Annotated in this window: 59 protein-coding genes (1 of these 59 cut by a window edge); 46 read left to right on the top strand and 13 right to left on the bottom strand. The window is 58.8% G+C overall.

The features are described from left to right. From rpoB to bfr, 36 genes are all read left to right on the top strand, one after another. Positions 1–2531, top strand: the 3' portion of a protein-coding gene (gene rpoB / locus AC07YV_RS22380; RefSeq protein WP_007970415.1) for a DNA-directed RNA polymerase subunit beta. 1543 nt of this gene lie to the left of the window's left edge; 2531 of the gene's 4074 nt are visible here — the last part of the coding sequence; the start codon falls outside the window, past its left edge; the stop codon is at positions 2529–2531. A 64-nt stretch (positions 2532–2595) separates the two neighbouring features. Further along, positions 2596–6795 carry a DNA-directed RNA polymerase subunit beta' gene (rpoC, locus tag AC07YV_RS22375; RefSeq protein ID WP_007970416.1) on the top strand — a complete coding sequence of 1400 codons (4200 nt, stop codon included), beginning with the start codon at positions 2596–2598 and terminating at the stop codon, positions 6793–6795. 216 nt (positions 6796–7011) lie between these two features. Continuing rightward, entirely contained in the window at positions 7012–7383 is a 372-nt protein-coding gene (gene rpsL / locus AC07YV_RS22370; RefSeq protein ID WP_003186084.1) for a 30S ribosomal protein S12, read from the top strand. 108 nt (positions 7384–7491) lie between these two features. After that, positions 7492–7965, top strand: coding sequence for a 30S ribosomal protein S7 (gene rpsG, locus AC07YV_RS22365; RefSeq protein ID WP_007970418.1), 474 nt, complete (start codon positions 7492–7494; stop codon positions 7963–7965). Between the two features lie 30 nt (positions 7966–7995). Beyond that, positions 7996–10101, top strand: coding sequence for an elongation factor G (gene fusA, locus AC07YV_RS22360; RefSeq protein WP_057400627.1), 2106 nt, complete (start codon positions 7996–7998; stop codon positions 10099–10101). A gap of 30 nt (positions 10102–10131) precedes the next feature. Beyond that, entirely contained in the window at positions 10132–11325 is a 1194-nt protein-coding gene (gene tuf / locus AC07YV_RS22355; RefSeq protein ID WP_008053875.1) for an elongation factor Tu, read from the top strand. Positions 11326–11482: 157 nt separating this feature from the next. Next, positions 11483–11794: a 30S ribosomal protein S10 gene (rpsJ, locus tag AC07YV_RS22350; protein ID WP_003186070.1), complete on the top strand. Its 312-nt coding sequence runs from the start codon at positions 11483–11485 to the stop codon at positions 11792–11794. An 80-nt stretch (positions 11795–11874) separates the two neighbouring features. After that, positions 11875–12510, top strand: coding sequence for a 50S ribosomal protein L3 (gene rplC, locus AC07YV_RS22345; protein WP_003186059.1), 636 nt, complete (start codon positions 11875–11877; stop codon positions 12508–12510). A 12-nt stretch (positions 12511–12522) separates the two neighbouring features. Continuing rightward, positions 12523–13125: a 50S ribosomal protein L4 gene (gene rplD, locus AC07YV_RS22340; protein WP_003228735.1), complete on the top strand. Its 603-nt coding sequence runs from the start codon at positions 12523–12525 to the stop codon at positions 13123–13125. Further along, the gene (rplW, locus tag AC07YV_RS22335) at positions 13122–13421 is read left to right on the top strand and encodes a 50S ribosomal protein L23 (protein ID WP_002555488.1); all 300 of its coding nucleotides are present in this window, start codon (positions 13122–13124) and stop codon (positions 13419–13421) included. The genes rplD and rplW overlap by 4 nt, the downstream gene beginning before the upstream one ends. A gap of 14 nt (positions 13422–13435) precedes the next feature. After that, positions 13436–14260: a 50S ribosomal protein L2 gene (rplB, locus tag AC07YV_RS22330; protein ID WP_003228734.1), complete on the top strand. Its 825-nt coding sequence runs from the start codon at positions 13436–13438 to the stop codon at positions 14258–14260. 16 nt (positions 14261–14276) lie between these two features. After that, positions 14277–14552 carry a 30S ribosomal protein S19 gene (rpsS, locus tag AC07YV_RS22325; RefSeq protein WP_002555486.1) on the top strand — a complete coding sequence of 92 codons (276 nt, stop codon included), beginning with the start codon at positions 14277–14279 and terminating at the stop codon, positions 14550–14552. A gap of 11 nt (positions 14553–14563) precedes the next feature. After that, entirely contained in the window at positions 14564–14896 is a 333-nt protein-coding gene (rplV, locus tag AC07YV_RS22320; protein ID WP_003103908.1) for a 50S ribosomal protein L22, read from the top strand. Between the two features lie 13 nt (positions 14897–14909). Beyond that, positions 14910–15596 carry a 30S ribosomal protein S3 gene (gene rpsC / locus AC07YV_RS22315; RefSeq protein WP_007970424.1) on the top strand — a complete coding sequence of 229 codons (687 nt, stop codon included), beginning with the start codon at positions 14910–14912 and terminating at the stop codon, positions 15594–15596. A gap of 12 nt (positions 15597–15608) precedes the next feature. After that, positions 15609–16022 carry a 50S ribosomal protein L16 gene (gene rplP, locus AC07YV_RS22310; RefSeq protein WP_003228729.1) on the top strand — a complete coding sequence of 138 codons (414 nt, stop codon included), beginning with the start codon at positions 15609–15611 and terminating at the stop codon, positions 16020–16022. After that, the gene (gene rpmC, locus AC07YV_RS22305) at positions 16022–16213 is read left to right on the top strand and encodes a 50S ribosomal protein L29 (protein ID WP_002555481.1); all 192 of its coding nucleotides are present in this window, start codon (positions 16022–16024) and stop codon (positions 16211–16213) included. Before rplP ends, rpmC begins: the two co-directional genes overlap by 1 nt. Before the next feature lie 2 nt (positions 16214–16215). Further along, on the top strand, positions 16216–16482 hold the full coding sequence (gene rpsQ / locus AC07YV_RS22300; protein WP_003176419.1) for a 30S ribosomal protein S17: 267 nt from the start codon (positions 16216–16218) through the stop codon (positions 16480–16482). Positions 16483–16505: 23 nt separating this feature from the next. After that, positions 16506–16874, top strand: coding sequence for a 50S ribosomal protein L14 (rplN, locus tag AC07YV_RS22295; RefSeq protein WP_002555479.1), 369 nt, complete (start codon positions 16506–16508; stop codon positions 16872–16874). 11 nt (positions 16875–16885) lie between these two features. After that, positions 16886–17200 carry a 50S ribosomal protein L24 gene (gene rplX / locus AC07YV_RS22290; RefSeq protein WP_095059509.1) on the top strand — a complete coding sequence of 105 codons (315 nt, stop codon included), beginning with the start codon at positions 16886–16888 and terminating at the stop codon, positions 17198–17200. A 22-nt stretch (positions 17201–17222) separates the two neighbouring features. Then, positions 17223–17762, top strand: a complete 540-nt coding sequence (rplE, locus tag AC07YV_RS22285; RefSeq protein WP_003210069.1) for a 50S ribosomal protein L5 — start codon at positions 17223–17225, stop codon at positions 17760–17762. Positions 17763–17775: 13 nt separating this feature from the next. Next, positions 17776–18081, top strand: coding sequence for a 30S ribosomal protein S14 (gene rpsN / locus AC07YV_RS22280; RefSeq protein WP_003176414.1), 306 nt, complete (start codon positions 17776–17778; stop codon positions 18079–18081). Positions 18082–18290: 209 nt separating this feature from the next. Beyond that, positions 18291–18683, top strand: a complete 393-nt coding sequence (rpsH, locus tag AC07YV_RS22275) for a 30S ribosomal protein S8 (RefSeq protein WP_003186040.1) — start codon at positions 18291–18293, stop codon at positions 18681–18683. 12 nt (positions 18684–18695) lie between these two features. Next, entirely contained in the window at positions 18696–19229 is a 534-nt protein-coding gene (rplF, locus tag AC07YV_RS22270) for a 50S ribosomal protein L6 (RefSeq protein ID WP_003176412.1), read from the top strand. 10 nt (positions 19230–19239) lie between these two features. Further along, a complete protein-coding gene (gene rplR / locus AC07YV_RS22265) occupies positions 19240–19590 on the top strand; it encodes a 50S ribosomal protein L18 (protein ID WP_003186037.1) in 351 nt (116 codons plus the stop codon). Positions 19591–19593: 3 nt separating this feature from the next. Beyond that, complete coding sequence (gene rpsE, locus AC07YV_RS22260; RefSeq protein ID WP_003186035.1) at positions 19594–20094, top strand: 30S ribosomal protein S5; 501 nt, start codon at positions 19594–19596, stop codon at positions 20092–20094. Between the two features lie 2 nt (positions 20095–20096). Further along, positions 20097–20273, top strand: a complete 177-nt coding sequence (rpmD, locus tag AC07YV_RS22255; RefSeq protein WP_003176408.1) for a 50S ribosomal protein L30 — start codon at positions 20097–20099, stop codon at positions 20271–20273. Between the two features lie 3 nt (positions 20274–20276). Continuing rightward, positions 20277–20714, top strand: a complete 438-nt coding sequence (gene rplO / locus AC07YV_RS22250; RefSeq protein ID WP_003228720.1) for a 50S ribosomal protein L15 — start codon at positions 20277–20279, stop codon at positions 20712–20714. Continuing rightward, the gene (secY, locus tag AC07YV_RS22245; protein WP_015097035.1) at positions 20715–22043 is read left to right on the top strand and encodes a preprotein translocase subunit SecY; all 1329 of its coding nucleotides are present in this window, start codon (positions 20715–20717) and stop codon (positions 22041–22043) included. It begins immediately after the preceding gene. Positions 22044–22067: 24 nt separating this feature from the next. Then, positions 22068–22184 carry a 50S ribosomal protein L36 gene (gene rpmJ, locus AC07YV_RS22240; RefSeq protein ID WP_002555468.1) on the top strand — a complete coding sequence of 39 codons (117 nt, stop codon included), beginning with the start codon at positions 22068–22070 and terminating at the stop codon, positions 22182–22184. A 130-nt stretch (positions 22185–22314) separates the two neighbouring features. Beyond that, complete coding sequence (rpsM, locus tag AC07YV_RS22235; RefSeq protein ID WP_009045849.1) at positions 22315–22671, top strand: 30S ribosomal protein S13; 357 nt, start codon at positions 22315–22317, stop codon at positions 22669–22671. A gap of 30 nt (positions 22672–22701) precedes the next feature. Next, the gene (gene rpsK / locus AC07YV_RS22230) at positions 22702–23091 is read left to right on the top strand and encodes a 30S ribosomal protein S11 (RefSeq protein ID WP_002555466.1); all 390 of its coding nucleotides are present in this window, start codon (positions 22702–22704) and stop codon (positions 23089–23091) included. 18 nt (positions 23092–23109) lie between these two features. After that, positions 23110–23730 (top strand): 30S ribosomal protein S4, encoded by a 621-nt coding sequence (rpsD, locus tag AC07YV_RS22225; protein ID WP_003176404.1) that lies wholly within the window; start codon positions 23110–23112, stop codon positions 23728–23730. A gap of 22 nt (positions 23731–23752) precedes the next feature. After that, complete coding sequence (locus AC07YV_RS22220; protein ID WP_007970428.1) at positions 23753–24754, top strand: DNA-directed RNA polymerase subunit alpha; 1002 nt, start codon at positions 23753–23755, stop codon at positions 24752–24754. Between the two features lie 42 nt (positions 24755–24796). Beyond that, the gene (rplQ, locus tag AC07YV_RS22215) at positions 24797–25183 is read left to right on the top strand and encodes a 50S ribosomal protein L17 (RefSeq protein WP_007970429.1); all 387 of its coding nucleotides are present in this window, start codon (positions 24797–24799) and stop codon (positions 25181–25183) included. Between the two features lie 238 nt (positions 25184–25421). Then, positions 25422–26876 (top strand): catalase, encoded by a 1455-nt coding sequence (locus AC07YV_RS22210; RefSeq protein ID WP_102701282.1) that lies wholly within the window; start codon positions 25422–25424, stop codon positions 26874–26876. A gap of 148 nt (positions 26877–27024) precedes the next feature. Then, entirely contained in the window at positions 27025–27489 is a 465-nt protein-coding gene (bfr, locus tag AC07YV_RS22205) for a bacterioferritin (RefSeq protein WP_007970123.1), read from the top strand. A 64-nt stretch (positions 27490–27553) separates the two neighbouring features. Here the strand turns inward: bfr and uvrA are convergent, their stop codons facing one another. Beyond that, on the bottom strand, positions 27554–30388 hold the full coding sequence (gene uvrA / locus AC07YV_RS22200; protein WP_102701281.1) for an excinuclease ABC subunit UvrA: 2835 nt from the start codon (positions 30386–30388) through the stop codon (positions 27554–27556). Positions 30389–30579: 191 nt separating this feature from the next. Here uvrA and AC07YV_RS22195 point away from each other — a divergent pair, with 191 nt between their 5' ends. The 3 genes from AC07YV_RS22195 to AC07YV_RS22185 all read left to right on the top strand — a co-directional run bounded on the left by AC07YV_RS22195 (position 30580) and on the right by AC07YV_RS22185 (position 33538). Beyond that, positions 30580–31977, top strand: a complete 1398-nt coding sequence (locus AC07YV_RS22195) for an MFS transporter (RefSeq protein WP_102701280.1) — start codon at positions 30580–30582, stop codon at positions 31975–31977. Positions 31978–31986: 9 nt separating this feature from the next. Continuing rightward, on the top strand, positions 31987–32502 hold the full coding sequence (locus tag AC07YV_RS22190; protein ID WP_057400623.1) for a single-stranded DNA-binding protein: 516 nt from the start codon (positions 31987–31989) through the stop codon (positions 32500–32502). A 163-nt stretch (positions 32503–32665) separates the two neighbouring features. Next, positions 32666–33538 (top strand): AraC family transcriptional regulator, encoded by an 873-nt coding sequence (locus AC07YV_RS22185; RefSeq protein WP_102701279.1) that lies wholly within the window; start codon positions 32666–32668, stop codon positions 33536–33538. A 30-nt stretch (positions 33539–33568) separates the two neighbouring features. Here AC07YV_RS22185 and AC07YV_RS22180 read toward each other — a convergent pair whose 3' ends face one another. Then, entirely contained in the window at positions 33569–34069 is a 501-nt protein-coding gene (locus AC07YV_RS22180) for a YkgB family protein (protein ID WP_102701278.1), read from the bottom strand. A gap of 221 nt (positions 34070–34290) precedes the next feature. Then, complete coding sequence (locus AC07YV_RS22175) at positions 34291–34851, bottom strand: cysteine hydrolase family protein (RefSeq protein ID WP_102701277.1); 561 nt, start codon at positions 34849–34851, stop codon at positions 34291–34293. A 101-nt stretch (positions 34852–34952) separates the two neighbouring features. On the opposite strand from AC07YV_RS22175, the gene AC07YV_RS22170 reads away from it, so the two are divergent. From AC07YV_RS22170 to AC07YV_RS22160, 3 genes are all read left to right on the top strand, one after another. After that, on the top strand, positions 34953–35945 hold the full coding sequence (locus tag AC07YV_RS22170; protein ID WP_102701276.1) for a GlxA family transcriptional regulator: 993 nt from the start codon (positions 34953–34955) through the stop codon (positions 35943–35945). Between the two features lie 301 nt (positions 35946–36246). Then, positions 36247–37356 (top strand): DUF3182 family protein, encoded by a 1110-nt coding sequence (locus AC07YV_RS22165; protein ID WP_102701275.1) that lies wholly within the window; start codon positions 36247–36249, stop codon positions 37354–37356. Continuing rightward, a complete protein-coding gene (locus tag AC07YV_RS22160; protein WP_102701274.1) occupies positions 37346–38104 on the top strand; it encodes an alpha/beta hydrolase family protein in 759 nt (252 codons plus the stop codon). Before AC07YV_RS22165 ends, AC07YV_RS22160 begins: the two co-directional genes overlap by 11 nt. Before the next feature lie 137 nt (positions 38105–38241). On the opposite strand, the gene AC07YV_RS22155 is transcribed toward AC07YV_RS22160, so the two are convergent. The 4 genes from AC07YV_RS22155 to AC07YV_RS22140 all read right to left on the bottom strand — a co-directional run bounded on the left by AC07YV_RS22155 (position 38242) and on the right by AC07YV_RS22140 (position 42731). Further along, entirely contained in the window at positions 38242–39228 is a 987-nt protein-coding gene (locus AC07YV_RS22155; protein WP_102701273.1) for a lysylphosphatidylglycerol synthase domain-containing protein, read from the bottom strand. Then, positions 39215–40507, bottom strand: coding sequence for a cardiolipin synthase ClsB (clsB, locus tag AC07YV_RS22150; protein WP_102701272.1), 1293 nt, complete (start codon positions 40505–40507; stop codon positions 39215–39217). The genes AC07YV_RS22155 and clsB overlap by 14 nt, the downstream gene beginning before the upstream one ends. Then, the gene (locus tag AC07YV_RS22145; protein WP_256358913.1) at positions 40504–41268 is read right to left on the bottom strand and encodes an endonuclease/exonuclease/phosphatase family protein; all 765 of its coding nucleotides are present in this window, start codon (positions 41266–41268) and stop codon (positions 40504–40506) included. The genes clsB and AC07YV_RS22145 overlap by 4 nt, the downstream gene beginning before the upstream one ends. Positions 41269–41519: 251 nt before the next feature. Then, positions 41520–42731 carry an MFS transporter gene (locus tag AC07YV_RS22140; RefSeq protein WP_102701270.1) on the bottom strand — a complete coding sequence of 404 codons (1212 nt, stop codon included), beginning with the start codon at positions 42729–42731 and terminating at the stop codon, positions 41520–41522. A gap of 353 nt (positions 42732–43084) precedes the next feature. Here AC07YV_RS22140 and AC07YV_RS22135 point away from each other — a divergent pair, with 353 nt between their 5' ends. Then, positions 43085–45208 (top strand): mechanosensitive ion channel family protein, encoded by a 2124-nt coding sequence (locus tag AC07YV_RS22135; protein ID WP_102701269.1) that lies wholly within the window; start codon positions 43085–43087, stop codon positions 45206–45208. A 131-nt stretch (positions 45209–45339) separates the two neighbouring features. Here the strand turns inward: AC07YV_RS22135 and AC07YV_RS22130 are convergent, their stop codons facing one another. Continuing rightward, positions 45340–49656 carry a DNA glycosylase AlkZ-like family protein gene (locus AC07YV_RS22130; RefSeq protein WP_102701268.1) on the bottom strand — a complete coding sequence of 1439 codons (4317 nt, stop codon included), beginning with the start codon at positions 49654–49656 and terminating at the stop codon, positions 45340–45342. 308 nt (positions 49657–49964) lie between these two features. Between AC07YV_RS22130 and AC07YV_RS22125 the strand changes: the two genes are divergently transcribed. Both AC07YV_RS22125 and AC07YV_RS22120 read left to right on the top strand, forming a co-directional pair. Then, positions 49965–50849: a sugar nucleotide-binding protein gene (locus AC07YV_RS22125; RefSeq protein ID WP_007970144.1), complete on the top strand. Its 885-nt coding sequence runs from the start codon at positions 49965–49967 to the stop codon at positions 50847–50849. After that, positions 50842–51771, top strand: a complete 930-nt coding sequence (locus tag AC07YV_RS22120; RefSeq protein ID WP_102701267.1) for an NAD-dependent epimerase/dehydratase family protein — start codon at positions 50842–50844, stop codon at positions 51769–51771. The genes AC07YV_RS22125 and AC07YV_RS22120 overlap by 8 nt, the downstream gene beginning before the upstream one ends. A 182-nt stretch (positions 51772–51953) precedes the next feature. Here the strand turns inward: AC07YV_RS22120 and AC07YV_RS22115 are convergent, their stop codons facing one another. The 5 genes from AC07YV_RS22115 to AC07YV_RS22095 form a co-directional block, all read right to left on the bottom strand. After that, the gene (locus AC07YV_RS22115) at positions 51954–52652 is read right to left on the bottom strand and encodes an OmpW/AlkL family protein (protein ID WP_095965761.1); all 699 of its coding nucleotides are present in this window, start codon (positions 52650–52652) and stop codon (positions 51954–51956) included. A 233-nt stretch (positions 52653–52885) separates the two neighbouring features. Further along, positions 52886–53404: a DUF3299 domain-containing protein gene (locus tag AC07YV_RS22110; RefSeq protein WP_015097018.1), complete on the bottom strand. Its 519-nt coding sequence runs from the start codon at positions 53402–53404 to the stop codon at positions 52886–52888. 11 nt (positions 53405–53415) lie between these two features. After that, complete coding sequence (locus tag AC07YV_RS22105) at positions 53416–54681, bottom strand: ABC transporter permease (RefSeq protein WP_102701266.1); 1266 nt, start codon at positions 54679–54681, stop codon at positions 53416–53418. Between the two features lies 1 nt (position 54682). Beyond that, a complete protein-coding gene (locus tag AC07YV_RS22100) occupies positions 54683–55393 on the bottom strand; it encodes an ABC transporter ATP-binding protein (protein ID WP_102701265.1) in 711 nt (236 codons plus the stop codon). Positions 55394–55514: 121 nt separating this feature from the next. After that, entirely contained in the window at positions 55515–56093 is a 579-nt protein-coding gene (locus AC07YV_RS22095; protein WP_102701264.1) for a DUF2796 domain-containing protein, read from the bottom strand. 135 nt (positions 56094–56228) lie between these two features. Here AC07YV_RS22095 and AC07YV_RS22090 point away from each other — a divergent pair, with 135 nt between their 5' ends. Further along, entirely contained in the window at positions 56229–56570 is a 342-nt protein-coding gene (locus tag AC07YV_RS22090) for a hypothetical protein (RefSeq protein ID WP_102701263.1), read from the top strand. Positions 56571–56632 lie beyond the last annotated feature (62 nt).

The following is a 56632-nucleotide window of genomic DNA, read 5'->3' as shown; positions in this document are numbered from 1 at the left end:
AGCTGTCCCAGTTCATGGACCAGAACAACCCGCTGTCCGAGATTACCCACAAGCGTCGTGTTTCTGCACTCGGCCCTGGCGGTCTGACGCGTGAGCGTGCCGGCTTTGAAGTTCGTGACGTACACCCGACTCACTACGGTCGTGTATGCCCGATCGAAACGCCGGAAGGTCCGAACATCGGTCTGATCAACTCCCTGGCCGCTTATGCGCGCACCAACCAGTACGGCTTCCTCGAGAGCCCGTACCGCGTGGTGAAAGACGCTCTGGTCACCGACGAGATCGTGTTCCTGTCCGCCATCGAAGAAGCTGATCACGTGATCGCTCAGGCTTCGGCCACGATGAACGACAAGAAAGTCCTGATCGACGAGCTGGTAGCTGTTCGTCACTTGAACGAATTCACCGTCAAGGCGCCGGAAGACGTCACCTTGATGGACGTATCGCCGAAGCAGGTAGTTTCGGTTGCTGCGTCGCTGATTCCGTTCCTCGAGCACGACGACGCCAACCGTGCGTTGATGGGTTCGAACATGCAGCGTCAAGCTGTACCGACCCTGCGCGCTGACAAGCCGCTGGTAGGTACCGGCATGGAGCGTAACGTAGCCCGTGACTCCGGCGTTTGCGTCGTGGCTCGTCGTGGTGGCGTGATCGACTCCGTCGACGCCAGCCGTATCGTGGTTCGTGTTGCCGATGACGAAGTTGAAACCGGTGAAGCCGGTGTCGACATCTACAACCTGACCAAATACACCCGCTCCAACCAGAACACCTGCATCAACCAGCGTCCGCTGGTGCGTAAGGGTGATCGGGTTCAGCGTAGCGACATCATGGCCGACGGTCCGTCCACCGACATGGGTGAACTGGCTCTGGGTCAGAACATGCGCATCGCGTTCATGGCATGGAACGGCTTCAACTTCGAAGACTCCATCTGCCTGTCCGAGCGTGTTGTTCAGGAAGACCGTTTCACCACGATCCACATCCAGGAACTGACCTGTGTGGCCCGTGACACCAAGCTTGGCCCAGAGGAAATCACTGCCGACATCCCGAACGTGGGTGAAGCGGCACTGAACAAGCTGGACGAAGCCGGTATCGTTTACGTAGGTGCTGAAGTTGGCGCAGGCGACATCCTGGTGGGTAAGGTCACTCCGAAAGGCGAGACCCAACTGACTCCGGAAGAAAAGCTGCTGCGTGCGATCTTCGGTGAAAAAGCCAGCGACGTTAAAGACACTTCCCTGCGTGTACCTACCGGTACCAAAGGTACTGTCATCGACGTGCAGGTCTTCACCCGCGACGGCGTTGAGCGTGATGCTCGTGCCCTGTCGATCGAGAAGTCCCAGCTGGACGAGATCCGCAAGGACCTGAACGAAGAGTTCCGTATCGTTGAAGGTGCTACTTTCGAACGTCTGCGTTCCGCTCTGGTCGGCCACAAAGCCGAAGGCGGCGCCGGTCTGAAGAAAGGCCAGGACATCACCGACGAAGTTCTCGACGGTCTTGAGCACGGCCAGTGGTTCAAACTGCGCATGGCTGAAGACGCTCTGAACGAGCAGCTCGAGAAGGCCCAGGCCTACATCGTTGATCGTCGCCGTCTGCTGGACGACAAGTTCGAAGACAAGAAGCGCAAGCTGCAGCAAGGCGATGACCTGGCTCCAGGCGTGCTGAAAATCGTCAAGGTCTACCTGGCAATCCGTCGTCGCATCCAGCCGGGCGACAAGATGGCCGGTCGTCACGGTAACAAGGGTGTGGTCTCCGTGATCATGCCGGTTGAAGACATGCCGCACGATGCCAATGGCACCCCGGTCGACGTCGTCCTCAACCCGTTGGGCGTACCTTCGCGTATGAACGTTGGTCAGATCCTTGAAACCCACCTGGGCCTCGCGGCCAAAGGTCTGGGCGAGAAGATCAACCGCATGATTGAAGAGCAGCGCAAGGTTGCCGAGCTGCGTAAGTTCCTGCACGAGATCTACAACGAGATCGGCGGTCGTCAGGAAAGCCTCGATGACTTCTCGGATCAGGAAATCCTGGACCTGGCTCAAAACCTGCGTGGCGGCGTTCCAATGGCCACTCCAGTGTTCGACGGCGCCAAGGAAAGCGAAATCAAGGCCATGCTGAAACTGGCGGACCTGCCAGAAAGCGGCCAGATGCAGCTGACCGACGGCCGTACCGGCAACAAGTTCGAGCGCCCGGTTACCGTTGGCTACATGTACATGCTGAAGCTGAACCACTTGGTAGACGACAAGATGCACGCGCGTTCTACCGGTTCGTACAGCCTGGTTACCCAGCAGCCGCTGGGTGGTAAGGCGCAGTTCGGTGGTCAGCGTTTCGGGGAGATGGAGGTCTGGGCACTGGAAGCATACGGTGCCGCTTACACTCTGCAAGAAATGCTCACAGTGAAGTCGGACGATGTGAACGGCCGTACCAAGATGTACAAAAACATCGTGGATGGCGATCACCGTATGGAGCCGGGCATGCCCGAGTCCTTCAACGTGTTGATCAAGGAAATTCGTTCCCTCGGCATCGATATCGATCTGGAAACCGAATAACACGTGACGCGAATCGAGAGCGGGGCAGGATTGCCCGCTCTCTGCTCCGCCAGGAGGAAAGGCCTTGAAAGACCTACTGAATTTGCTGAAAAACCAGGGTCAAGTCGAAGAGTTCGACGCCATCCGTATCGGATTGGCATCGCCTGAGATGATCCGTTCGTGGTCGTTCGGTGAAGTTAAAAAGCCGGAAACCATCAACTACCGTACGTTCAAACCTGAGCGTGACGGCCTGTTCTGCGCCAAGATCTTTGGCCCGGTAAAGGATTACGAGTGCCTGTGCGGTAAGTACAAGCGCTTGAAGCACCGCGGTGTGATCTGCGAGAAGTGCGGCGTTGAAGTCGCGCTGGCAAAAGTTCGTCGTGAGCGCATGGCGCACATCGAGCTGGCCTCGCCGGTTGCCCACATCTGGTTCCTGAAATCGCTGCCGTCCCGTATCGGCTTGCTGATGGACATGACCCTGCGTGATATCGAACGCGTTCTCTACTTCGAGAGCTACGTCGTAATCGATCCAGGCATGACCACCCTTGAAAAGGGTCAGCTGCTGAACGACGAGCAGTACTTCGAAGCGCTGGAAGAGTTCGGCGACGATTTCGATGCCCGCATGGGTGCCGAAGCTGTCCGCGAACTGCTGCACGCTATCGACCTGGAACACGAGATTGGCCGTCTGCGTGAAGAAATTCCGCAAACCAACTCGGAAACCAAGATCAAGAAGCTGTCCAAGCGTCTGAAGTTGATGGAAGCCTTCCAGGGTTCCGGCAACCTGCCAGAGTGGATGGTGCTGACCGTTCTGCCGGTTCTGCCGCCAGATCTGCGTCCACTGGTCCCGCTGGATGGCGGTCGCTTCGCGACTTCCGACCTCAACGACCTGTATCGTCGAGTGATCAACCGTAACAACCGTTTGAAGCGCCTGCTGGATCTGTCCGCTCCGGACATCATCGTGCGCAACGAAAAACGTATGTTGCAGGAAGCCGTCGACGCACTGCTCGACAACGGTCGTCGTGGCCGCGCTATCACAGGTTCCAACAAGCGTCCTCTGAAATCCCTGGCTGACATGATCAAGGGTAAGCAGGGTCGTTTCCGTCAGAACTTGCTCGGTAAGCGTGTTGACTACTCCGGCCGTTCGGTAATTACCGTAGGTCCGACCCTGCGTCTGCACCAGTGCGGTCTGCCGAAGAAGATGGCTCTCGAGCTGTTCAAGCCGTTCATTTTCGGCAAGCTGGAAATGCGTGGTCTTGCGACCACCATCAAGGCTGCCAAGAAGATGGTCGAGCGCGAGCTGCCGGAAGTTTGGGACGTTCTCGCTGAAGTGATTCGCGAACACCCGGTTCTTCTCAACCGTGCACCGACCCTTCACCGTCTGGGTATCCAGGCGTTTGAACCGGTACTGATCGAAGGTAAGGCTATCCAGCTGCACCCGCTGGTCTGCGCCGCGTACAACGCCGACTTCGACGGCGACCAAATGGCCGTGCACGTACCGCTGACGCTGGAAGCCCAGCTGGAAGCGCGTGCGTTGATGATGTCGACCAACAACATTCTGTCGCCAGCCAACGGTGAGCCAATCATCGTTCCGTCGCAGGACGTTGTATTGGGTCTGTACTACATGACGCGTGAAGCGATCAACGCCAAGGGCGAAGGTCGTGTATTCGCGGATCTGCAGGAAGTTGACCGTGTGTTCCGTGCCGGCGAAGCCGCACTGCACGCCAAGGTCAAAGTCCGGATCAACGAAACCGTCAACGACCGTGACGGCGGCAGCGTGACCAACACCCGTATCGTCGACACCACTGTCGGCCGTGCGCTGTTGTTCCAGGTTGTGCCAAAAGGCCTGTCGTACGACGTCGTCAACCTGCCGATGAAGAAAAAGGCGATCTCCAAGCTGATCAACCAGTGCTACCGCGTGGTTGGTCTGAAAGAGACCGTTATCTTCGCTGACCAGTTGATGTACACCGGTTTTGCCTACTCGACCATCTCCGGCGTTTCCATCGGCGTTAACGACTTCGTTATTCCGGATGAAAAAGCCCGCATCATCGGTGCTGCCACCGACGAAGTGAAAGAGATCGAGAGCCAGTACGCCTCCGGCCTGGTAACCCAGGGCGAGAAGTACAACAAAGTGATCGACCTTTGGTCCAAGGCGAACGACGAAGTTTCCAAGGCGATGATGGCCAACCTCTCGAAAGAGAAAGTCATCGACCGTCATGGCGTCGAAGTCGACCAGGAATCGTTCAACTCGATGTACATGATGGCCGACTCGGGTGCGCGGGGTTCCGCAGCACAGATTCGTCAGCTCGCCGGTATGCGTGGCCTGATGGCCAAGCCGGACGGCTCCATCATTGAAACGCCGATTACTGCGAACTTCCGTGAAGGTTTGAGCGTACTTCAGTACTTCATCTCCACTCACGGTGCTCGTAAAGGTCTGGCGGATACCGCGTTGAAAACGGCGAACTCGGGTTACCTGACTCGTCGTCTGGTAGACGTGGCGCAGGATCTGGTTGTAACCGAGATCGATTGCGGCACCGAACACGGTCTGCTGATGACTCCGCACATTGAAGGCGGTGACGTTGTAGAGCCGTTGGGTGAGCGCGTATTGGGTCGTGTTATTGCCCGTGACGTATTCAAGCCGGGTACCGAGGACGTCATCGTTCCTGCTGGCACCCTGGTAGACGAGAAGTGGGTCGAGTTCATCGAGCTGAACAGCATCGACGAAGTGATCGTGCGTTCGCCGATCAGCTGCGAAACCCGCTACGGCATTTGCGCCAAGTGCTACGGCCGTGACCTGGCTCGTGGTCACCAGGTGAACATCGGTGAAGCGGTCGGCGTTATCGCTGCCCAGTCCATCGGTGAGCCGGGTACCCAGCTGACGATGCGTACGTTCCACATCGGTGGTGCGGCAAGCCGGACCTCCGCAGCCGACAGCGTTCAGGTGAAGAATGGCGGTACCGTCCGTCTGCATAACCTGAAGCACGTTGAGCGAGTGGACGGTCACCTGGTAGCCGTGTCCCGTTCCGGTGAGCTGGCCATCGCTGATGACTTCGGTCGTGAGCGTGAGCGTTACAAGCTGCCGTACGGTGCCGTGATTTCGGTTAAAGAAGGTGACAAGGTCGACGCTGGCGCCATCGTGGCCAAGTGGGATCCGCACACTCACCCGATCGTTACCGAAATGAAAGGTACCGTGACCTACGTGGGCATGGAAGAAGGCATCACGATCAAGCGTCAGACTGACGAATTGACCGGTATGACCAACATTGAAGTACTCGACGCCAAAGACCGTCCAGCTGCCGGTAAGGACATCCGTCCAGCCGTTAAGATGGTCGACGACAACGGCAAGGATCTGTTGCTGCCAGGCACTGACGTTATCGCTCAGTACTTCCTGCCAGCCAACGCCCTGGTCGGTGTAGCGGACGGTGCGAAGATTGCGATCGGTGATGTTATCGCTCGTATTCCGCAAGAAACTTCGAAGACCCGTGACATCACCGGTGGTCTGCCGCGTGTTGCCGACCTGTTCGAAGCCCGTCGTCCGAAAGAAGCGTCGATTCTGGCTGAAGTCAGCGGCACCATCGCGTTCGGTAAAGAGACCAAGGGCAAGCGCCGTCTGGTCATTACCCCGAACGACGGTAGCGATCCGTACGAAGAGCTGATTCCGAAGTGGCGTCACCTGAACGTGTTCGAAGGCGAACAGGTAAACCGCGGCGAAGTTATCTCCGACGGTCCGAGCGATCCACACGACATCCTGCGTCTGCTGGGTGTGAGTGCGCTGGCCAAGTACATCGTTAACGAGATCCAGGACGTTTACCGTCTGCAAGGCGTGAAGATCAACGACAAGCACATCGAGACCATCCTGCGTCAGATGCTGCGTAAAGTTGAAATCGCTGAATCCGGCGATTCCAGTTTCATCAAGGGCGACCAGATGGAACTGACTCACGTACTGGTAGAGAACGAGCGCCTGGCGACTGAAGACAAGTTTGTCTCCAAGTTCACTCGTGTACTGCTGGGTATCACCAAGGCGTCGTTGTCCACCGAATCGTTCATCTCGGCGGCTTCCTTCCAGGAAACCACCCGCGTACTGACCGAAGCGGCGGTAACCGGCAAGCGCGATTACCTGCGTGGCCTGAAAGAAAACGTGGTCGTGGGTCGTCTGATCCCGGCCGGTACCGGTCTGGCTTATCACAGCGAGCGTAAGCGTCGCCGTGACGCAGACAAACCGTTGCGCGTAAGCGCCAGTGAAGTGGAAGCTGCACTGACCGAAGCGCTGAACTCGAGCGGTAACTGAGTTCTGCGGTAAATGAGTGTGAGGCCCTGGTCACTCCGTTCATCGAGTCGAGACAAATTGTCGAGATTGGATGAGCGGGGAGGGCGGGGCCTTGCCTTGACTGGGGACAAGATCCTCTTTAGACTCTTGTACCCCTAAATTTGGCGGGAACTCGTTCCTGCCATTTTGCTTTTCTTGCAAGACAATAGCGTCGCAAGACAACAGTGGAGCTAGTAGATGGCAACTATCAACCAGCTGGTACGTCAGCCGCGTAAGCGTATCGTCGAGAAATCCGACGTGCCTGCGCTGCAGAACTGCCCGCAACGCCGTGGCGTGTGCACCCGTGTGTACACCACCACGCCGAAAAAACCTAACTCGGCACTGCGTAAAGTATGCCGTGTGCGCCTGACCAACGGTTTCGAGGTTTCCTCGTACATCGGCGGTGAAGGCCACAACCTGCAAGAGCACAGCGTGGTACTGATCCGCGGCGGCCGTGTAAAAGACTTGCCAGGTGTTCGTTACCACACCGTTCGCGGTTCGTTGGATACTTCCGGTGTTAAGGGTCGTAACCAGGGTCGTTCGAAGTACGGTACCAAGCGTCCGAAGTAATCGGCCGTTTTGCAGTTATTCATTTTATTGAGTCGATAAGAGTAAGGTCGGGCACGTATCCACAGGATCTGTCCCGGGCTAACCTGAAGACCGTTTGAGGGCTTATCAATGCCAAGACGTCGCGTAGCAGCCAAGCGTGAGATTCTGGACGATCCGAAATACGGAAGCCAAATCCTCGCCAAATTCATGAACCACGTAATGGAAAGCGGCAAGAAAGCCGTTGCCGAGCGTATCGTTTATGGTGCCCTGGATACCGTGAAGGCTCGTAAGGCCGGCACCGATCCCCTGGAACTCTTCGAAAAAGCACTCGACGCCATCGCTCCGCTGGTCGAAGTGAAGTCGCGCCGCGTTGGTGGTGCTACTTACCAGGTTCCGGTCGAGGTTCGTCCTTCCCGTCGTAACGCTCTGGCAATGCGCTGGTTGGTAGACTTCGCCCGCAAGCGCGGCGAGAAGTCTATGGCTCTGCGTTTGGCTGGCGAACTGTTGGACGCCGCCGAAGGTAAAGGTGCTGCAGTTAAGAAGCGTGAAGACGTGCACCGTATGGCTGAAGCCAACAAGGCTTTCTCGCACTACCGCTTCTAATTCTAGCGTCACTCATTTTGCGAGGGCTTTATGGCTCGTACTACACCGATTAATCGCTACCGTAACATCGGTATCGTTGCTCACGTGGATGCTGGTAAAACCACCACCACCGAGCGCGTCCTTTTTTACACTGGCAAAAGCCACAAGATGGGCGAAGTGCATGACGGCGCTGCGACCACTGACTGGATGGTTCAGGAGCAGGAGCGTGGTATTACCATTACTTCTGCTGCCATTACCGCCTTCTGGCAGGGTTCGGCCAAGCAGCACAAAGACCAATACCGCTTCAACGTCATCGATACCCCGGGCCACGTAGACTTCACCATTGAAGTTGAGCGTTCCCTGCGTGTACTCGACGGCGCGGTCGTTGTGTTCTGCGGCACCTCCGGCGTTGAGCCTCAGTCCGAAACCGTATGGCGTCAAGCCAACAAGTACGGCGTTCCACGTATCGTTTACGTGAACAAGATGGACCGTGCCGGTGCGAACTTCCTGCGCGTGATCGCTCAGATCAAGCAGCGTCTGGGTCACACTCCGGTGCCTATCCAGTTGGCTATCGGTTCCGAAGACAACTTCCAGGGTCAGATCGATCTGATGACCATGGAAGCCGTTTACTGGAACGATGCCGACAAGGGTATGACTCCTCGTCGTGAAGCCATCCCTGCTGAACTGCAGGAACTGGCTGAAGAGTGGCGCAACAACATGGTTGAGGCTGCGGCCGAAGCCAGCGAAGAGCTGATGAACAAGTACCTCGAAGGGGAAGAACTCTCCATCGAGGAAATCAAGGGTGCTCTGCGTCAGCGTACTATCGCTGGTGAGATCGTTCTGGCTGTTTGCGGTTCTTCCTTCAAGAACAAGGGCGTTCCCCTGGTTCTCGACGCCGTTATCGACTACCTGCCGGCTCCAACCGACATTCCTGCCATCAAGGGTACTGACCCGGATGACGAGGAAAAGCAGATGGAGCGTCATGCAGACGACAACGAGCCGTTCTCGGCTCTGGCGTTCAAGATCGCTACCGACCCATTCGTGGGTACCTTGACCTTCGTTCGTGTTTACTCGGGCGTGTTGGCCTCCGGCGACGGCGTGATCAACTCGGTCAAAGGCAAGAAAGAGCGTGTGGGTCGTATGGTGCAAATGCACGCAAACGCCCGTGAAGAGATCAAGGAAGTACGCGCTGGCGACATCGCGGCCCTGATCGGCATGAAGGACGTCACCACTGGTGAAACCTTGTGCAACGCTGACAAGCCAATCATCCTGGTTCGCATGGACTTCCCGGAGCCGGTTATTTCGGTTGCCGTTGAGCCTAAGACCAAGGATGACCAGGAAAAAATGGGTATCGCTCTGGGCAAACTTGCTCAGGAAGACCCGTCTTTCCGCGTCAAGACTGATGAAGAGACTGGTCAAACGATCATCTCTGGCATGGGCGAGTTGCACCTGGACATCCTGGTTGACCGGATGCGCCGTGAGTTCAACGTCGAAGCCAACATCGGTAAGCCTCAGGTTTCGTATCGTGAGCGCATCACGAAGAACTGCGAAATCGAAGGCAAGTTCGTTCGTCAGTCCGGCGGTCGTGGCCAGTTCGGCCATTGCTGGATCCGTTTTGCTCCTGCTGACGAAGGTCAGGAAGGTCTGCAATTCGTGAACGAAGTAGTGGGTGGTGTGGTTCCTAAGGAATACATCCCGGCTATCCAGAAGGGTATCGAAGAGCAGATGAAGAACGGCGTAGTTGCCGGCTATCCGCTGATCGGCCTGAAGGCTACCGTGTTTGATGGTTCTTACCACGACGTCGACTCGAACGAGATGGCGTTTAAGGTGGCTGCTTCCATGGCGACCAAGCAACTGGCCCAGAAGGGTGGTGGTGAGTTGCTCGAGCCGATCATGGCGGTAGAGGTTGTTACGCCTGAAGACTATATGGGTGACGTGATGGGCGACCTCAATCGTCGTCGCGGCATGATTCTGGGTATGGAAGACACGGTTTCCGGTAAGGTGATCCGTGCTGAAGTTCCGTTGGGCGAGATGTTCGGTTATGCGACCGACGTTCGTTCGATGTCCCAGGGTCGCGCAAGCTACTCTATGGAATTCAAAAAATACAATACGGCTCCGTCGCACATCGTCGAAACCGTTACCAAAAAACAAGGCTGATTCAGTCCTTTAGGCAAGGAGTTAATTGTCGTGGCTAAAGAAAAATTTGATCGTTCCCTACCGCACGTCAACGTTGGCACCATCGGTCACGTTGACCACGGTAAAACCACTCTGACCGCAGCTCTGACTCGCGTTTGCTCCGAAGTTTTCGGTTCCGCAATCGTTGATTTCGATAAAATCGACAGCGCTCCAGAAGAAAAAGCTCGTGGTATCACCATCAACACCGCGCACGTCGAGTACAACTCGAAGATCCGTCACTACGCTCACGTTGACTGCCCAGGTCACGCTGACTATGTGAAGAACATGATCACCGGTGCTGCCCAGATGGACGGCGCGATCCTGGTTTGCTCGGCCGCTGATGGTCCGATGCCACAAACCCGTGAGCACATCCTGCTGTCCCGTCAGGTAGGCGTTCCGTACATCGTGGTTTTCCTGAACAAGGCTGACCTGGTAGACGACGCTGAGCTGCTGGAACTGGTCGAGATGGAAGTTCGCGACCTGCTGTCCACCTACGACTTCCCGGGCGATGACACTCCAATCATCATCGGTTCGGCTCGTATGGCGCTGGAAGGCAAAGACGACAACGAAATGGGCACCACTGCCGTTCGTAAACTGGTTGAGACTCTGGACAGCTACATCCCAGAACCAGAGCGTGCTATCGACAAGCCATTCCTGATGCCAATCGAAGACGTATTCTCGATCTCGGGTCGTGGTACTGTTGTGACTGGTCGTATCGAGCGCGGTATCGTTCGCGTTCAAGATGCACTGGAAATCGTTGGTCTGCGTGACACCACCACCACCACCTGCACCGGTGTTGAGATGTTCCGCAAGCTGCTCGACGAAGGTCGTGCTGGCGAGAACTGCGGCGTTCTGCTGCGTGGTACCAAGCGTGACGACGTTGAGCGTGGCCAGGTTCTGGTTAAGCCGGGTTCGGTTAAGCCGCACACCAAGTTCACCGCAGAAGTTTACGTTCTGAGCAAGGAAGAAGGCGGTCGTCACACTCCGTTCTTCAAAGGCTACCGTCCACAGTTCTACTTCCGTACTACTGACGTGACTGGTAACTGCCAGCTGCCAGAAGGCGTTGAAATGGTAATGCCAGGTGACAACATCCAGATGGAAGTTACCCTGATCAAGACCATCGCAATGGAAGACGGCCTGCGTTTCGCTATCCGTGAAGGCGGTCGTACCGTCGGCGCTGGCGTCGTAGCCAAAATCATCGAGTAAGCATCTCTTTTGAGATAGCTTCGATGCTTTGAAAAGCCCCCGCTCAGCGGGGGCTTTTTTATTGGGTTGACACCTATCTGGGGCGTCTATAGAATTGCGCCTCCTTTTAACGGGCGTATTGCGCTCGGTGGGAATAGCAGCCGGAGTCTGAAATCCAATGCAAAATCAGCAAATCCGTATCAGGTTGAAGGCTTTCGACCATCGCCTGATCGACCAATCAACCCAGGAAATCGTGGAAACCGCGAAACGTACTGGTGCTCAAGTGCGTGGTCCAATTCCACTGCCTACCCGTAAAGAGCGGTTCACCGTTCTGGTCTCCCCGCACGTCAACAAAGACGCGCGTGACCAGTACGAGATCCGTACTCATAAGCGCGTTCTGGACATCGTCCAGCCAACGGATAAAACCGTTGATGCTCTTATGAAGCTTGATCTTGCGGCCGGTGTGGAAGTGCAGATCAGCCTCGGCTAAGACTCGGTCTTAGTCGTGTAACGCTCTGAAATGGGCGGCCATAGCGGGTGAAAGCCCCGTACACTCATGAGGTTTACAACATGACTATTGGTGTAGTCGGTCGTAAATGCGGTATGACCCGTATTTTCACCGAAGAAGGTGTCTCCATTCCGGTCACGGTCATTGAGATCGAGCCGAATCGCGTCACCCAGTTCAAAACTGAAGAGACCGATGGCTATCGTGCAGTGCAAGTCACTGTCGGCGAGCGTCGTGCTTCGCGTGTAACAGCAGCTCAGGCTGGCCACTTCGCTAAAGCGAACGTTGCCGCTGGTCGTACCGTAATGGAATTCCGCCTTGAAGAAGGCGAGTACCAGGCCGGCGATCTGATCAACGCTGAAATCTTCGCCGCTGGTCAACTGGTTGATGTAACCGGTCAGTCCAAGGGTAAAGGCTTCCAGGGTACGATCAAGCGTTGGAATTTCCGCGGGCAAGATAACACCCACGGTAACTCCGTATCCCACCGCGTTCCAGGCTCTATCGGCCAGTGCCAGACTCCTGGTCGTGTATTCAAGGGCAAAAAAATGTCCGGTCATATGGGCGCTGAGCGCGTGACCGTGCAGTCCCTCGAAGTAGTGCGCGTGGACGCTGAACGCAATCTGTTGTTGGTCAAGGGCGCTGTTCCTGGCGCTACTGGCGGCAACTTGGTTGTACGTCCAGCAGCCAAGGCTCGCGGTTAAGGGGAAGCTGACATGCAATTAAATGTAAATGACGCTCAAGCGATCGAAGTTTCCGAACTGACATTTGGCGGCGAATTCAACGAGACGCTGGTTCACCAAGCAGTCGTGGCCTACATGGCCGGCGGCCGTCAGGGTTCCAAGCAGCAAAAGACCCGTTCCGACGTTCGTGGTGGCGGCAAGCGCCCATGGCGTCAGAAAGGTACTGGCCGTGCTCGTGCCGGTACTATCCGTAGCCCAATCTGGCGTGGCGGCGGTACCACTTTCGCAGCTCGTCCTCAGGATCACTCCCAGAAGCTGAACAAGAAGATGTATCGCGCAGCAATGCGTTCCATCCTTGCTGAGCTGGTGCGTACTGATCGTCTGGTCGTGGTTCAGGATTTCGCCGTTGAAACGCCGAAAACCAAAGACCTGCTGGGCAAGCTGAACAACATGAGCCTGACCGACGTTCTGATCGTGTCGGACGCTGTTGATCAGAACCTGTACCTGGCTGCTCGTAACCTGCCACACGTAGATGTACGTGACGTGCAAGGTTCCGATCCAGTTAGTCTGATCGCATACGACAAGGTGTTGATCACCGTGTCGGCCGTGAAGAAATTCGAGGAGCTGCTGGGATGAACCAGGAACGCGTATTTAAAGTTCTGCTTGGCCCGCACGTTTCCGAGAAGGCTACGGTTCTGGCAGACAAGAAAGGCCAGTTCGTTTTCAAGGTTGCTACTGACGCAACCAAGCTGGAAATCAAGAAGGCCGTCGAAAGCCTGTTCAGCGTGAAAGTAGAGCGTGTAACTACCCTGAATGTTCTGGGTAAGAGCAAGCGCACTGCTCGCGGTCTGGGCAAGCGTAATGACTGGAAGAAGGCAGTTATCTCCCTTCAGCCAGGCCAAGATCTCGATTTCAGCAGCAGTGCTGAGTAAGGAAGGGGTGCATCATGGCAATCGTTAAATGCAAACCGACTTCCCCTGGCCGCCGTTTTGTGGTCAAGGTGGTCAACCAGGAGCTGCATAAAGGCGCTCCTCACGCACCGCTGCTCGAGAAGAAATCGAAGACTGGTGGTCGTAACAACAATGGCCGTATTACCACTCGTCACATCGGTGGTGGTCATAAGCAGCATTACCGTATGGTCGATTTCCGTCGCAACGACAAAGATGGCATCGTCGCCACTGTCGAGCGTATCGAATACGATCCAAACCGTACTGCTCACATCGCACTGCTCTGCTACGCAGACGGCGAGCGCCGCTACATCATCGCCCCTAAAGGCGTGAGTGCTGGCGACCAGCTGATCGCAGGCGCTCTGGCTCCAATCAAGCCAGGCAACGCTCTGCAACTGCGCAACATTCCAGTCGGTTCTACCGTACACGGCATCGAACTGAAGCCAGGTAAAGGCGCACAGATCGCTCGTTCCGCTGGTGCTTCGGCTCAGCTGATCGCTCGTGAAGGCGTGTACGTTACCCTGCGTCTGCGTTCCGGTGAAATGCGTAAAGTCCTGGCTGAATGCCGTGCGACCCTGGGCGAAGTCTCGAACTCCGAGCACAGCCTGCGTTCGCTGGGTAAAGCCGGTGCCAAACGCTGGCGTGGCGTTCGCCCAACCGTTCGTGGTGTTGCCATGAACCCGGTTGACCACCCACATGGTGGTGGTGAAGGTCGTACCTCTGGTGGTCGTCATCCGGTATCGCCATGGGGCTTCCCGACTAAGGGCGCGAAGACTCGTGGTAATAAGCGTACCGACAAAATGATCGTCCGTCGTCGCAAGTAAATAGAGGGATACGACAGTGCCACGTTCTCTGAAAAAAGGTCCTTTTATCGATCTTCACCTACTGAAGAAGATCGAAGTGGCGGCGGAAAAGAACGATCGCAAACCGGTGAAAACCTGGTCGCGTCGTTCGATGATCCTGCCACAAATGGTCGGTCTGACCATCGCAGTACACAACGGTCGTCAGCACGTCCCAGTTCTCGTGAACGAAGACATGGTCGGCCACAAACTGGGCGAGTTCGCCGGTACCCGCACTTATCGCGGGCACGTGGCAGACAAGAAAGCCAAGCGTTAAGGGGTTAGGAAATGGAAGTAGCCGCTAAGTTGTCGGGCGCTCGAATCTCCGCCCAGAAAGCCCGCTTGGTCGCCGACCAGATCCGCGGGAAGAAGGTGGGCGAAGCGCTCAACCTGTTGGCTTTCAGCAGTAAGAAAGCCGCCGAGATCATGAAGAAAGTGCTGGAGTCGGCCGTAGCCAACGCCGAGCATAACGAAGGCGCAGACGTTGATGACCTGAAGGTCAGCACCGTTTTCGTCAACGAAGGGCGTTCGCTGAAGCGCATCATGCCACGTGCCAAAGGCCGTGCTGATCGCATCGTCAAGCGGTCTTGCCATATCACTGTCAAGGTTGCTGACAAGTAACGGAGTCGAAGAGATGGGTCAGAAAGTACATCCCATTGGCATTCGCCTGGGAATCGTCAAGGAGCACACCTCCGTCTGGTACGCAGACGGTCGGACTTATGCGGACTATTTGCTCGCAGATCTGAATGTGCGTGAGTACCTCCAAGACAAACTAAAAAGCGCGTCCGTAAGCCGTATCGATATCCATCGTCCGGCCCAAACTGCACGCATCACCATCCACACCGCTCGTCCAGGTATCGTTATCGGGAAGAAAGGTGAAGATGTTGAGAAACTGCGTCAGGACCTGACCAAGCAAATGGGTGTGCCTGTGCACATCAATATCGAAGAGATCCGCAAGCCGGAACTCGACGGTATGCTGGTTGCGCAGAGCGTAGCTCAGCAGCTGGAGCGTCGCGTAATGTTCCGTCGTGCTATGAAGCGCGCCGTACAGAACGCCATGCGCATTGGTGCCAAAGGCATCAAAATCCAAGTGAGCGGTCGTCTCGGCGGTGCTGAAATCGCACGTACTGAATGGTATCGCGAAGGTCGTGTGCCATTGCACACCCTGCGTGCCGACATCGACTATGCCAACTACGAAGCTCACACCACTTACGGTGTGATCGGTGTAAAGGTTTGGATCTTCAAAGGCGAAGTAATTGGTGGTCGCCAAGAAGAACTGAAACCACAAGCACCAGCGCCTCGTAAAAAAGCTGCTAAGTAAGGGGTACGCCAAATGTTGCAACCAAAGCGTACGAAGTTCCGCAAGCAAATGACTGGTCACAACCGTGGCCTGGCATTGCGCGGTAGCAAAGTCAGCTTCGGCGAGTTCGCGCTGAAGTCTGTTGCTCGTGGTCGTCTCACCGCTCGTCAGATCGAGTCAGCGCGTCGTGCTCTGACCCGTCACGTAAAACGTGGCGGCAAGATCTGGATCCGTGTATTCCCGGACAAGCCGATCTCCAAAAAACCTCTCGAGGTTCGTATGGGTAAAGGTAAGGGTAACGTGGAGTACTGGGTTGCCCAGATTCAGCCAGGCAAAGTCCTGTATGAAATCGAGGGTGTTTCTGAAGAGCTGGCGCGTGAGGCTTTCGCCCTGGCTGCTGCAAAGCTGCCGCTCGCCACCTCCTTTGTTAAACGGACGGTGATGTGATGAAAGCGAATGAACTTCGTGAAAAATCCGCACAGCAGCTGAACGAGCAACTGCTCGGCCTGCTGCGCGACCAGTTCAATCTGCGTATGCAGAAAGCAACTGGCCAGTTGGGGCAGTCTCATCTGCTCTCGCAAGTTAAGCGTGACATCGCTCGCGTGAAGACTGTGCTCAACCAGCAGGCAGGTAAGTAATCATGGCTGAAGCCGAAAAAACTGTCCGTACGCTGACTGGCCGTGTTGTCAGCGACAAGATGGACAAAACCATCACCGTTCTGATCGAGCGTCGCGTTAAGCACCCGATCTACGGTAAATACGTTAAGCGTTCGACTAAGCTGCACGCGCACGACGAAACCAATCAGTGCCACATCGGCGACAAAGTCACTATTCGTGAAACTCGTCCTTTGGCCAAGACCAAGTCTTGGGCGCTGGTTGATGTTCTCGAACGCGCTGTGGAAGTCTAAGGACTAGGGGTCGGAGAAATTATATGATTCAGACTCAATCCATGCTCGATGTGGCCGATAACAGCGGCGCTCGCCGCGTTATGTGCATCAAGGTGCTGGGTGGCTCCCATCGTCGTTACGCTGGTATCGGTGACATCATCAAAGTTACCGTCAAGGAAGCAATTCCTCGCGGTAAAGTGAAAAAAGGCCAAGTGATGACTGCTGTTGTAGTCCGCACTCGTCACGGCGTACGTCGTGCTGATGGCTCCATTATCCGCTTTGATGGCAACGCTGCTGTTCTGTTGAACAACAAGCAAGAGCCGATCGGCACCCGTATCTTTGGGCCAGTGACCCGTGAACTTCGTACTGAGAAGTTCATGAAGATCGTCTCGCTCGCCCCAGAAGTGCTGTAAGGAGATCCGACATGCAAAAGATTCGTCGTGACGACGAGATCATCGTGATCGCCGGCAAAGACAAAGGTAAGCGCGGTAAGGTGCTTAAGGTTCTCGCTAACAACCGTTTGGTTATTGGTGGTCTGAACCTGGTCAAGCGTCATACCAAGCCTAACCCGATGTCGGGCGTGCAGGGCGGTATCGTCGAAAAAGAAGCTCCACTGGATGCTTCTAACGTCGCCATTTTCAACAGCGAAACCAACAAGGCTGACCGCGTTGGTTTCAAAGTAGAAGACGGCAAGAAAATTCGTGTCTTCAAGTCGACCCAAAAAGCGGTTGATGCTTGAACACTGCTAGGTAGATGAGACCATGGCACGACTAAAAGAGATTTACCGGAAGGAAATTGCTCCGAAACTTAAGGAAGAACTTAAGCTTTCGAACGTGATGGAAGTTCCGCGCGTTACCAAAATCACCCTGAACATGGGTCTGGGCGAAGCGATCGGCGACAAAAAAGTCATCGAGCACGCTGTTGCCGACCTGGAAAAGATCACCGGCCAGAAAGTCGTTGTGACCTACGCTCGCAAATCCATCGCTGGCTTTAAAGTCCGTGAAGGTTGGCCGATCGGCGTCAAAGTGACCCTGCGCCGTGAGCGTATGTACGAGTTCCTGGATCGTCTGCTGTCGATCTCCCTGCCTCGGGTTCGCGACTTCCGCGGCCTGAATGCCAAGTCCTTCGATGGTCGTGGCAACTACAGCATGGGCGTGAAAGAGCAGATCATCTTCCCGGAAATCGACTACGACAAGATCGATGCTCTCCGCGGTCTGGACATCACCCTGACCACCACTGCCAAGAACGATGATGAAGGCCGCGCTCTGCTGCGTGCGTTCAAATTCCCGTTCCGCAACTGATTGGAGTAGGACCATGGCCAAGATGAGCATGAAAAACCGCGAGCTGAAGCGTCAGCTCACGGTTGCCAAGTACGCCAAGAAGCGTGCAGCACTGAAAGCTATCATCGTTGATCTGAACGCAAGTCCAGAAGCGCGTTGGGAAGCTACAGTAGCCCTGCAGAAGCAGCCACGTGACGCAAGCGCTTCGCGCATGCGTAACCGCTGCCGCCTGACCGGTCGTCCACACGGTGTTTACCGCAAGTTCGGCCTCGGCCGTAACAAGCTGCGTGAAGCTGCCATGCGTGGTGACGTACCGGGTCTGGTTAAAGCCAGCTGGTAAGTACTGTCAAAGTCTCGGTGTCCAGGATCGCAAGATCCTGACCACCGGTGGCCTTGAATCTGGATCAAGCCCCTTTTGGGGCTTGATTCATTTCTGGGGTGTGTCTAGAATACCCGGCTCGCCTGAGCCCGTGTTTTTCATGCCCGGAGATTCTCGGCGACACGTAATAGCCGCAAGGCTAATTTTTTTGTATTAGGAGCGTCTAGCCCATGAGTATGCAGGACCCGTTAGCGGACATGCTAACTCGTATCCGTAATGCCCAGATGGCTGAAAAGTCCGTCGTAAGCATGCCATCTTCCACGTTGAAGGTAGCTGTTGCCAAAGTCCTGAAGGACGAAGGTTACATTGCGGGTTATCAGATCAGCAGCGAAATCAAACCACTGCTGTCCATCGAGCTGAAGTACTTCGAAGGCCGTCCGGTTATCGAAGAAGTGAAGCGCGTTAGCCGTCCAGGCCTGCGTCAGTACAAGTCCGTCGATGATCTGCCAAAAGTTCGTGGCGGTCTCGGTGTGTCTATCGTCTCCACCAACAAGGGTGTGATGACTGATCGTGCTGCGCGCGCTGCCGGTGTCGGCGGCGAAGTTCTTTGCACTGTGTTCTAAGGGGGGATAAGCATGTCTCGCGTCGCTAAGAACCCCGTTAAGCTGCCAGCCGGTGTCGAAGTAAAATTCGCAGGCCAACAGCTTTCGGTGAAGGGTGCCAAGGGCACTCTCGAACTGAACATCCATTCGTCCGTTGAGATCGTTGAAGAAGCTGGTGAGCTGCGTTTCGCTGCTCGCAATGGCGATCAACAGACTCGCGCAATGGCTGGTACCACTCGTGCGTTGGTAAACAACATGGTCCAAGGCGTAAGCCAAGGCTTCGAGCGCAAGCTCCAGCTGGTCGGTGTTGGTTACAAAGCGCAAGCAAAAGGCACAGTGCTGAACCTGGCTCTTGGCTTCTCGCACCCAGTGGATTACGAACTGCCGGAAGGCATCACCGCTGAGACTCCTAGCCAGACCGATATCCTGATCAAGGGCATCGACAAGCAGCTGGTAGGTCAAGTGGCCGCCGAGATCCGCGACTTCCGTCCACCAGAGCCGTACAAAGGCAAAGGTGTGCGCTACGCGGACGAAGTCGTCCGTCGTAAAGAAGCCAAGAAGAAGTAGGGCATAGCAAATGACCGACAAAAAAGTTACTCGACTGCGTCGCGCTCGCAAAGCACGCCTGAAAATGCACGAACTCGAAGTCGTGCGTCTCTGCGTGTTCCGCTCTTCGCAGCACATCTACGCCCAGGTCATTTCGGCCGACGGCAACAAAGTCCTGGCAAGCGCCTCGACTTTGGATAAAGAACTGCGTGATGGTGCCACCGGCAACATCGACGCGGCCACTAAGGTTGGCCAGCTGGTCGCTACGCGTGCTAAGGCCGCTGGCGTCTCGCAGGTGGCTTTCGACCGCTCTGGCTTCAAGTACCACGGCCGCGTTAAAGCGCTGGCTGATGCTGCTCGTGAAGCTGGGCTGGAGTTCTAAGTTATGTCAAATAACGACCAAAAGCGCGACGAAGGCTACATCGAGAAGCTGGTTCAAGTTAACCGCGTAGCCAAAACCGTTAAAGGCGGCCGTATCTTCACCTTCACCGCGTTGACCGTGGTTGGTGATGGTAAAGGCCGTGTTGGCTTCGGCCGTGGCAAGTCGCGTGAAGTGCCTGCTGCGATCCAGAAGGCAATGGAAGCTGCTCGCCGCAACATGATCCAGGTTGATCTGAACGGCACCACCCTGCAGTACGCCATGAAGTCCGCTCACGGCGCTTCGAAGGTTTACATGCAGCCTGCTTCTGAAGGTACCGGTATCATCGCTGGCGGCGCTATGCGTGCTGTCCTCGAAGTTGCTGGCGTTCAGAACGTTCTGGCCAAGTGCTACGGCTCGACTAACCCGGTAAACGTGGTTCACGCCACTTTCAAGGGTTTGAAAGCAATGCAGTCTCCTGAATCCATTGCCGCCAAGCGTGGCAAAAGCGTCAAGGAGATCTTCTGATCATGGCTACCGTTAAAGTTACGCTGATCAAAAGCATGACCGGCCGCATCCCTAACCACAAACTGTGCGTTAAGGGTCTGGGTCTGCGTCGCATCGGTCACACTGTAGAAGTCCAGGATACTCCCGAGAATCGCGGGATGATCAACAAGGCTTACTACATGCTGCGTGTCGAGGGTTAATCGATGAAACTCAATGATCTGAGTCCAGCGCCGGGTTCCCGTCGCGAAAAGCATCGTCCGGGCCGTGGTATCGGTAGCGGTTTGGGTAAGACTGGTGGCCGTGGTCACAAAGGTCAGACCTCTCGCTCCGGTGGCACCATTGCTCCAGGCTTTGAAGGCGGTCAACAGCCGCTGCATCGTCGCCTGCCGAAGTTCGGTTTCGTTTCCCTGAAAGCCATGGACCGCGCAGAAGTGCGTCTGTCCGAGCTGGCCAAAGTGGAAGGCGACATCGTCACCGTGCAGTCCCTGAAAGATGCCAACGTGATCAACGTCAACGTACAGCGTGTGAAAATCATGCTGTCCGGTGAAGTGACTCGCGCTGTCACTATCGGCAAGGGAATCGGCGCCACCAAAGGTGCGCGTGCGGCTATCGAAGCAGCTGGCGGCAAGTTCGAGGAATAAATGGCTAAGCAAGGTGCTCTCTCTGCGCTCGGCAAAGGCGGTATGTCTGAACTCTGGGCTCGTCTGCGTTTTCTGTTCCTGGCGATTATCGTCTACCGAATAGGCGCACACATCCCGGTTCCAGGTATCAACCCGGACCGACTCGCGGACCTGTTTCGACAGAATGAGGGGACCATTCTTAGCTTGTTCAACATGTTTTCCGGCGGCGCGCTGGAACGGATGAGCATCTTTGCACTGGGGATCATGCCGTACATCTCGGCATCGATCATCATGCAATTGATGACCGCCGTCAGCCCGCAGCTGGAGCAGTTGAAGAAGGAAGGTGAAGCTGGCCGTCGCAAGATTAGCCAGTACACCCGCTACGGCACTGTCGTCCTCGCTCTCGTCCAGGCCATTGGCATGTCCATTGGCCTGGCGGGGCAGGGCGTTTCGTTCACTGCTGACTTCAGCTTTCATTTCGTTGCGGTAACCACATTTGTGGCGGGCGCGATGTTCATGATGTGGCTGGGTGAGCAGATTACTGAGCGTGGTGTAGGCAACGGTATCTCGATGTTGATCTTCGCAGGTATCGTCGCCGGTCTTCCGAGAGCGATCGGGCAGTCTTTCGAGTCTGCACGTCAGGGTGATATCAACATCTTCGCCCTGGTTGCCATCGGTTTGCTGGCAGTAGCGATTATCGGTTTCGTGGTGTTCATTGAGCGTGGTCAGCGTCGTATTGCTGTTCACTACGCCAAGCGTCAGCAGGGCCGCAAGGTCTTCGCTGCGCAGACCAGCCACTTGCCGCTGAAGGTGAACATGGCCGGTGTTATTCCGGCTATTTTCGCGAGCAGCATTTTGCTGTTCCCGGCTTCGTTGGGTGCCTGGTTCGGTCAGTCTGAAGGTATGGGCTGGTTGCAGGACATCTCGCAGTCGATCGCTCCTGGTCAGCCGTTGAATATTCTGCTGTTTAGTGCAGGGATTATTTTCTTCTGCTTCTTCTATACGGCGTTGATGTTCAATCCGAAAGACGTAGCGGAAAACCTGAAGAAGTCCGGTGCCTTTATTCCGGGCATCCGTCCAGGTGAGCAGTCTGCGCGCTACATTGATGGCGTTCTGACTCGCTTGACCATGTTCGGTGCTCTTTACATGACGGCCGTCTGCCTGTTGCCCCAGTTCCTGGTGGTTGCAGCCAACGTACCGTTCTACCTTGGCGGGACCTCGTTGCTGATCGTCGTCGTGGTTGTGATGGACTTCATGTCCCAAGTACAATCGCACCTCGTTTCGCACCAGTACGAATCCCTGATGAAGAAAGCCAACCTGAAGGGTTACGGCAGCGGCATGCTGCGCTGACCCATAAGGTTCGAGGAGTTGGTGATGAAAGTTCGTGCATCGGTGAAAAAGCTGTGCCGTAACTGCAAGATTATTCGCCGCGAAGGTGTTGTTCGAGTAATTTGCAGCGCGGAACCGCGTCACAAACAGCGCCAAGGCTGAGTGTGATTGTGCTTCAAGCCCGGCAGCTAGTGCGCTGCCGGGTTGATTATTTGTTATTACAGCGATATTATCTCGCGCCCTATTTCTTGGCTTCCGGGGCGTAGGTAGCTGTCAATTGGAGTCCCACTGAATGGCCCGTATTGCAGGCGTTAACATTCCAGATAACAAGCATACTGTTATCTCGCTGACCTACATCTATGGTGTTGGTCGCACTACTGCACAGAAAATTTGTGCGGAGACTGGGGTAAACCCAGCAGCAAAGATCAAAGATCTGAGCGACGAGCAGATTGAACAGCTGCGTGGCGAAGTGGCGAAGTTCACCACTGAAGGTGACCTGCGTCGCGAAATCAACATGAAAATCAAGCGCTTGATGGACCTCGGTTGCTATCGCGGTCTGCGTCATCGTCGCGGTCTTCCAGTGCGCGGTCAGCGTACCAAGACCAACGCGCGTACCCGTAAAGGTCCGCGTAAGCCGATCCGCAAGTAATCGCCCCAGCGAATCGACAGGAATTTAATCATGGCAAAACCTGCTGCTCGTCCTCGTAAAAAAGTTAAAAAGACAGTGGTTGATGGCATCGCCCACATCCATGCATCTTTTAACAACACCATCGTGACCATCACCGACCGTCAAGGTAACGCTCTTTCCTGGGCTACCTCCGGTGGTTCGGGTTTCCGCGGTTCCCGCAAGTCCACCCCGTTTGCTGCTCAGGTAGCTGCTGAACGTGCTGGTCAAGCTGCGCTGGAATACGGCCTGAAAAACCTCGACGTCAACGTCAAAGGTCCAGGTCCAGGTCGTGAATCCGCAGTCCGCGCTTTGAACGGCTGTGGCTACAAGATCGCCAGCATCACCGACGTGACGCCAATCCCGCACAACGGGTGCCGTCCGCCGAAGAAGCGCCGCGTGTAATCCAGGAGATTGTAAAGAATGGCTCGTTACATTGGTCCAAAATGCAAACTCGCTCGTCGCGAAGGCACCGATCTCTTCCTGAAGAGCGGCGTGCGCGCGATCGAATCGAAGTGCAACATTGAAGCAGCACCTGGTATCCACGGCCAACGCCGCGGTCGCCAGTCCGACTACGGCACCCAACTGCGTGAAAAGCAGAAGGTCCGTCGTATCTACGGCGTTCTCGAGCGTCAATTCAGCGGCTACTACAAAGAAGCTGCTGGCAAGAAAGGTGCAACCGGTGAGAACCTGCTGCAACTGCTCGAATGCCGTCTGGACAACGTTGTATACCGTATGGGCTTTGGTTCGACTCGTGCCGAATCCCGTCAGCTGGTATCGCACAAGTCGATCAGCGTAAACGGTCAGACCGTTAACGTTCCGTCCTACCAGGTTCGTGCTGGTGACGTGGTTGCTGTTCGCGAGAAAGCAAAAAATCAACTTCGCATTGTCCAAGCTCTCGATCTGTGTGCCCAACGTGGCCGCGTAGAATGGGTAGAAGTAGACACTGAGAAGAAGTCGGGCGTTTTCAAGAACGTTCCAGCTCGCAGTGATCTGTCCGCCGACATCAACGAAAGCCTGATTGTCGAGCTCTACTCCAAGTAAGGGCTAGAAAATAGGTGCATCCATGCAGATTTCGGTAAATGAGTTCCTGACACCCCGCCACATTGATGTGCAGGTTGTCAGTCCAACCCGCGCCAAGATCACTCTCGAGCCTCTCGAGCGTGGTTTCGGCCATACCCTGGGCAACGCGCTGCGCCGCATCCTGTTGTCCTCAATGCCCGGCTGTGCAGTAGTCGAGGCCGAGATTGACGGTGTGCTCCACGAGTACAGCGCCATCGAAGGTGTACAGGAAGACGTCATTGAAATCCTGTTGAACCTTAAAGGTCTGGCTATCAAGCTGCACGGTCGTGACGAAGTTACGCTGACCTTGTCGAAGAAGGGTTCGGGGGTGGTTACCGCTGCCGATATTCAGCTGGATCATGATGTCGAGATCGTTAATCCCGATCACGTAATCGCTAACCTGGCGTCTAACGGCGCCCTGAACATGAAGCTCGTAGTAGCTCGTGGTCGTGGTTATGAACCGGCAGACTCGCGTCAGAGCGATGAAGACGAAAGCCGCAGCATCGGTCGCTTGCAGCTTGACTCTTCGTTCAGCCCGGTTCGCCGTATCGCATACGTGGTGGAAAACGCCCGTGTCGAGCAGCGTACTAACCTGGACAAGCTGGTTATTGATCTGGAAACCAACGGTACTCTGGATCCTGAAGAGGCTATTCGCCGCGCTGCAACCATCCTGCAACAGCAGTTGGCTGCGTTCGTCGACCTCAAGGGTGACAGTGAGCCAGTGGTTGTCGAGCAGGAAGACGAGATCGATCCGATCCTGCTTCGCCCGGTTGACGATCTGGAACTGACTGTACGTTCGGCTAACTGCCTTAAGGCGGAAAACATTTACTACATCGGTGACCTGATTCAGCGTACCGAAGTGGAACTGTTGAAGACTCCGAACCTGGGCAAGAAATCCTTGACTGAAATCAAGGACGTTCTGGCCTCCCGCGGTCTGTCCCTCGGCATGCGCCTCGACAACTGGCCGCCTGCAAGTCTTAAGAAGGACGACAAGGCGACTGCCTGATCGTCGTAATCACCGAACGTAGTGTTTGGTAAGGAATGAACCATGCGTCATCGTAAAAGTGGTCGTCACCTGAGCCGCACCAGCTCGCACCGCAAGGCCATGTTCCAAAACATGGCGGTGTCGCTGTTCGAGCACGAGCTGATCAAAACGACTCTGCCAAAAGCCAAAGAACTGCGCCGCGTTGCCGAGCCGCTGATCACTCTGGCCAAGACAGACAGCGTTGCTAACCGTCGTCTGGCTTTCGACCGTACTCGTTCGAAAGCTATCGTTGGTAAGCTCTTCAACGACCTGGGCAAGCGTTACGCTACCCGTGAGGGTGGCTACCTGCGCATCCTCAAGTGCGGTTTCCGCGCTGGCGACAACGCGCCTATGGCGTACGTCGAGTTGGTTGATCGTGCTACTGCTGGCGAAGCTGTATCTGCCGAGTAAGACGTCAGTCTGAAACAAAGAACCGGGCCTAGTGCCCGGTTTTTTGTGCCTGTAAGAAATGTACCTTCGTATAATCCTTGAATCCTTCCCCTTGTCATATTATCGGTTGGGGGCTGATCATTAGTTATTTTCTATCGATGCCTGCAAGTTAATGAATTTGTAGGTGTAACATTGATGATCAATACTCCTTCTCAGCCGATAGCCGGCAGTTCAAGACCGACAGAGGAAGGAAGATCGCATGAGCCAGAACAAAACGCTTACCACCGCCAGTGGCGCTCCTGTTGCCGATAACCAGAATTCCCGTTCCGCCGGCCCTCGTGGCCCGCTGCTGCTCGACGACTTTCACCTGATCGAGAAGCTTGCCCACTTCAACCGTGAAAACATCCCCGAGCGCCGTGTGCACGCCAAAGGCTCGGGTGCCTACGGTACGTTCACCGTGACGCGCGATATCACTCAATACACCAGTGCAAAGCTGTTTGAGGCAGTTGGCAAGCAAACCCCGACTTTCCTGCGATTTTCCACCGTAGGCGGTGAGCGTGGTTCGGCCGATACCGAGCGTGATCCGCGCGGCTTTGCCTTGAAGTTTTACACCGAGGAAGGCAACTGGGACATCGTCGGCAACAACACGCCAGTGTTCTTCATTCGTGACCCATTGAAGTTTCCGGACTTTATCCACACCCAGAAGCGTTTGCCGCAAAGCAACCTGAAGAGTGCCCAGGCGATGTGGGACTTCTGGTCGCATTCGCCTGAGGCGTTGCACCAGGTCACCATCCTGTTCTCCGACCGGGGTATCCCTGACGGATACCGTCACATGCACGGCTTTGGCAGCCACACGTACAGCCTTATCAACGCTCAAGGCGAGCGCCACTGGGTGAAGTGGCACTACAAGACCAAACAGGGGATCAAGAACCTTGCTCCTGCCGAGGCTGCGCGCCTGGCGGGTACTGATCCGGATTACGCCCAGCGCGACTTGTTCAATGCCATCGAACAGGGTGATTTCCCGAAGTGGCGAGTGTGCATTCAGATCATGAGCGAGGCTCAGGCGGCGGCGCACTACGAGAACCCGTTTGATGTGACCAAAACCTGGTCGCAGAAAGAGTTTCCACTGATTGAAGTCGGTGAGCTGGAGCTCAATCGCAATCCGCAGAACTACTTCGCGGAAGTCGAGCAGGCGGCGTTCGGTCCCAGCAATATGGTTCCAGGCGTTGGTCTGTCGCCGGATCGCATGCTGCAAGGTCGGGTCTTCGCCTACGCGGATGCTCACCGCTACCGTGTCGGCACCAACCACCAACAGTTGCCGGTGAACGCTCCGCGCAGTCCGGTCAACACCTATCAGCGCGATGGTTCGATGGCCTTTGGCAGCAATGGCGGTGCGGCGCCGAACTACGAGCCAAACAGCTACGTAGAATCGCCGAAGCAGGCACCTCGTTACGCAGAGCCCGCATTGGCCCTGAATGGTGCCGCCGATCGTTACGACCACCGCGAAGACACTGATTACTACAGTCACGCCGGCGCGTTGTTCCGCTTGATGTCTGAACAGCAGAAATCGCTGCTGGTCAGCAACATCGCCGGTGCGATGGCGGGGGTGTCGAGTGATGTGGTTGATCGCCAGCTGCAACATTTCTACAAGGCTGACCCGGCGTATGGAGAAGCAATCGCAAAGCTGCTCAACGTACAGCTTAACGAAGTCTAAATGAGAAGCAGAACCGCCCTTGTTTGGGCGGTTTTTGCGTTATTTCAGCTGGTTTTCTCAGAATATCTTCGCTTTTATTGCGTCTTGCGAGTGACGATACGGGCATGTTGGTTCAAACTACAACTTTCAAGCAGGGAGATGTAGGGCGATGCAAGGCCACCCAGATGTGATCGATTACCTCAACACGTTGCTGACCGGCGAACTGGCCGCGCGTGATCAATATTTCGTCCACTCGCGGATGTATGAGGACTGGGGTTTTACCAAGCTCTACGAACGAATCAACCACGAGATGGAAGAGGAAGCAGGGCACGCTGATGCCTTGATGCGCCGGATCTTGATGCTCGAGGGCACCCCGCGCATGCGTCCGGACGATCTCGATGTCGGCACCACGGTGACCGAGATGCTCGAAGCGGATTTGCGCCTGGAATACAAGGTGCGGGCTGCGCTGTGCAAAGGCATCAAGCTTTGCGAGCAGCACAAGGACTACGTCAGCCGCGAAATGCTGCGGGTTCAATTGCATGACACCGAAGAAGATCACACCTACTGGCTCGAGAAGCAGCTGGGTCTGATCAAGTTGATCGGTCTTGAGAACTACCTGCAATCCCACGCCTGATTCAGTGAATACAAAAAAGCCCCTGTCACCGATGAAGTGACAGGGGCTTTTTCATGGCGCCCGGTTAAGCCCGGTCACGCTCCAGCAGCGGTTTGAGGTAGTAGCCGGTGTGAGACTGCTTCATCTCTGACACTTCCTCCGGTGTACCGACTGCGATGATCTGGCCGCCCTTGGAACCACCTTCCGGACCAAGGTCCACCAGCCAGTCGGCGGTCTTGATCACGTCCAGGTTGTGCTCGATGACCACCACGGTGTTGCCGTGGTCGCGCAGGCGATGCAGTACGTCCAGCAGTTGCTGGATATCCGCGAAGTGCAGCCCGGTGGTCGGTTCATCGAGGATGTACAGGGTCTTGCCGGTATCACGCTTGGACAATTCGCGGGACAGTTTCACCCGCTGCGCCTCACCTCCGGAGAGCGTGGTCGCCGATTGGCCCAGCTTGATGTACGACAGGCCGACGTCCATCAACGTTTGCAGCTTGCGCGCCAGGGCCGGTACGGCATCGAAGAACACCCGCGCTTCCTCGATGGTCATCTCGAGGGTTTCGTGGATGCTCTTGCCCTTGTACTTGATCTCCAGGGTTTCACGGTTGTAGCGCTTGCTCTTGCATACGTCGCACGGCACGTAGATGTCCGGCAGGAAGTGCATCTCGACCTTGATCAGACCGTCGCCCTGGCAGGCTTCGCAACGCCCGCCCTTGACGTTGAAGGAGAAACGCCCCGGGCCGTAGCCCCGCGAGCGGGACTCCGGCACACCGGCGAACAACTCGCGAATCGGCGTGAACAGTCCGGTATAGGTCGCCGGGTTGGAGCGTGGTGTACGGCCGATCGGACTCTGGTCGATGTCGACGACCTTGTCCAGGTGCTCCAGGCCCTTGATGCTATCGTGGGTGGCCGCCTCAAGCGTCGTTGCGCCGTTCAGCGCGGTGGCGCTCAACGGGAACAGCGTGTTGTTGATCAGCGTCGATTTACCCGAGCCGGATACGCCGGTGACACAAGTCAGCAGGCCGATCGGAATCTCCAGGTCGACATTGCGCAGGTTGTTGCCGCGTGCGCCCTTGAGCGACAGCGTCAGCTTCTTGTTGCGCGGCGTACGTTTGGCCGGGACTTCGATTTTCACCCGGCCCGACAGGTATTTGCCCGTCAGCGAGTCCGGATGCGCCATGACCTCGGCCGGTGTGCCTTCGGCGACGATATGCCCGCCGTGCACGCCGGCGCCCGGGCCGATGTCCACCACGTAGTCGGCCAGGCGAATGGCGTCTTCGTCGTGCTCGACCACGATCACCGTGTTACCGATGTCGCGCAGGTGCTTTAGGGTGCCCAGCAGCCGGTCGTTATCGCGCTGATGCAGGCCGATGGAGGGTTCGTCGAGGATGTACAGGACGCCCACCAGGCCGGCACCAATCTGGCTGGCCAGACGAATGCGCTGGGCCTCGCCGCCGGACAAGGTGTCGGCGCTGCGATCCAGCGACAGATAGTCGAGGCCGACGTTGACCAGGAACTGCAGGCGTTCGCGGATTTCCTTGAGGATCTTGTCGGCAATTTCGCCACGCCGACCGGTGAGCTTGAGCCCGCCAAAATAATCGGACGCATCGCCGATCGGCAGGTTGGTCACCGCCGGCAGGGTTTTCTCGCCGACCCACACGTGCCGCGCCTCACGCCGCAGGCGGGTGCCACGGCAGTCCGGACATGACTGGGTACTGAGGAACTTGGCCAGCTCCTCGCGCACCGATGCCGATTCGGTTTCGCGGTAACGGCGCTCCAGGTTCGGCACGATGCCTTCGAACGGGTGCGAGCGTTTGACGATGTCGCCACGGTCGTTCAGGTATTTGAAGTCGACGTTTTGCGAACCGCTGCCGTGCAGGATGAATTTCTGTTGGTCGGCGGGCAGTTCGTTGAACGGCACTTCCAGGCTGAACTTGTAGTGCGCGGCCAGCGAGCCGAGCATCTGGAAGTAATAGACATTACGCCGGTCCCAGCCACGAATCGCCCCTTCGGCCAGGGTCAGTTCGCCGTTGACCAGACGCTTGATGTCGAAGAACTGCTTTACCCCCAGACCATCACAGGTCGGGCAGGCGCCGGCCGGGTTGTTGAAGGAGAACAGCTTGGGTTCCAGCTCACTGATCGCGTGGCCGCAGATCGGACAGGCGAAGCGTGCGGAGAAGATCATCTCCTCACCCGGCTCGTCGTCCATCGGCGCTACCAGGGCGATGCCGTCCGCCAGTTTCAGCGCGGTTTCGAAGGATTCGGCCAGGCGTTGTTGCAGGTCGGCGCGAACCTTGAAACGGTCGACGACGACATCAATGGTGTGTTTTTTCTGCTTGTCGAGTTTGGGTGCTTCGTCCAGCTCATAGAGCTTTCCGTTGATCCGGGCGCGGACAAAACCCTGTGCGCGCAGTTCTTCGAAAACCGACAGGTGCTCGCCTTTGCGTTCGCGGATGACCGGGGCCAACAGCATCAGTTTGCTGCCCTCCGGTTCGGCGAGGACCAGGTCGACCATCTGGCTGACGGTCTGCGCTTCCAGCGGAATGTCGTGGTCCGGGCAACGGGGAATACCCACGCGAGCATACAGCAGGCGCAGGTAGTCGTAGATTTCGGTAATGGTGCCGACCGTCGAACGCGGGTTGTGCGAGGTGGACTTCTGTTCGATGGAGATCGCCGGCGACAGGCCTTCGATGGTATCGACGTCAGGCTTTTCCATCATCGACAGGAACTGCCGGGCATAAGCCGACAGCGATTCGACGTAGCGGCGCTGGCCTTCGGCGTACAGGGTGTCGAAAGCCAGCGACGACTTGCCGGAGCCGGACAGGCCGGTGATGACGATCAGCTTGTCCCGTGGCAGGGTCAGGTCGATGTTCTTCAGGTTGTGGGTTCGAGCCCCACGAATCAGGATCTTGTCCAAGGTGGCCTCGCTCGGCGGGCGTCGAAAACGTAGGAGTATACGGCCAAATACTGGATGGATGCACACTATCAAACGAGAGGGTTACTGTCTTACATGAAGAGTGTGTCAGCAATGCGCGTCAAAGCGTCGCGATATACCCCGCCAATCGATGGGACTGGTAGAATCGCCGCCGGTTCACATGAGGTTTTTCCATGCACGATCCCCACAGCGAGCGCATGAGTGGTAGCGAGACCCGCGCGGCAAGCGGTCTGGCCCTGGTGTTCGCCTTCCGTATGCTTGGCATGTTCATGGTGTTGCCGGTACTGGCGACCTATGGGATGGATCTGGCCGGTGCCACTCCGGCCCTGATCGGCCTGGCGATTGGCGCTTATGGCCTGACCCAGGCGGTCTTCCAGATTCCGTTCGGTTTCATTTCCGACCGCATCGGCCGTCGCCCGGTGATTTACCTGGGCTTGATCGTCTTTGCCCTCGGCAGCCTGCTGGCCGCCAATGCCGATTCGATCTGGGGCGTGATCGCCGGGCGAATCCTGCAGGGTGCCGGGGCGATTTCCGCTGCGGTCATGGCCTTGCTGTCCGACCTGACCCGCGAGCAGCACAGGACCAAGGCCATGGCCATGATCGGCATGACCATCGGCCTGTCGTTTGCGGTGGCCATGGTCGTCGGCCCGCTGCTGACCCGCGCGTTCGGGTTGTCCGGGTTGTTCCTGGCCACCGGCGGCATGGCGCTGTTCGGCATCGTGATCGTGATGTTCATGGTGCCGCGCTCCACCGGCCCGTTGCAGCACCGCGAGTCCGGTGTCGCGCGCCAGGCGTTGATCCCGACCCTCAAGCATCCGGATCTGCTGCGCCTGGATTTGGGCATTTTTGTCTTGCACGCGATGTTGATGTCCAGCTTCGTCGCCTTGCCCCTGGCGCTGGTCGAGAAAGCCGGGCTGCCCAAAGAGCAGCACTGGTGGGTGTACCTGACCGCGCTGCTGATTTCTTTCTTCGCCATGATCCCGTTCATTATCTACGGCGAGAAGAAACGCAAAATGAAACGAGTTTTACTCGGCGCCGTCGTGACGTTGATGCTCACTGAGCTATTCTTCTGGCAGTTCGGCGACAGCTTGCGGTCTCTGGTGATCGGTACGGTGGTGTTCTTCACCGCGTTCAATCTGCTGGAGGCTTCATTGCCGTCGCTGATCAGCAAGGTTTCACCGGCAGGCGGCAAGGGCACGGCGATGGGGGTTTATTCCACCAGCCAGTTCCTCGGCTCGGCACTGGGGGGAATCCTCGGTGGCTGGCTGTTCCAGCATGGCGGTCTGTCGGTTGTGTTCCTCGGATGCGCCGGTCTCGCTGCCCTCTGGCTGGCCTTTGCTGTTACCATGCGCGAACCTCCCTACGTCACAAGCCTGCGCTTGCCGTTGTCGCCCGAGGCGATCCGCGAAGCGGGTCTGGTCGAGCGCCTGAAGGCGGTCGTAGGGGTAACAGATGCAGTCATCGTCGCGGAAGAGGCGGCGATTTACATCAAACTGGACACCGAACTATTGGATCGCACCACCCTTGAGCGCCTGGTGAACAACCCGGCCGGGGCAGCGTGCGTAGCCTAGGAGAACGTTATGGCCCGTGGGGTTAACAAAGTCATATTGGTCGGCACTTGCGGCCAGGATCCCGAAGTTCGCTACTTGCCTAACGGTAACGCCGTGACCAACCTGAGTCTGGCGACCAGCGAACAGTGGACCGACAAGCAAACCGGTCAGAAAGTCGAAAAGACCGAATGGCACCGTGTGTCGATGTTCGGCAAGGTTGCGGAAATCGCCGGCGAATACCTGCGTAAAGGTTCGCAGGTGTACATCGAAGGCAAGCTGCAGACCCGCGAGTGGGAAAAAGACGGTATCAAGCGTTACACCACCGAAATCGTGGTCGACATGCAAGGCACCATGCAACTGCTCGGCGGTCGTCCACAGGGCGACCAGCAGGGCCAGGGTGGCGGTAACAACTACCAGCAATCCGCTCCGCGCCAGCAGGCTCAACGTCCTGCTCCGCAACAGCAGCCACAGCGTCCGGCCCCTCAACAGGCCGCACCGCAACCGGCTCCGGATTTCGACAGCTTTGATGACGATATCCCGTTCTGATTCTTTCACCGAAGAATAGAACCTGAAAAAGCCCGGCCTCCTTATGGATGCCGGGCTTTTTTGCATTTTTACCAAGGCATTCCTCGCCGGGATCGAGGACCGTCCAGCCGTCAGCGCGCAGTGATACTCTGCTATGGGTCCAGACCCTGTGCAGAGTTGCCCTATGGATCGCCTGTCTACGTTGTTGTCACAGTTCGGAGTGCGCGCGCACCTGTTTTACAGCGGCAAGCTTTGCGGCGTGGCGTCCTACGATGGCGCCGACCAGCGCGGCCATATTCACCTGTTGCAGGCCGGCTCTGTCACGTTGAAAGGCCTGGGGAGGAGTGAGTTGTTGCTCACTCGCCCCAGCCTGGTTTTCCTGCCACGCCCCAACCGACATCAGCTCATCGCCAGTGACACTGAAGGTGCTCAGCTGTTATGCGCGTCGATGCTGTTCGATGGCGGCGCCAGTAATCCGATATCTGCTTCGCTCCCCGATCTTCTGATATTGCCTCTGGATGAGCTGCCGTTGCTGGCCGACACCCTGAGATGGCTGTTCGGTGAAGCTGGCGCCGGGCATTGTGGCAGGGAGGCGGTGCTTGATCGTTTGTTCGAACTGTTGATCATCCTGCTGCTCCGGCATTTGCTTGACCACCAGCAGTTGAGCACTGGAATGATGGCCGGGTTGGCCGACGTGCGGCTGTCGCGCTCGTTGATTCAGATGCACAACCAACCTCAGCGGGCCTGGTCAGTGGCCGAGTTGGCTAATGAATCGAACATGTCCCGCGCCGCTTTTGCTGTGCATTTTCGCGCGGTTCTGGGGCAAACACCGCTGGATTATCTTTTGAGCTGGCGTATCAGTCTGGCGCAGAAGCGCCTGCGGGAGGGGCGGCCGATTACGCTGATCGCCGATGAGGTGGGCTATGAAAGTCCGTCGGCGCTTGCCCGTGCGTTTCGCCGCAAGACCGGCTGCAGTCCACGGGACTGGATGAAGTCCCTGGCGGCTGAGGGCGGCGTACTGGCTGAGGATGACGATGACCTGAATGCATTGAGCTGATTCAGGCCATCGGCGGATGAGGTTGTCAGCTCAAGGAGTTTGCAGTCTGGTCAGCGAATGGCCCGCCACGAACAGGGAGGCGGCAAGCAAGCCGATGTCCTTGAGCAGGAACTGGCCTGGCGCGACCGTAATGGCCGGGAAACCAAGGCCTGGCTCAATCACTCCGGGCGTCGAGAACATAAAGCTCAAGGTGGTGAAAAATAACCCGGCAGACAAGGCGCCTCCGATCAAGGAAAGCTTTGGTGACAGCAGGCGGCCTGCAATCAGTACACCGATGGAAATCTCCAGGACACCGAGCAAACTGGAAAACAGATCGACACTGATAAGGTCATAGACCCAACCCAGGAAAGGGCTGTTGCTCACCAGAGGCACCAGTCCCTCTGCTTCATAGTGAGTAAATTTCATTCCGCCGAACCAGAAGTAGATAACGGCAAGGGCAAAGTAAATGCCGTAGGTCCCGATCGCCATGGTGGTGAGTCCGAGGGATGTTTTTTTCGACAGGCTGTCAGTGCTGATATTCATGCTGTTCATTGTTCAGGCTTCCAGTGAGTTATCCAGAAAGTGGCATGGGTGAAAGCAACATCCCCCGCGTATGCGTAGGGAGTGGAGTGATTGTTGGCTTTGGCATGACTTTCCAGGATTCTGGCGGTATTGCGTTCGATGCAGATCGTCCAGACTCACTGGCAATAAAAAGCCCATGGCATGTGAGGCCATGGGCTTTTTCATTTTTGCTGTCTCGTCCTGAATGAGGGTTACACGTTCTGGCTTCCTATCAGGAACTCGTCGGCCGACACCACGCTGGCATACGCAAATGCCAGGGACGCCATGAACGCCGCATGAACCTGGGCCGCCGGCACCGTCACGCCATTGAACTCCAGGTCACGGGTGGCGCAGGCGTCGTGGATCACGGTCACCGTGTAGCCGAAGTCCGCCGCCGCACGGGTGATGCCGTCGACGCACATGTGGCTCATGCTGCCCACGACCACCAGTTCCTTGATGCCTTGCTCGTCGAGGATCGATTTCAGCTCGGTTTCGCGGAACGAGTTGACGAAGTGCTTGAGCACCACCGGTTCGTCAGGGCGGTTGATCACTTTGGGATGCAGCTTCGCGCCTTCGGAGTGCGGGGTGAAGAACGGCGCCTCTGCGGAGGTGAATTCGTGGCGGATATGCACCACCGGATCACCGGCATCACGGAAGGCCTTGATCAGGCGGACGGCGTTGTCGGCGGCGGCATCGGCGCCGACCAGTGGCCACTTGCCTTGGGGGAAGTAGTCGTTCTGGATATCGACTACGATGAGCGCTTGCTTGGCCATGACTGTTTCCTCGAAGTGTGTTTGGGTGTGGAATGAAGTATTGGCGCTGGCAGGCGGTCCGGGGATTGGCCGCACCGACAATAAGAGGGGGAAAACTGACAATGGACGCAGAAAGGGCAATCGCCGAGCTCGGTGTGCTGATCTATCCTGGCGCGCAGATGGCGGCGGTGCATGGCTTGACGGACTTGTTCGGGGTGGCCAACCGGATCGCCGCCGAGCATCAGGCTGCGCAACTGCCCCTGCTGCGCGTCAGCCATTGGCAGGTCGAGGGTGATCAGCCGCCAGCCCGGGTCTTCGACAGTCATCCCGGCCCGGAGCGTGCCCTGGTGGCCGTGTTGATCCCGCCATCGATTGCCGGCTTTTCCGAGGGCCAGGCGCCACAGGGCTTGATCCGCTGGTTGCGCGAGCAACATGCCAGCGGCGCGACACTGGGCGGGGTTTGCGTGGGCTCGATCCTGTTGGCTGAAAGCGGTCTGCTCGACGGCCGCAGCGCCACCACCCACTGGACCTCGGCCAAGAGTTTTGCCGAACGTTATCCGGCGATACGGCTCAAGGCCGATACACCGATTGTCGATGACGGCGACCTGATCACCACCGCCGGACTGATGGCATGGTCTGAACTGGGTCTTCGCCTGGTCAACCGCCTGTTGGGACCGAGCATTGCCACCAGTACCGCGCGTTTTCTGGTGGTGGAACACAGCGACAGCGCCAGCGAGTGCGGCAGCAATTTTGCGCCGATCCTCAGTCATGGCGATGCGGCGATTCTCAAGGTGCAACACTGGTTGCAAAGCACCGGGGCGACCGAGGTATCGCTGACGGCGATGGCCGAAAAGGCAGGGCTGGAAGAGCGCACCTTCCTGCGACGTTTCCGTTCGGCCACCGGGCTCAAACCCACCGAATACTGCCAGCATCTGCGAGTCGGCAAGGCCCGGGAAATGCTCGAATTCACCAACGGCACCATCGACCATATCGCCTGGACCGTGGGTTATCAGGACCCCGGCGCGTTTCGCGCGACATTCAAGAAAATCACCGGGCTGGCGCCGAGTGATTATCGGATGCGGTTCGGGGTGAGCCCTGGATCGGTTGCACGGTAGTCGCATCACCCCCGATCTCCTGTGGGAGCGAGCTTGCTCGCGATGAGGGCATGACATTCAACATTGATGTGTCTGGAACACCGCTATCGCGAGCAAGCTCGCTCCCACAGGGTCGGGTGTGTGGGCTGGAGTCGTGCAAAATGCCGGAGTTTCAAAGGGCATCGTGCAGAATAAAACAGGCCCCATGCCATCACTTTGTACGCAACGGGCTGATTTAAAACCCCTCTTTCCGTAACGGGCCTTGGCCTGATCCCTGCACCCCTTCAACTACATTCATCAAGCGTCGATTGAAGGGGGATGCATGACCCCAACAAACCGCAAGAAACTGGTGGTTGCCCATTCGGTACGCGCCGACGCGCCGCTGCACGAAGTCGAGACAAACCGTGCGCTGGCGCGTTGGCTGGCGCAGATAATGGGACTCAAGTACGGCGGCAGTTACGATCCGCAATTGCACGACGGTCGGGACCTCTACCTGTTGCCGACCCAGACGCTGGTGGGCGCTGCGGCTGCCCGGCAACTGGGGGTCAAGGGGCCGGAGGATTTGTGGGGTGGTTATGTCGACCATGATTTCATCTGCACCAAAGCCATCAGTCATGGGCTGCTCAACCACCATGCCCATGCGCCGCCAGGCTGGGCTCCATTGTTTTCCCAGCGGGTACGCAGCGTCGTACTCGACGGTCTCAGCGTGTTCTGCCTGAAGGATGCTCGCCCGGCAGCGGAACACCTGTTGTACACCGGACCGATCCGCCTGAAGCCGATACACGCTTGCGCCGGACGTGGTCAGGAAGTGATCCAGAACCTCGAAGAGTTCGACGAAATTCTGGCCAGGCCCGACGCTGACGCGACCTTCACCGAGGGTGTGGTGCTGGAACAGGATCTTGATCAGGTGATTACCCACAGCGTCGGCCAGAGCTTCATCGGCGACAAGGTGCTGAGTTATTGCGGTGATCAATACTTGACCAAGGACGCCGAGGGCGAGGAGGTGTATGGCGGCTCGAACCTGTTGGTGGTGCAGGGCAGCTATGACGATTTACTGAAGCTGGACCTGGCCGATGACGTGCGGATGGCTATCAGGCAGGCGCAAGTGTTCGACAGCGCCGCGGATGAAGCCTATCCGCGTTTCTATGCGTCACGGCGCAACTACGACATCGCTCAGGGCATCGATAGCGACGGCAAACAGCGCAGCGGCGTGCTCGAACAATCCTGGCGCATGGGCGGTGCCAGCAGTGCCGAGGTGGCGGCTTTGCAGAGTTTCGTCAACGATCCGGGAATGCGCGCGATTCGTGTGTCTTCGGTGGAAACCTACATCGATCAGCCGCTGCCGACAGATGCCATCGAGGTGTACCGCGGGCCGGCGCAAAGCAGTGACTTTCTTCTCAAGTACGTAACGGTTCAATCCTATGACGGCTAGAAGCGAATCCATTCAGATCGACATCGATAACGAACAGATGAGCGGGACTTTTCTGAGCCCCAAATCGAAAGTGCCTGGCGTACTCTTCGTGCACGGTTGGGGCGGCAGTCAGGAGCGGGACCTGGAACGCGCCAAAGGCATCGCCGGCTTGGGTTGTGTATGCCTGACCTTCGACCTGCGCGGACACACCGGCGGCACAGGCATTCCATTGTCCCGGGTGACTCGCGAAGACAATCTGCGCGACCTGCTGGCAGCCTATGACCGCTTGCTCGCGCACCCGGCCCTCGATACCTCGGCGATTGCCGTGGTCGGTACCAGTTATGGGGGTTATCTGGCCTCGATTCTGACTTCGCTGCGACCGGTGCGCTGGCTGGCGCTGCGGGTGCCGGCGCTGTACCGCGACGAGCAATGGCACACGCCGAAACGCGACCTGGACAAGCTGGATCTGCGTGATTACCGAGGCACCCTGGTGCGGGCCGACGGCAACCGGGCCTTGCATGCCTGCTCGCAATTTCGCGGAGATGTCCTGCTGGTGCAGTCCGAGACCGACGACTATGTGCCCCACGCGACGATCATGAGCTACCGGGCGGCCTGCCAGCAGACGCACTCCATGACCCACCGCATCATCGACGGTGCCGACCACGCCTTGAGCGACCCGGTTTCCCAGCAGGCCTACACCTCGATCCTCGTCGACTGGATCACCGAGATGGTGGTCGGGGAGCGGTTGAGCATTATTCAATCGTCCTGATATCGGGGTGTTCTTGCGGCCTCATCGCGGGCAAGCCCGCTCCCACAGGGATCGAGGGTGTACATAGAATCTGCATCCACCAGCAGACCCTGTGGGAGCGGGCTTGCCCGCGATGGCGGACTAGCAGACACCACAGATCACTTGGGTTTCCTTGAGACCCGCAACGACTTGGCCTTGGCCTCCACCAACAGGTACATCACCAGGGTAATCAACAACGGCAGGATGAAATAAATCGCCCGATAGGCCAGCAGCCCCGCCACCAGGCTGCCGCGCGAAACCTCGTGTTGCAGCAGCGCCACGAACACCGCCTCGAGCACGCCGAGCCCGGCCGGGATGTGGGTGATGACCCCGGCGATGGCGCTGATCAACAGCACGCCCAATACCAGTGGATAGTCCAGTTTGCTCGGCAGCAAGGTGAAGATCACCGCGGCCATCAGCGACCAGTTCAGCGCACCGAGGGCCAGTTGCAGCACTGCCATGCGCAAGGACGGGAGGTCGATTTCGATACCGCGAATCGCCCACTCCCGACGTTTGGCAAAGCGGCATGCCGCCAGGTAGCCGGCGCTCAGCAGCAACAACAAGACCCCCACGCCTTGCAGCGCACTGCTGCTGAGCTTCCAGCCCGGCGGCATGCGCACCAGTCCGCTGCTGAACACGGCGCCGGCAATGACCATGTAGCCGAACCAGTTGGTCGCCAGGCTCAGGCCAAGGATCTTCGCGATGTTGCTCTTGCTGACCCCGAGCCGCGAATACAACCGGTAGCGCATGGCGATGCCGCCGACCCAGGCGCTCAGGTTCAGGTTGAAGGCGTAGCTGATGATCCCCACGGGCAGTATCTGCTTCCAGGTCAGGTTCTGGCGGATGTAGGTGCGGCCGATCAGGTCGAAGCAGGCGTACACCAGAAAACTCACCAGGGTCAGCCCCGACGCAATGATCAGCGTGCGCACCTTGAAATCGGCCAGGTTATCGAACACTTCGCTCCACTCAAGGCGCTGGGCGAGCATCGTGAACAACACGATCAGCATCAGGAAAAACAGCATCGTCAGCGGTCGCTTCCAGCGGCTCCAGTGCGACTTGCCCGGGCTTTTGGCGTCAGTTGCCATGTGGGGCTCAGCGCGGTTCATGGTCAGCGCTCCCGGTCGGAGGGGGGATGGGTTTCAGGCGAGGTTTGTGCGCCGGCAACCAACCGGCCCAAGCCGGGAAATGCCGCAGGACGTGAAACACCAGAAAACCTATGGTCATGTGCCAGATACGCCCGCGCGGCGGGATGTCGTGAGACATGGTCTTGCAATGGTTGTCGCTGAGGTCTTCCAGGCGATCGAACAGAACTCGATTGAAGCCACGGTCGCGGATCAGCACGTTGGCTTCCAGATTCATCGACAGGCTCAACGGGTCGAGGTTGCTGGAGCCGACGGTGCTCCAGTCTTCATCCACCAATGCAACCTTGCCGTGCAACGGGCGGTCGCAATATTCGTAGATCTTCACCCCGGACCTGAGCAGGTAGTCGTAGGTCATGCGCGCGGCGAGTTTGGCCACCAGCATGTCCGGTTGCCCTTGCAGGATCAGCCGCACATCCACACCCCGGCGGGCCGCGTTGCGGATCTCGCGCAGCAGGCGGAAGCCGGGAAAGAAGTAGGCATTGGCGATCACCACCCGACGCTTGGCCTGGCGCAACACCTGGCGGTAAACCTCTTCAATGTCGCTCGGGTGTTCACCGTTGTCGCGGTACACCAGACGTACCTGGCCATCGTGATCGCTGAAGGCCAGTTCAGAACGCCGCTGCCGACGGCGTTGCCACCAGTATTTGGCGTGCGCCGGGCGACCGCATTGCAGCAGAGCGAAGTGATGGATGTCGGCCACCGCGGGGCCTTGCACCTCCACGGAATAGTCCTGCTTGGCCTCGGGACCGAAGTCGGCAAGGTGATCGGCAGAAAAGTTGATCCCGCCGATGAAGGCAATGCTGCCGTCCACCACCACTATCTTGCGGTGCAGGCGCCGGAACCAGTTGGTGCGGATGCCCAGGCGTTTCGGTGCCGGATCGAACATTTGCAGGTGCACGCCGGCCGCGGTCAGGGCGGTCAGGAACCCGGTACTCAGTTCGCCACAGCCAAAGCCGTCGAGGCTGACGGTGGTGCGTACACCGCGCTGGGCAGCTTCGATCAGGATCTGTTGCAGCTCATTGCCGACCTTGTCCTCGAACACAATGAAGGTTTCCAGCAGGATTTCACTTTGCGCCCGGCGCAGGGCGTCAAATACCCGGGGAAAATACGCTTCGCCGTTTTCCAGCAACTCGACGCGATTGCTGCCTTGCCAGCCGTATTCGACATCGACCGCTGTCGGCTGACGGATCGGCGGAGCGGGGATGTGATCCAGCGTGTTTTTTTCCATCGACTGGCTGCTCATAGCTCGATCTCCACCGACAGCGGGACGTGGTCGGAAAGGTGCGACCAGGGGCGGGTGGTCAGCACTTGCGGATGGCTGGCCTTGAGGTTGCGCAGGTAGATGCGGTCCAGGCGTAATGCTGGCAGGCGCGCGGGGAAACTGCGCGCCGGTTTGCCGTGGTGCGCGGCGAAGGCTTCGCGCAGACCGCAGGGTTTGAGCAACGCATCGGCGCGCTGACGCCAGTCGTTGAAGTCCCCGGCGACGATCACCGGGGCATCGGCGGGCAGGGCGTCCAGCCGCTGGGCGAGCAGCTTTAATTGCGCCGTGCGGTGACTTTCGCGCAACCCCAGGTGCACGCAAATGGCATGCACTTCCTGGACGTCGCCGGGCAGGCGCAACACACAATGCAGGATCCCGCGGTTCTCGTGACCGCTGATGGATACGTCGAGGTTGTCGTGGCGGATGATCTGGAATTTCGACAACAGCGCGTTGCCGTGATCACCCGCCGGATACACCGCATTGCGGCCATAGGCGAACTGCGGCCACAGGGTGTCGGCGAGGAACTCGTATTGTGGCATCGCCGGCCAGTTGGTGTAGCGCTTGGGGTGGTGCTCGTGGGTGCCGTGGACTTCCTGCAAAAACACCACATCGGCAGACACGCTGCGCACCGCTTCACGCAGTTCCGGCAGGATGAAACGCCGGTTGAGCGCGGTGAAACCTTTATGGGTGTTGACCGTCAGCACCTTGAAGCGACAAGTCACGGACGGACCCTGTACCCGCATGTCGTTTGCATTTGCGTGTGCGGGAATATCGGTGTGATTCGCTGCCATGTCGCCTCCCGCCTGACGGCCCCTGTTTTTGGATGACTCTGGGGCGGCGGCGAAAGTTTCGATGGGGCTACGGACGGTACACAGTTAACAGATCACAACAGATTCAATGTGGGAGCGAGCCTGCTCGCGAAAGCGGTGTGTCAGTCACCTCATTGTTGAGTGTGCCGACGCCTTCGCGAGCAAGCCCGCTCCCACAGTGGGTATCAGTGGCCCGTGATTATGCGGGCAGAACCGTCGGCCGGCTCGGCATAGGCCGGGCCAAGGCGATCAAGACGTCCACTCCAGGCCGTCAATGCCAGCGCCACCAGCACCACCAGGCCACCGATCCACGCGGTGTGGATCAGCCCCATGTGGGCGACGATCAGGCCACCGCCCCAGGCGCCGCCGGCAATGCCGAGGTTGAACGCGGCGATGTTCAGGCCAGATGCCACGTCCACGGCATGGGGTGTGTGATGTTCGGCCTGGCGCACCACGTACACCTGCAACCCCGGCACGTTGCCGAATGCCACAGCACCCCAAACCAGAACGGTGGCCAGCGCCAACCAGGGATTGCCGGCCGTGAAGGTCAGCGCGAACAACACGGCGGCGAGCAGGGCAAAAATGATTTTCAGGGCGCTGATCGGACCGCGTTTGTCCGCCAGTTTGCCGCCCCAGATATTGCCGACGGCCACGGAGATGCCGTAGACCAGCAACACCAGGCTGACGGCGCTGGCGCTGAAGCCGGAGAGGTCCTGAAGTATTGGCGCGAGAAAGGTAAAGGCGGTGAACGTGCCGCCGTAGCCGATGGCTGTCATCGCATACACCAGCAACAGGCGCGGTTGCTTGAGCACCTGCAATTGCTGCAAGAACGACGCGGGTTTGCTGTGGGCGATATTTTTCGGCACGTAGATCAGGCTGCCGATGAAGGCGATGACGCCCAGGGTCGACACGGCGAGGAAGGTTTCACGCCAGCCGAAATGCTGGCCGATGAATGTCCCCAACGGCACGCCGGTAACCAGCGCGACGGTCAGGCCGGTGAACATGATGGCAATCGCGCTGGCGGCTTTTTCCTTCGGCACTAGACTGGTGGCGATGGTCGAACCGATCGAGAAAAACACCCCATGGGCCAGGCCGGTGATGATCCGTGCGAGGATCAGCGACTCGTAGCCCGGTGCTTGCCACGCCAGCAGGTTGCCGAGGGTGAACAGCACCATCAGCGACAACAGCAGCAACTTGCGCGGAACCTTGCCGGTGAGGGCGGTCAGCACCGGGGCGCCGACGGCGACGCCAAGGGCATACAGGCTGACCAGCAGACCGGCGGATGGCAGACTGACGCCGAGGTCGGCGCCAATAGTGGGTAACAGGCCAACGATGACGAACTCTGTCGTCCCGATGGCAAAGGCGCTGAGGGTCAGCGCGAGCAAGGCAATGGGCATGGCTGCAACTCCGGAGGATGATTCGATGGAGCGCAGTGTCGGGATTTTGCTCGTGAGGAAAAATACAGGGATGGACATTTGATATTTGCCTTGGACGCAAAGATCGTAAGTGCGGGTGTTAGTCTGTGGCGAGGGAGCTTGCTCCCGCTCGACTGCGCAGCAGTCGCAAGCTCGTCGAACGCGGTGAATCTGATGAATCTGACTGTAAGGTATTGGGGGCGCTTCGCACCCCGACGGGAGCAAGCTCCCTCGCCACATGGGGTATCGCCATTCGGCTATCCAGAGGCAATGCCCGAACTTGCCCGGCATTTTTCGATCAGTTCCTTACTGACACAGCCAAAGGAGCGGGTGTTTTGATCAGGCTCAAGACTGCGATACTGCTGGGGGCGTTGCTGTTTGTGGGCAGCGAGCAACTGGAAGCCGCCGCGATACCCGGGCTGCCGGCCACCTCGACGGCTGCGACGCCGCCGGCGCACCCCGAACCGCTGGTGCAAGGCGGCTTGCTGGGGGCCATCAGTTCAAGCATCGACGAGGTCCAGACCAAGCTTGATCTCAATCAAAACCTGCTCGACGCCTGGCGCCTGCGTGCGGACCGCGCGGCGGATGAAGTGGATCAGTTGGTCAATCAGCCTTCGGCCCGCTCGCCCTGGAGCGCCGTTGTCGATTTCCTGATATTGACCGGCGTGTGGGCCGTCGTGTTTGCCTGTCTTTGGCTGCTCGGGCGATTGTTGGCCAAACGCCTGTGCGCGCATCGCCTGCTGCTCAGCCGCGAGCGTGGCCAGGCCCTGCTCGGTTACATGTTGCCCTATACCCTTCCGGCGGTGATCAGCCTGCCGCTGACGATATATGCCAGCCAGTTCTTGCCGGTTTCGGCGGGCCGGGCGCTGGCGCTGTGCCTGGCTTATGCCACCAGCGCAGGGATCTTTGCCGCGTCATTGGTGATGTCGCTGATGGTGGTGTTCAATGCCGGCCACAAGCGCCGGGCGGTGCAGATCATCCGCGAGAAGAGCCCCCGGCCGTTATTCGTTATCGGCTTTCTGGTGGCCTTGAGCGATGCCCTGACCAGCCAGCAGATCTCCCATCAATTGGGTAGCAATCTGACCAGCAGCATTGCGGTATTCACCGGGATGGCGGCGTCGATTTCCTTCGGCTTGCTGGTGATCCGCATGCGCCGCCCGGTCGCCCATGTCATCCGCATCCTGCCGCTGGCCCAGCGCCAAAGTCAGCCGGCATTGCGCGAGACCCTGCGGATATTTTCCGGGCTCTGGTATTGGCCGATCCTGTTGATGGTGCTGGTCTCGATCATCAACCTGATCGGCGTTGGCGCGGACAACCAGATGGTGCTGCGCAGCGCCTTGTTCACCACGGTATTGCTGATTGCCACGGTGTTTCTCAGCACCACGCTGCACCATCTGTTCAAGGCGCGCAGTGAAGCGGACCTGCGCCGCAGCAGCGCCTACAAGGAGCGTTTTCTCAACTTGTCCCACGCCTTGCTGCGCATCGGCATGGCCATCGTGTTCATCGATATCCTCGGGCGGATCTGGGGCGTGTCGCTGTTCGAGTTCGCGGTGAGCAACGCCGTGGGCCGGGCGATCAGTGATTCCCTGAGCCACATCGGCTTGATCCTGTTGGTGACCTGGATGGTCTGGGTGGTGCTCGACACGGCGATTCAGGAAGCCCTGAAACCGCCGACCAACAAGCGCACGGCACGCCAGCCGAGTACGCGGGTGAAAACCATCCTGCCGCTGCTGCGCAATGCGATCAAAATCATCCTGGTGGTGATCTGCGCGATCACCACCATGGCCAACCTGGGGATCAACGTCGCGCCATTCCTGGCCGGTGCCGGGGTCATCGGGCTGGCAATCGGTTTCGGCTCCCAGCAACTGGTGCAGGATGTGATTACCGGACTGTTCATCATCATCGAGGACACCCTGTCCATCGGTGATTGGGTGGTGCTTGATTCCGGGCATGCCGGCACGGTCGAAGGCCTGACCATCCGCACCTTGCGCCTGCGCGACGGCAAGGGTTTCGTGCACTCGGTACCCTTCGGGCAGATCAAGGCCGTGACCAACCAGTCGCGGCAATTCGCCTATGCATTTTTCTCCGTGCAATTCACCTACGATACCGACGTCGACAAGGCCATCGAACTGATCCGCGAGGCCGGGCATTCCATCAGCAACGACCCGTTCCTGCGCTACAACCTGCAAGGGCCGCTGGATGTGTTTGGCGTCGACAGGATGGACCTCAACGGTGTGGTGCTGACCGCACAATTTCGCACGGTGTCCGGTGGCCAATATGCGGTGAGCCGGGCCTTTAACCAGCGATTGAAAAAGCTTGTGGATAACTGCCCGTGGGTGAACTTCGCGCAGACTTATCCACAGCAGGCGCTGGTGCCGCGGCATCCGGTTGAAGCGCCACCAGAGACTGAGCCGGAGCATGCGGCGGTGTTGATGCCGGATCGGCCGCGGTCTCAGTAAGTCGTCAGGGAAATTTTCGGAGGCTGTAATGGCCTCTTCGCGAGCAGGCTCGCTCCCACAGGGGGATTTGTGAACGACACAGATCAACTGTGGGAGCGAGCCTGCTCGCGAAGGGGCCAGACCAGACAACCTCAATGCCGGATCAGCTTGCTGCGCACCTCGGCACTCGCCTGCTGATCCAGCTCCCCCCAAAACTGTTGCTTGCCGGCAATCTCGGCAGCAACCGGCAAACCATCGCGATACACCAGCCGATTGCTCGTAAGCGCCGGGACTTTCGCACCAGGTAATAGCGTGCCGGCGAGGTTCAGCGGATCGACCCCGCACACCGCGACCAAACTGCCGTCATGGGGCCGACGTCGCACCTCCCGCAGCAAGGGAATCGCTTCGGGCAGGGCGAATTGCTCGCCCGCCAGGCCGCTGACAAACCGGCCCCCACGAATCTCGCCGCGTGCCTCCAGGCGATGGAAGGTGCGCAGCAGTTCGCGCCAGCTCGGCAGCCAGTCTGCCTCACGTTCCAGCAAGCGCCAGAACACCACGCCGTAGCGACGCAGCAAGGTCATGGCGATGTGTTCCAGGGTATCGGCCGGCGTCGGCGAGGGACGCTGGTTTTCCACCACCGGGACCGTTGGCGCGCGTCGCAACAAGGCCCAGCGCCCGGCATCGTCCATGCCACCGATGAATGCACCGCGGCCACGCCGACTGTTGCGCGGCTGGCGCTTGCTGGCCGGGGTGATCAGGGCGCGCAAACCGGCAAAGCTGTCGGCGTTCACCAGCCCCGCGCCCACCAGTTCCTGCAGGGCGATTTCCAGTTCCGAACGCAGCAAGTGCGCCTCATGGATCAACTCGTCGAAAAACAGCGCGCCGTGCTGGCTGAGGGCGGCGTGGACCTTTTGTGTTTTCGGCGACAGTTCGCTTACCGGTGTCTGTTCGGTCAAGCCGCTCCAGAGGCCGACCCGGTTGCGCGGCAGCAAGACAATCGGTGTGCTGCGCAACGCGGTGCCGGCGTTTTTGTTGTGCGCAGTCAGGCGCGTCCACACCAGCCTGCCGCTGCGGCACAACTCATCCAGCCAGGTCGCCGAGTAGTCCTTGATCCGTGCGGGCAGGATGTCGCTGTCCCAGGCGGAAGCGGCGGCGGGGTAGCCTTCGAATTGCCCGACGATGGCTGGCAACACCGCCGCGCCCTGGCCCTGGCTTGCACTCGACACATGCTGCCAGTCGAACAGGAATCGCATGAAATCCTGCAGTGCCACCGGTTCGATTTCCCGTCGCAGGCGCTTGACCGTATAGCGATGAATTCGCGCCAGCAAATGCCGCTCGCACCATTCTTCTTCAGCGATGCCCGGGGTGAAGCGGCCGCGCAGTACGTAGCCTTCGCGTTCCAGTTGCGCCAGGGCCTGGGTCACTTGTGCTGCGGGCAAGCCGAGTGGTTCGGCAATACGCTCGAGCGCAAGCGGGCCGAAGGCGCTGAGCCGTGCGCGGATCAGTTCGAGGACGGCTTCGTCGGGTGCCCAGGTTTCATCGAAGTCTGGCAGCGCTTGCAGCGGTGGCGTCAATTCGGCCTGTGGATAAATGGCCCGCAGGCAGGTCAGGCGCTCCAGCGCCAGCCACAACGATTGGCCGGCATTGATCTGTAAACGACTCGCGCGTCCGCTGTCGGCCAGGGTCTTGAGCCAGTCGAGCCATTGCGGATTGGCGCCGGCCTCGGCATCGGTGATGCACGCCAGGCTCATCAAGGCCTCGTGCATTTCATCGATACTGGAGGGCGCTGGCCAGGCTTCGTCGCGCACGGCGGCAATCGCCCCGGCGTCCAGTGCACCGAGGTCGTCGGTGGATTGCGGATCGCTCCAGCGTCGATTGAGTACCGCTTGGGTGCGGCGCTCTTCAAGCGGTGCATCGTCGAGAAAGGTGTAGGGGCGGGCGCTGAGAATCTCCGCCGCCAGCGGCGAGGGCGCCGGCAAGTCGCGGCTGATCAGGCGGATGTCGCCGCGTTCCATACGCCGCAACAAGGTCAGCCAGCCTTCAGTGTCCATGGCTTCGTGCAGGCAATCGTCGAGGGTCTGTTCCACCAGCGGATGGTCGGGAATCTCCCGTTCGCCGGCGAGGTTTTCCACGCAGGCAATCTGATCGGGAAACACGCTGGCGATCAGGTCTTCGCTTTTCATCCGCTGGATTTGCGGCGGGACTTTGCGCCCGCCGCTGTAGCGCGGCAGCGCCAGGGCCACGCCGGCATTCCAGCGCCAGCGCACGCCGAACAGCGGCGCGTCGAGCACGGCCTGGATCAGGATGTGTTCGGCGCTGTTGCTGTGCAGGTAGCGCCAGACATCGTCCAGTTCAAAACTGTGGCTGGTGGACAGCGACAGCACGATGGCGTCTTCGCTGGCGGCGGCCTGCAGTTCGAAGTTGAAGGTGCGACAGAAGCGCTTGCGCAGGGCCAGGCCCCAGGCGCGGTTGATGCGGCTGCCGAACGGCGTATGAATGACCAGCTGGGTGCCGCCGGACTCGTCGAAAAAACGCTCCATCAGCAGCGTGTCTTGGGATGGCAGGGCACCCAGCGTCTGTCGTGCGCGGGCCAGGTAATCCACCAGCTGTTCGGCGCTGGCGATGTTCAGGCCCAGGGTCTCGGTCAGCCAGTCGAGCGCAGGTTGCAAGTTGCCTGGTGCGGTACCCAGCAGGTCGTCGAGTTGTGCCTGCAAGCGCGCCACCGCCGAGGACAATTCGGCGCTGCGCCCCGGCGCTTCACCAAGCCAGAACGGAATGGTCGGCGGTTGACCCTGGGCATCCTCGACCCGCACCTTGCCGGTTTCCACCCGCAGGATTCGATAGGAGGTATTGCCCAGCTGGAAGATATCCCCGGCGATGCTTTCCACCGCGAAGTCTTCGTTGATGGTGCCGATGTTCAGCCCTTGAGGCTCCAGCAGCACGGCGTAGTCGGCGTTGTCCGGAATGGTCCCGCCACTGGTCACTGCGGTCAGTTTCGCGCCACGGCGCCCGCGCAGGGTGCGGTTCACGGCGTCGCGGTGCAGGTAGGCGCTACGGATGCCCTGACGCCCGTTGTAGCCCTCGGCGAGCATCTGCAGTTGTGCCTGATAGTGTTTGTCGTCGAGTCCGGCGTAGGGTGAGGCGCGGCGCAGCATCTCCAACAGCGCTTGCTCAGGCCACTCCTGGCAACTGACTTCGGCGATGATCTGCTGCGCCAGCACGTCCAGCGGCGCCTGCGGGATCAGCAAGGTATCGAGTTCGCCCCGGCGCACGCAGTCGAGCAGCGCGGCGCATTCGATCAGGTCGTCGCGAGTGGTGGCGAACAAGCGGCCCTTGGGCGTGCCGCCGACCTGGTGCCCGGAACGGCCGACCCGTTGCAGAAAACCGGCAATCGAGCGCGGCGAGGCGATCTGGCACACCAGGTCGACGTCGCCGATGTCGATCCCCAGTTCCAGCGACGCCGTGGCGATCAGCACTTGCAGGTCGCCGCGCTTGAGCCGTTGCTCGGCGTCCAGGCGAAACTCCTTGGCCAGGCTGCCGTGGTGGGCCGCTACGGCGTCCTTGCCCAGGCGTTCGCTCAGGTGCCGGCTCAGGCGTTCGGCCAAACGCCGGGTGTTGACGAAAATCAGCGTGGTCCGGTGTTCCCGGGCGAGGGCGGCGAGGCGGTCGTAGACCAGTTCCCAGACATCGTTGGCCATCACGGCCGACAGCGGCACGGGCGGCACTTCGATGTCCAGGTCGCGGGGGCGGGCGTGGCCGATGTCGACGATCTCGCACGGGCGGTCGCGACCGACCAGGAAACGCGACACGGCCTCGATGGGTTTTTGCGTGGCCGACAGACCGATGCGCAGCAGCGGCTCGGGGCAGAGTGCCTGCAGGCGTTCAAGGCTCAGGGCCAGATGGCTGCCACGCTTGCTGGCGGCCATGGCATGGATTTCGTCGATGATCACCGTTTGTGTCGTACCGAGCATCTGCCGACCGGAGTCGGAACCGAGCAGCACGTATAGGGATTCCGGTGTGGTCACCAGAATGTGCGGCGCCGTCTTGCGCATCGCCGAGCGGTCTTTTTGCGGTGTATCGCCGGTGCGCACGGCGGTGCTGATCTGCAGTTCGGGCAGCCCCATCACACGCAGTTGCTCGGTAATGCCGGCCAACGGGTTTTGCAGGTTGATCCGGATGTCGTTGGACAGTGCCTTGAGCGGCGAGACGTAGACCACCAGCGTTGCATCGGGCAAGCCTTCGGGGCTTTCCAGACCGCGGTGCACCAGGTCGTCGATGACCGCGAGAAACGCGGTGAGGGTCTTGCCGGAGCCGGTGGGGGCGGCGACCAGAGTTGAGCGCCGCTGGCGGATCAACGGCCACGCCCGGGCCTGGGCGGCGGTGACCGCTGCGAACGTGTGGCTGAACCAGGCACTGACGGCGGGGTGAAAGCCGCTCAGGGCACTGTCTGCGGGGATGGGCAGGTTCATGCAGCAAGTTATGCGGGTGGGGGGCGCAAGATGCAAGTACCGCTCGGGGATCTCTGTTGACTGACAGGGCCCCATCGCGAGCAAGCTCGCTCCCACAGGGGGGGTGGTGTTCACAAAACCATTGTGGGAGCGAGCTTGCTCGCGATGAGGCCAGTGGCAGCACCACAAATCCCGGACATCTACACTTTACGGATGACGGTTGCGCACTAAACCCGCAAAATGCAACGATTCCGGCAATTACCAACGACATCGCCTGGGGGCGATGTCGATATAGCCATCGTTCCAATCAGACTGGGCCTGCTGACTCTATGCGAATGCGCCTTATGTTACTGGGCGGCGGAAATGCCCTTGGGCAGGCGCTGATTCGCCTCGGTGCGGAGGAAGACATCGGTTTCCTCGCCCCCCGCCCGCCGCAAGACGGCTGGGATGCCGCGAGCCTGACGCAACTGCTCGACGACACCCGTCCCGATGCATTGATCAACCTTGCCTACTACTTCGACTGGTTTCAGGCCGAAGCGGTCAGCGAACAGCGTCTGGCCGGCCAGGAGCGCGCGATCGAGCGTCTGGCGGAACTGTGCCAGCATCACAACATCGTCCTGCTGCAACCTTCCAGCTATCGCGTGTTCGACGGTTCCCGCGCCACGGCCTACAGCGAAAAAGACGAACCGGTGCCCTTGGGCTTGCGGGGGCAGGCGTTGTGGCGGATCGAGCAAAGCGTTCGCGCCACTTGCCCGCAACACGTGCTGCTGCGTTTCGGCTGGCTGCTGGACGACAGCCCGGACGGTGCCCTTGGCCGCTTCCTCGCCCGTGCCGAACAACCCGAAGAGCTGCTGATGGCCGACGACCGGCGCGGCAATCCGACGCCGGTCGACGATGCCGCCCGTGTGATCATTTCAGTGCTCAAGCAACTCGATTGCGCAGCGCCGCTGTGGGGCACCTACCACTACGCCGGGCATGAGGCGACCACGCCGCTGGCGCTGGGGCAGGCGATTCTGACCGAAGCCCGCAGCCTGCATCCGCTGGCCATCGAAGCCCCGACCGCCCAGGCCCACGCCGCGCGTCCGGATGCTGCGGAAGAGCCGCAACACGCGGTATTGGCCTGCAAAAAAATTCTGCACACCTTCGGGATCAAGCCACGCGCCTGGCGTGCGGCGCTTCCCGGTCTACTGGACAGGTTCTATCGCCATGGCTGACGGTCCCGTTTTGATCACCGGTGGTGCCGGTTTCATTGGTTCGCACCTGACTGACGCCCTGCTCACCAAGGGCCATGCAGTGCGGATCCTCGATGACCTGTCCACCGGCAAGCGCAGCAATCTGCCGCTGGATAATCCCAAGGTCGAACTGATCGTCGGCGACGTGGCCGATGCGGCTGTGGTCGCCCAGGCGATGGCCGGTTGCAGCGCCGTGGCGCACCTGGCCGCCGTGGCGTCGGTGCAGGCCTCGGTGGACGATCCGGTGCGCACGCACCAGAGCAACTTCATCGGCACGCTGAACGTCTGCGAAGCCATGCGCCAGGCCGGGGTCAAACGCGTGCTGTTCGCCTCCAGCGCGGCGGTGTATGGCAACAATGGCGAGGGCGAGTCGATCGACGAAGACACCCCAAAGGCGCCGCTGACGCCGTATGCGGTGGACAAACTGGCCAGCGAGCAGTACTTCGATTTCTACCGTCGCCAGCATGGGCTGGAACCGGTGATTTTTCGCTTCTTCAACATCTTCGGCCCGCGCCAGGATCCGTCTTCGCCGTACTCCGGGGTGATCAGCATTTTCAGCGAGCGCGCATTGAAGGGCTTGCCGATCACCGTGTTCGGCGATGGTGAGCAAACCCGGGATTTTGTCTACGTCGAAGACCTGGTCGACTTGCTGGTGCAGGCCATCGAGAAGCCCCGGGCCGAAGTCGGTGCGGTCAACGTTGGCTGGAACCAGGCGACGACCCTCAAGCAAATGCTCGAAGCGCTTGAAGCCGTGGTCGGCCAGCTGCCGCCGGTAAGCTACGGCCCGGCGCGCTCCGGTGACATCCGTCATTCCCGGGCGAACAACCGGCGTCTGCTGGAGCGCTTTCGCACCTCCTCGCAAACACCGATGAGTGTGGGGCTGGCGCGGTTGCTGGGGCGATAGATCGCTCACCCGTGGACATGAAAAAGGCGCCTTTTTACAGGCGCCTTTTTCACGGCCGGAATTTACTTAAAGCGTGTGCAACTTCTATGGCGAGGGAGCTTGCTCCAGATCGACTCCGTCACGGTCGTCATCAGTATTGAGTTTGCTCGCCACGGCCTCATCCACCACCACGTGAACGTTACTTAGAACTTGTAGCCCAGACCGACCATGTAGACGAACGGATCCACATCCACATCGACCTTGGCCCGGGTGCCCGGTGCAATGGCGTTGTTTTCCACAGTGGCGGTGGTATCGATGTCGATGTAGCGCACCTGGGCGTTAATCATCACGTTGTCGGTCAGCATGTAGTCGGCACCGACCTGCCAGGCCAGACCCCATGAGTTATCCGCCTTGAAATTGCTGAAACCGGCGGACTGGGCTCGGCTGCCGACATGTTCGTCGTAGATATAGGTGTAGTTGATGCCACCGCCGATGTACGGTTGGAACGCCGACTTGGGATCCAGCGGGTAATACACCAGGCTCAAGGTTGGCGGCAGCTGTTTGATGCTACCGAGCTTGCCGTTGGCAGGGGCCAGCGCGGTGCCCTTGATTTTCACATCATGTTCGAAGGGGGTTGCCGCGAGCAGCTCGATACCGAGGTGGTTTGTGAGCATGTAGGCGAAGTTCAGACCAAGCTGTGTGTCGCTGCTCAGAGTCGCTTTGCCACCCAGGTCGGCACCCGCCAGCGGGCCTTGATCAACCTTGACGCTGGAGCTGTCGGCTTCCGGGTCGACGGTGATGGCGCCGGCACGGAGGATAATGTCACCGGCTTCGAAAGCATTGGCGAGCGGGGCTGCGAGCGCAAGGGCAACCAGCGAAGCGCTGAGCAAGGACTTGTTCATGGGGGCTCCAGAGGACGTTAAAAATGTTCGATGTCCAATGGTAAGGCGCCTAACGATTCGGTCTTTTGATGCAGCTCAATGAAAGTGGGAAGGGAGTGATTTTTGTGGTGTTGCTGATGGCCTCATCGCGAGCAAGCTCGCTCCCACAGGGGATTTGAGTCGAGACACAGATCAAGTGTGGGAGCGAGCTTGCTCGCGATGACTGACTTTAAAGCAACCCATGACTACCGGACTCACTCCGGTAATTCATACAGATAAATCTTGTCCGCCTCCATCTGATACCCGGCATCCGCCAGTTCGCTGGTGGACGCCTTGACCTGCAATGCGCCCTCGATCCAGTACGGCTGATACAACTCGTCGAGCTTCACGCCGACTTCGCTCTTGACGTGCACGATCTGGTTCGACGGCGGTGGCGGTACGTGGATGCAGGCGCCGAAATAGGGCACCAGCAGAAACTCCGTGGTGCGTCCTTCCTCGCTCACTTCCAGCGGCACGATGTAACCCGGCAGACGAATGCTCTGGCCATCGAGGGTCTTGACCACCGGTGCGTTGGGCAAGTCTTGCCTGGCGGCGGGCGCCGACTCGGCCGACAGCGCATTGCTCATCTGCGACAGGTCATGCAGCGGCGTCATGTTCGGCACTTCTTTCGGCGCATCCGGCGGAATCATCTCCGACCAGGTCAAATCTCGCGGCTGGGCCGCCCACAGGGGCAGGGCGACCAGCATCAGCAGCGCAAGTACAGCGCGGGGCATTTTCAACGTCCTCATAAGCGGATCGACAGACCATCGGCCAGGGATTGGCGATAGGCGCGCCAGGCCGGCACGCTGCCCATCAGCAACGCGGCGATCAGGATGCCACCGAGCAACGTCCATTCATACTCGCTTGGCCAGGACAGCGGCAGATACAGACCGTAGTTGGCCTGCACATAACCCTGGGCCGCGGCGATGCACACGTACAGCAACGCCACGCCGGCGATCACGCCCGACAGCGCCAGGGCAAAGGCTTCGAGCACCAGCAGCGTCGCGATGTGCCAGGGGCGCGCACCCACCGAACGCAGGATCGCCATTTCCCGGCGGCGTTCGTTGAGGCTGGTGAGAATCGCCGTGAGCATGCCGATCAACCCGGTCAGCACCACAAACAGCGAGACCACGAACAGGGCTTTTTCCGCCGTGCCCATCAGGCTCCACAGCTCTTGCAGCGCCACGCCCGGCAGGATCGCCAGCATCGGCTCACCTCGGAATTCATTGATTTCCCGTTGCAGGGCAAAGGTCGAAATCTTGTTGTTCAGACCGAGCATGAACGCGGTGATCGCTTGCGGCGTGAGGTCCATGTTGCGCGCCTGATCGGCGGTGATACGACCCTCGCCCCGGGCCGGCAGGCCGTTATGCCAGTCGATATGAATCGCTTCCATACCGCCGAGGCTGATGTGCAGCGTGCGGTCCACCGGCGTGCCGGTGCGTTTGAGAATGCCGACCACGGTGAACGGCTTGTCGTCGTGCTTGACCAGGCTGATCGCCGCCACGCCGTGGGCCAGCACCAGTTTGTCACCGAGTTTGTAGTGCAGTGCCTCGGCCACTTCGGCACCGAGCACCACTTCGAACGGGTCGGTCGCAAACGCCCGGCCATCGGCCAGCGCCAGGTGTTGCTGGCGGCCGTACTGGTAATGCTCGAAGTAGGCTTCGGTGGTGCCCATCACCCGATAGCCGCGATGGGAATCGCCGAGGGACATCGGGATCGCCCACTTCACTTTCGGGTTGTTGGCGAAGTGTTCGAAGCTGTCCCAGCGGATGTTGTTGGTGGCATTGCCGATACGGAACACCGAGTACAGCAACAGGTTCACCGAGCCTGAGCGGGCGCCGACGATCAGGTCGGTGCCGCTGATGGTGCTGGCGAAACTGGCCTTGGCTTCGGTGCGCACGCGCTCCACCGCCAGCAGCAGGCACACCGACAAGGCGATGGCGAACGCCGTGAGGATCGCGGTGAAGCGGCGGTTAGCCAGGCTGGCCATGGCTAGACGAAACAGATACATCTCAGACCTCGGACGGGGTGGCGGCGCGATTGAGCTCGGCCAGCGACAGGTTGTGGTCGAACAGCGGCGCCAGGCTCTGGTCGTGGCTGACGAACAACAGGCTCGAGCCAGCTTCGCGGCACTCGGCGAACAACAGGCGAATGAAGTTCTCACGGGCGTCGTAATCGAGGGCCGAGGTCGGCTCGTCGGCGATCACCAGTTCCGGTTGCCCGATTAGCGCCCGGGCGGCGGCGACCCGTTGTTGCTGGCCGATGGACAACGAATCGGCGCGGCGACCGAGGATGTTTGCATCCTTCAGACCCAGGTGGGCGAGCAGCGTCGCGGCCGCTTTGTCGACGCTGCCGTGACGCTGTTTCGCCCGTTCGGCACGCAGCTTCGAGAAGTGGCAAGGCAGTTCGACGTTTTCACGCACCGACAGAAACGGCAGCAGGTTGAACTGCTGGAAGATGTAGCCGGTGTGATCGACGCGGAAGTGGTCACGGGCGCCGGCCGAGAGTTGTGTCAGTTCCTGGCCGAGCAGGCGGATGCTGCCGCGATCGGGTTTTTGCACGCCACCGAGCAGACCGAGCAGGGTGGTCTTGCCGCTACCGCTGGGACCTTTGAGAAACAGGGTTTCACCTCGCTCCAGGCGAAACGCCGGGATGTCCAGCAGTGGCGGGTGACCGGGCCAGCTGAAGCCCAGGTCGGACAGTTCGATGAGTGCGTGGGTCATTTAACCGATTTCATGAATGTTGATGACCTGTGCAGGAGCTGCCGCAGGCTGCGATCTTTTGACCTTCAAAGATTAAAAGATCGCAGCCTGCGGCAGCTCCTACAGGAAATCTATGGTGAATTCAGAATTTGAGGGCGGCAGCCTTGGCCGTCACATCAACGCCTTGCTGCCCGTTCGGGCCGATCAGTTGTACCTGAATCGTCCGAGTGGCCGGGAACGAGTTGAAAATCTTCGCCAGGTCCAGGGTCTTCAATGCGTTCGGTGTGGCGCAGGTGAACTGATAATGAGCGTGGATTTCGCTGTGGTCGTGATGATGCTCGTCCTTGTCGTCTTCATCATGGTCATCGTCGGCATCGGGCGTGTCACCGAACAACGGGCTTTCCAGTTCCTGGTTCTCCACCACGCAACCGGCGGCTTTCGGCAGGTTGAACAGGGCCAGCGGTTGCTCAAGCAGAGCGCGGGCCGCGGCGACTTTGGCTTTGTCGGCATCGCTGGTGGCGACGTGTTCGAAACCCACCAGATTCATGGCCGGGCTTTGCAGTTCCAGCGCCAGGGTCTTGCCGTCCAGCGCCGCGTTCAGGCGTCCAACACCATGTTCGTGGGCACCCAGGCTGCCATGCTCGTGATCGTGTTCGTCGGCAGCATGGGCGACAGCCAGCGGCAACATGGCAAACGGCAGAGCGAGAAGCAGACGACGCATGGCGAGTCTCCGAAAAGTAAAATGAAGAAAATGTTATGTAATCTTATAACGTAAGTGCGGAGAGTTTGACTGCCTGCTTGGCGTTGCACAAGTCCCATGGGAGCATGCAGGGAAGAAAAGTGCGGGAGCAGACTTATGTTGCGAATTCGCGGAAGCATCGGCGACTGGCCGGTGGATTTGACCCTGGAGATGGACGATGCGGACTGGGCGCGACTAGGGGCGCAGTTGCAGGTAGAAAAATCCCCGGTCAGCGCCCCGGTGGCGAAACCGCTGAATCAGGATGATGCGCTGTGGCAGATCGCCAGGGATTTGCTGCGTCAGGCCGGACAGTTGAGTGGACCGGACTTGCTCGATCAATTGGAAGGCCTGACCGGCAGTGCGGCGGCGGGCAAGCGCCTGCTGGTGCGTTTGCGCCATTGTGCGGATGTGAAAGTAGTGAGCGGCGGGGATACGCCGCTCTACAGCTGGATCGAGTAGACCGTAAAAAGATCGCAGCCTGCGGCAGCTCCTACAGGGTGAATACATATCCTCTGTAGGAG

It is taken from the genome of Pseudomonas sp. GW456-E7 (assembly GCF_059424105.1).
The sequence above is the reverse complement of the archived record's forward strand: the minus strand, read 5'-3'. Positions and strand labels throughout refer to the sequence as shown.

Bases quoted from the DNA above. Each gene is read 5' to 3' on its own strand.
- rpsL (WP_003186084.1), top strand. From the start codon at position 7,012: ATGGCAACTATCAACCAGCTGGTACGTCAGCCGCGTAAGCGTATCGTC.
- rpsG (WP_007970418.1), top strand. From the start codon at position 7,492: ATGCCAAGACGTCGCGTAGCAGCCAAGCGTGAGATTCTGGACGATCCG.
- fusA (WP_057400627.1), top strand. From the start codon at position 7,996: ATGGCTCGTACTACACCGATTAATCGCTACCGTAACATCGGTATCGTT.
- rpsJ (WP_003186070.1), top strand. From the start codon at position 11,483: ATGCAAAATCAGCAAATCCGTATCAGGTTGAAGGCTTTCGACCATCGC.
- rplC (WP_003186059.1), top strand. From the start codon at position 11,875: ATGACTATTGGTGTAGTCGGTCGTAAATGCGGTATGACCCGTATTTTC.
- rplD (WP_003228735.1), top strand. From the start codon at position 12,523: ATGCAATTAAATGTAAATGACGCTCAAGCGATCGAAGTTTCCGAACTG.
- rplW (WP_002555488.1), top strand. From the start codon at position 13,122: ATGAACCAGGAACGCGTATTTAAAGTTCTGCTTGGCCCGCACGTTTCC.
- rplB (WP_003228734.1), top strand. From the start codon at position 13,436: ATGGCAATCGTTAAATGCAAACCGACTTCCCCTGGCCGCCGTTTTGTG.
- rplV (WP_003103908.1), top strand. From the start codon at position 14,564: ATGGAAGTAGCCGCTAAGTTGTCGGGCGCTCGAATCTCCGCCCAGAAA.
- rpsC (WP_007970424.1), top strand. From the start codon at position 14,910: ATGGGTCAGAAAGTACATCCCATTGGCATTCGCCTGGGAATCGTCAAG.
- rplP (WP_003228729.1), top strand. From the start codon at position 15,609: ATGTTGCAACCAAAGCGTACGAAGTTCCGCAAGCAAATGACTGGTCAC.
- rpmC (WP_002555481.1), top strand. From the start codon at position 16,022: ATGAAAGCGAATGAACTTCGTGAAAAATCCGCACAGCAGCTGAACGAG.
- rpsQ (WP_003176419.1), top strand. From the start codon at position 16,216: ATGGCTGAAGCCGAAAAAACTGTCCGTACGCTGACTGGCCGTGTTGTC.
- rplN (WP_002555479.1), top strand. From the start codon at position 16,506: ATGATTCAGACTCAATCCATGCTCGATGTGGCCGATAACAGCGGCGCT.
- rplX (WP_095059509.1), top strand. From the start codon at position 16,886: ATGCAAAAGATTCGTCGTGACGACGAGATCATCGTGATCGCCGGCAAA.
- rplE (WP_003210069.1), top strand. From the start codon at position 17,223: ATGGCACGACTAAAAGAGATTTACCGGAAGGAAATTGCTCCGAAACTT.
- rpsN (WP_003176414.1), top strand. From the start codon at position 17,776: ATGGCCAAGATGAGCATGAAAAACCGCGAGCTGAAGCGTCAGCTCACG.
- rpsH (WP_003186040.1), top strand. From the start codon at position 18,291: ATGAGTATGCAGGACCCGTTAGCGGACATGCTAACTCGTATCCGTAAT.
- rplF (WP_003176412.1), top strand. From the start codon at position 18,696: ATGTCTCGCGTCGCTAAGAACCCCGTTAAGCTGCCAGCCGGTGTCGAA.
- rplR (WP_003186037.1), top strand. From the start codon at position 19,240: ATGACCGACAAAAAAGTTACTCGACTGCGTCGCGCTCGCAAAGCACGC.
- rpsE (WP_003186035.1), top strand. From the start codon at position 19,594: ATGTCAAATAACGACCAAAAGCGCGACGAAGGCTACATCGAGAAGCTG.
- rpmD (WP_003176408.1), top strand. From the start codon at position 20,097: ATGGCTACCGTTAAAGTTACGCTGATCAAAAGCATGACCGGCCGCATC.
- rplO (WP_003228720.1), top strand. From the start codon at position 20,277: ATGAAACTCAATGATCTGAGTCCAGCGCCGGGTTCCCGTCGCGAAAAG.
- secY (WP_015097035.1), top strand. From the start codon at position 20,715: ATGGCTAAGCAAGGTGCTCTCTCTGCGCTCGGCAAAGGCGGTATGTCT.
- rpmJ (WP_002555468.1), top strand. From the start codon at position 22,068: ATGAAAGTTCGTGCATCGGTGAAAAAGCTGTGCCGTAACTGCAAGATT.
- rpsM (WP_009045849.1), top strand. From the start codon at position 22,315: ATGGCCCGTATTGCAGGCGTTAACATTCCAGATAACAAGCATACTGTT.
- rpsK (WP_002555466.1), top strand. From the start codon at position 22,702: ATGGCAAAACCTGCTGCTCGTCCTCGTAAAAAAGTTAAAAAGACAGTG.
- rpsD (WP_003176404.1), top strand. From the start codon at position 23,110: ATGGCTCGTTACATTGGTCCAAAATGCAAACTCGCTCGTCGCGAAGGC.
- AC07YV_RS22220 (WP_007970428.1), top strand. From the start codon at position 23,753: ATGCAGATTTCGGTAAATGAGTTCCTGACACCCCGCCACATTGATGTG.
- rplQ (WP_007970429.1), top strand. From the start codon at position 24,797: ATGCGTCATCGTAAAAGTGGTCGTCACCTGAGCCGCACCAGCTCGCAC.
- AC07YV_RS22210 (WP_102701282.1), top strand. From the start codon at position 25,422: ATGAGCCAGAACAAAACGCTTACCACCGCCAGTGGCGCTCCTGTTGCC.
- bfr (WP_007970123.1), top strand. From the start codon at position 27,025: ATGCAAGGCCACCCAGATGTGATCGATTACCTCAACACGTTGCTGACC.
- AC07YV_RS22195 (WP_102701280.1), top strand. From the start codon at position 30,580: ATGCACGATCCCCACAGCGAGCGCATGAGTGGTAGCGAGACCCGCGCG.
- AC07YV_RS22190 (WP_057400623.1), top strand. From the start codon at position 31,987: ATGGCCCGTGGGGTTAACAAAGTCATATTGGTCGGCACTTGCGGCCAG.
- AC07YV_RS22185 (WP_102701279.1), top strand. From the start codon at position 32,666: ATGGATCGCCTGTCTACGTTGTTGTCACAGTTCGGAGTGCGCGCGCAC.
- AC07YV_RS22180 (WP_102701278.1), bottom strand. From the start codon at position 34,069: ATGAACAGCATGAATATCAGCACTGACAGCCTGTCGAAAAAAACATCC.
- AC07YV_RS22175 (WP_102701277.1), bottom strand. From the start codon at position 34,851: ATGGCCAAGCAAGCGCTCATCGTAGTCGATATCCAGAACGACTACTTC.
- AC07YV_RS22170 (WP_102701276.1), top strand. From the start codon at position 34,953: ATGGACGCAGAAAGGGCAATCGCCGAGCTCGGTGTGCTGATCTATCCT.
- AC07YV_RS22165 (WP_102701275.1), top strand. From the start codon at position 36,247: ATGACCCCAACAAACCGCAAGAAACTGGTGGTTGCCCATTCGGTACGC.
- AC07YV_RS22160 (WP_102701274.1), top strand. From the start codon at position 37,346: ATGACGGCTAGAAGCGAATCCATTCAGATCGACATCGATAACGAACAG.
- AC07YV_RS22155 (WP_102701273.1), bottom strand. From the start codon at position 39,228: ATGAACCGCGCTGAGCCCCACATGGCAACTGACGCCAAAAGCCCGGGC.
- clsB (WP_102701272.1), bottom strand. From the start codon at position 40,507: ATGAGCAGCCAGTCGATGGAAAAAAACACGCTGGATCACATCCCCGCT.
- AC07YV_RS22145 (WP_256358913.1), bottom strand. From the start codon at position 41,268: ATGCGGGTACAGGGTCCGTCCGTGACTTGTCGCTTCAAGGTGCTGACG.
- AC07YV_RS22140 (WP_102701270.1), bottom strand. From the start codon at position 42,731: ATGCCCATTGCCTTGCTCGCGCTGACCCTCAGCGCCTTTGCCATCGGG.
- AC07YV_RS22130 (WP_102701268.1), bottom strand. From the start codon at position 49,656: ATGAACCTGCCCATCCCCGCAGACAGTGCCCTGAGCGGCTTTCACCCC.
- AC07YV_RS22125 (WP_007970144.1), top strand. From the start codon at position 49,965: ATGCGAATGCGCCTTATGTTACTGGGCGGCGGAAATGCCCTTGGGCAG.
- AC07YV_RS22120 (WP_102701267.1), top strand. From the start codon at position 50,842: ATGGCTGACGGTCCCGTTTTGATCACCGGTGGTGCCGGTTTCATTGGT.
- AC07YV_RS22115 (WP_095965761.1), bottom strand. From the start codon at position 52,652: ATGAACAAGTCCTTGCTCAGCGCTTCGCTGGTTGCCCTTGCGCTCGCA.
- AC07YV_RS22110 (WP_015097018.1), bottom strand. From the start codon at position 53,404: ATGCCCCGCGCTGTACTTGCGCTGCTGATGCTGGTCGCCCTGCCCCTG.
- AC07YV_RS22105 (WP_102701266.1), bottom strand. From the start codon at position 54,681: ATGTATCTGTTTCGTCTAGCCATGGCCAGCCTGGCTAACCGCCGCTTC.
- AC07YV_RS22100 (WP_102701265.1), bottom strand. From the start codon at position 55,393: ATGACCCACGCACTCATCGAACTGTCCGACCTGGGCTTCAGCTGGCCC.
- AC07YV_RS22095 (WP_102701264.1), bottom strand. From the start codon at position 56,093: ATGCGTCGTCTGCTTCTCGCTCTGCCGTTTGCCATGTTGCCGCTGGCT.
- AC07YV_RS22090 (WP_102701263.1), top strand. From the start codon at position 56,229: ATGTTGCGAATTCGCGGAAGCATCGGCGACTGGCCGGTGGATTTGACC.